Consider the following 54,500-nt stretch of genomic DNA (forward strand, 5'->3'; position numbering starts at 1 on the left):
CCGGATCAGGATGTTCCGCTTCCGGTCCATCAGCTCGTAGCCGGTCTGGGCCAGGCTGCGGGAGCGCTTGGCGGCCATCAGGTTTCCCTTGGTGGGCAGCAGATTGGCCATATCCTCTCCTCCTTACGCCGACCAAGAGCCGCCGGTCCCCAGGCTCTCCCAGGCGCCCTCCACATAGTGGGCGTCCAGGGTCTTGGGGTCCACCCGGTCCAGCTCTCCCCGGGGCAGGATGGTGAGCAGCTTCCAGCCCAGGTCCAGGGTCTGGTCCATGGTGCGCTCCTCCCCCTGGTCCTGGTGGATAAAGTGCCGCTCGAAGGCCTCGCCGAACTGGAGGTACCGCTTGTCGGTGTCGCTGAGCTCGTCCTCGCCGATGACGCTGGCCAGGCTGCGGGCGTCCTGCACCTTGGAGTAGGAGGCGAACAGCTGGTTGGACAGGTCCGGGTGGTCGGCACGGGTGAAGCCCTCCCCGATGCCGTCCTTCATCAGCCGGGACAGGGAGGGCAGGATGGCCACCGGGGGATAGATCCCCTTCTGCTCCATGGTGCGGTCCAGCACGATCTGCCCCTCGGTGATGTACCCTGTCAGGTCGGGGATGGGGTGGGTGATGTCGTCGTTGGGCATGGTGAGCACCGGCACCTGGGTGACGGACCCCTTCCGGCCCCGGATCATGCCCGCCCGCTCATAGAGGGAGGCCAGGTCGGAGTACAGATAGGCGGGGAAGCCCTTCCGGGAGGGGATCTCCCCCTTGGAGGAGGAGAACTCCCGCACCGCCTCACAGTAGGAGGTCATGTCGGTCATGATGACCAGCACATGGTAGCCGTGGTCGAAGGCCAGGTACTCCGCGGCGGTGAGGGCGCAGCGGGGGGTGAGGATGCGCTCGATGATGGGGTCGGAGGCCAGGTTGAGGAACATGACCACCCGCTGGAGGGCACCCGCCTCCTCAAAGTTCCGGCGGAAGAACTCCGCCGTGTCGTTCTTTACCCCCATGGCGGCGAAGATGATGGCAAAGTCCTCCTCCTGCTCCGCCACCCTGGCCTGCCGGACGATCTGGGCGGCCAGCTCGTTGTGCTTCATGCCGGAGCCGGAGAAGATGGGCAGCTTCTGCCCCCGGATCAGGGTGGCGCAGCCGTCGATGGCGGAGATGCCGGTGTAGATGCAGTCCCGTGGGTACTGCCGGGACACCGGGTTGATGGCGGAGCCGTTCACGTCCCGGCGCACCTCGGGAAAGATCTCCCCCAGGCCGTCGATGGGACGCCCGGCCCCGTCGAACACCCGGCCCAGCATCTCCCGGGACAGGGCGATGTCCATGGGCTTGCCGGTAAAGTGGGTGCGGGCGTTTTCCAGGGAAATGCCCCGGGTGCCCTCAAAGACCTGGAGCACCACCCGGTCCCCGTCGATGAGGATGACCCGGCCGTACCGCCGCTCCCCGCCGTCCAGGGTGATCTCCGCCATCTCGTCGTAGGCCACGCCCTTTACCCCCTCCAGGACGATGAGGGAGCCGGACAGCTCCGAAAGGCCGATATATTCCAGTCTCATAGTATCAGCTCCTTGTGGGGTGTCAGCTGTTGGCCCGGCTGACCTGGTCCAGGGCCTCCCGGATCTGCCGCCGGTAGTCCCCGAACTTGCTCTGGTCGTCGTTGGGCACCTCATACTTCATCTTGGTCAGCTGGTCAAAGATGCCGGTGGCCTTCAGCTGGGACAGGGGGATGGACCGGGCCACCAGGGCACGGGCCCCGTCGTACAGCTCCAGAATGAGCTGCATCATTTTCAGCTGTTTGTCCATGGGCACGTAGGTGTCAATGGCGTGGTAGGCGTTCTGCTGGAGGAAGCCCACCCGGACCAGCCGGGCAGTCTCGATGATCAGCTTCTGGTCCTCCGGCAGGATGTCCGCGCCGATGAGCTTGACGATCTCCATCAGCTTGGCCTCCTCCTGGAGCAGGTTGGAGATCCGCAGGCGGCAGGGAACGAAGTCCGGCCCCACGTTTTTCTCATACCAGTCCTTCAGGTCGTCGGCATACTCGGAGTAGGAGGTGAGCCAGTTGATGGAGGGGAAATGGCGGGCGTAGGCCAGGGCCCGGTCCAGGCCCCAGAAGGTGCGCACGTACCGCTTGGTGTTCTGGGTCACCGGCTCGGAGAAGTCGCCCCCCTGGGGGGAGACGGCGCCGATGACGGTGACGCTGCCCTCATTGCCGCCCAGGGTCTTCACGTACCCCGCCCGCTCGTAGAATTCCGCCAGGCGGGAGGCCAGGTAGGCCGGGAAGCCCTCCTCGGCGGGCATCTCTTCCAGCCGGCCGGAGATCTCCCGCAGGGCCTCCGCCCACCGGGAGGTGGAGTCGGCCATCAGGGCCACGTGGTAGCCCATGTCCCGGTAGTACTCCGCCATGGTCATGCCGGTGTACACCGACGCCTCCCGGGCGGCCACCGGCATGTTGGAGGTGTTGGCGATGAGGATGGTGCGCTCCATCAGGGGCCGGTGGGTCCTGGGGTCCTGGAGCTCGGAGAACTCCTCCAGGGCCTGGGTCATCTCGTTGCCCCGCTCGCCGCAGCCCAGGTAGACGATGATATCCGCGTCCGACCACTTGGCCAGCTGGTGCTGGGTCATGGTCTTGCCCGCCCCGAAGGGGCCGGGGATGGCGGCGGCGCCCCCCTTTCCGATGGGGAACAGGGTGTCGATGACCCGCTGTCCGGTGATCAGGGGCCGGGAGATGGGCAGCCGCTGGGCCATGGGCCGGGGGGTGCGGATGGGCCAGCGCTGGGACAGCGCCAGCTTATGGACGCCCCCCCGGTTGTCGGTAATCTCCGCCAGGGGCTCCTCCACCGTGTACTCCCCCGGCTGGGCCGTCCAGGTCACCCGGCCGGTCAGTCCGGCGGGGATCAGGCAGCGGTGGGTGATGGCGGCGGTCTCCGGGCAGGAGGCGTATTCCGTGCCGGGGGCCACCTGGTCCCCCACCTTCACGGAGAGGGTCACCTGCCACTTCTTCTCCCGGTCCAGGGAGGGGATGTTCAGGCCCCGGCTGATAAAGGGGCCGCTCTTCTCCTGGATCACCTCCAGGGGGCGGGCGATGCCGTCAAAGATATTGTGGAGCAGACCGGGCCCCAGTTCGATGGACATAGGGGCTCCCTGGGAGGTGACCGGCTGGCCGGGCATGAGCCCGGTGGTGTCCTCGTAGACCTGGACGGTGGTGGTGCCGCCGTCCACCCGGACCACCTCGCCGATGAGCCCCTCCTCGCCCACATTGACCATGTCCATCATGGCCAGGCCCCGGCCGCCGGTGACGGTGACCACCGGGCCGTTGATGCCGTGGATGGTATAGCGTTCTTGGTTCATGGGTTTCCCATCCTTTCTCATTCGTCGGACAGGGACAGGCCGAAGAGCTCGGCAAAGTGGCCGGAGAGCTCCTGAGCGGCGCTGTCAAAGGAGGAGTCCACCCGCAGGCCCAGACTGGGAGAGAGGGCCACCAGGCCCCCCATGCGGAATTCCCCGGACCGGAAGTCCAGCTTCCGCCCTCCGGCCGCCCGGGTCAGGGCGGGGATCCAGCCCTTGTCCTCCTCCCGCAGGCAAATCTGTACGTCCTCCGCCCCGGGCAGCCGCCCCAGCGCGTCGGTCAGCAGCTCCTCCAGCCGCTTTCCATACGCCTCCGTGCGGGTGAAGGCGGCGATGCGGGCCCGCACCAGGGCAAAGGTCTCCTTGGCCATCTCCTCCCGCCGGAGGGAGAGGGCCCGCTGGTTCTCCAGCATCCGGCGGGACACGCTGCGCCCCGCCTCGGCCTTGATCCGGGCTACCTCGCCGTGGATATACCGGTATGCCTCCCGGAGCACCTGGTCCTCCGCCTTGCGGAGGGCATTGTCCCGCTGGTGCTCCGCCTGATCCATGGCCCGCCTGGTCTCCTCTGAGGCCTCGGCCAGGATCTTGGCGGTAAAGCGGTCCAGTTTTTCTGTCATATCGGGCATGAAAGGGTCCTCCTTTCCGGGGTCACAGCTTGACGCCGATGGCCTCCCGGATGTAGCGGGTGATGGAATCAGGCGCCCGGCCGGCGCTGTGGCGGTCGGGGATCTCCACCACCAGGGGCCGCTGGGCGGTCAGCTTCATGGGGTCGATCAGGTCCCGGCACTGGGCGGCCAGCTTCTCGGTGATGAGAAGCACCCCGATCTCCCGGTCGGCCGCGGCAGCCTGGATGGCGTCCCGCACCTGGGAGGGCTCCCGCACCACCACCCCCTCGATCCCGGCCAGCCGCAGGCCCACCTGGGTGTCGGTGGAGTCGGTGATCACAAAGTACTTCATACGAACAAAAGGAGCAGGGCCACGATCAGGCCGTACAGGGCCACGCCTTCCGCCAGGCCCACGAAGATCAGGGCCTTGCCGAAGGCCTTGTCGTTCTCCGAGATGGCGCCCAGAGCGGCGGAGGCGGAGGAGGCCACGGCGATGCCGCCGCCGATGCCGCTGAGACCCACGGCCAGGGCGGCGCCCACGTACTTCAGGCCCTCCGCCAGGCCGGCGCCGGAGGCGGCAGCCGCGGCGGCGGTCTCAGCGGTCCCCGCGGCGGAGGCGCTGCCGCCGATGCCCACCACGCTGGCCAGGATCAGGCAGGCGAAGAAGGACAGCACATTGATGCCCAGGGCCCGCTTGGCCCGCCGGCCGGTATAATTGCGGATGCCGATGAGGAACAGGGGGGAGAGCACCGCCAGGGCGGCGAAGCACAGAACGATGAATTTCAGCATGATAGTTGACCTCCTTGGAATCAGTCGGTATGGCTGGTATAGTCGATCTTGCGGGGGGCGAAGGGGATGCCGCCGTCATCGTAGAAGCGGCCGAACAGCTCGTAGAACTCCAGACGGAGCACCTGGATGCCCACCAGCAGGCCTTCAAAGGCCATGACGAAGGCGTTGCCCGCCACCAGGATCAGGATGCCCACCGGGCCCCCTACCCCGCCGGCCAGGCCCGCCAGCATGTGGACCACCAGCATCAGGCCCACGTGGGTGATGGCGTAGGCTCCGATCCGCATGAAGGACAGGGTGTTGGTCAGGTAGCTCAGCAGGGTCTCAAAGAGCTCGAACAGCCCGGTGCCCAGCACCTCTCCCAGGGAGAAGTGCCGCCACGACGGATCTTTGGCCAGCAGCCGGGACAATGGCTCCCGGAACAGCATGAGCACCAGGGGCAGGACCAGCACCGGCAGCACATAGGCGGGTGTCAGCAGATTCACCCCGAAGACGGCGGTGGACAGGGCGGCGATCAGCACCCCGGCGTAGAACACCATGCCCGCCGCTCCGTTGGGTCCGAAGAAGATCTTTTCAAAATTCCGCTGTCTGACGCCGTTGACGATATTCACCGCCATCACCAGCAGAAGCATGAAAATGCCCAGGGCGATGGACAGCACCAGCAGCAGCAGCACGTTGCTCACCACGCCCATACCGGCCAGGTTGGTCTGCTCCATGATCTTGAAGCCGGGCAGGATGTCCTCGAACCCGAATACCGAGCCGTAGACGCAGCCGAACAGGGCACCCGACAGGCCGCAGCAGGTGATGATGCCCCCCAGCCACATGCCCTTCACCTTGCTGAGCACCAGGCCCAGCAGGGCCAGGCACAGGCCCTGGCCCAGGTCGCCGAACATGATGCCGAAGAACAGGCAGTAGGTGATGGCCATAAAGAGGGAGGGGTCGGTCTCGTTGTAGGCCGGCAGGCCGTACATCTCCAGAAAGGGCTGGAACACCCGGCCCAGGAAGGGATTTTTCAGCTTGGTGGGCGGCTTGAAGCCCTCCACGTCGTCGGCCACGTCGATGACGCAGGACAGCTCGCTGAACTTCGCCATCTTCTCCCGCAGGCCGTCCAGGGCGTCCTCCGGCACCCAGCCCACCAGATAAAAGCTGTCCCGGCTGCGGCAGGCGTACCGCCGCAGGTCCCGGCACTCGCTGTGGTAGCGCAGGTAGGCGTAGTCGGACAAAAGCCGCCCCTTCTCCTGCTCCCGGAGGGCCTTCAGCTCCTCCGCCGCCCGGGCGGCCTCCTTTTTCTTCGCCTCCGCCTGGGCGGTCAGTTCGGCAGTGGCCTGATCCACCGTGCCGTGGGGCTGTACCTCCAGATTCACACGGGTGAAGTGGAGGGAGGAAAAGAGCATGTCCACCCGGTTCCTGGCATCCTTGGTGGTAAAGTACACCCCGTATACCCGTCTGGGCCCCACGGTGGTGGGCACGAAGAGGATGTCCTCCTCCTGGTTCAGGGTCTCCTGAAAGCTGTCGTAGGTCTCCCTCGGCAGATAGCCGTACCGGAACCGGGCGTACTCCAGGCCCCACAGCTCGTCCAGATCGGTGCCGATGCCCCGGAGGTACTCCAGCTGCTCCACCACGGCGGCCGATTCCGCCGCCTGGCGCTCCAGCTCCTCCTTCCGGCGGGTCAGCTCCAGCACCCTGGCCTCCAGCCCGTCGAAGTAGGCGGACAGTTCCTTCCGGGGCAGCTTGTCCGGGAAGGGGGCGTACGCCAGCTCCACCCCCGCCTCCCGGGCCACCTCTTCCGCCCGCCGCAGCAGCTGGGCATAGGGATTGGCGCCCTCCATGGGCAGCACGCCCTTTACCCCGCCCATCAGCCGCAGGGCACTCTCCGGGTGGAACTGCTGGTCCACGACGCAGGTGCTCACCACCTGGTCGAACTGGTCCAGCGGCCCTGCCAGGGTGAGCAGCTTCATGGGAACGACCGACATGGCCTCATCTCCTTCTCTCGTGATCTCCCGGCTCTCAGGCGCCTACCAGTTCCGCCAGAGCCGCGTGATAGGGTGCGCCGTATTTCACGGATTCGATGACATTGACCAGCACCATCATCTCCATCTCCTTCAGGTCCAGATAGGCCATGGCGGTGTAGATGGAGGGAGGCGCACACAGCAGCTGATGCCTGTTGAAGGTATACATGGCCCGGCGGTAGTATTCCTCCGCGTCCAGGGCCTCCACCCCCTCAAAGCAGTCCCGGTATGGGGTCTGCTTCAGCAGCGCAAAGACCGCCCCGGCATCCGGCGCGGCGCACAGCTGGCGGGTCAGCTCCGGCTTGAGCCGGTAATGGAAGGGAAACAGAATGGTCAGATACTTGTCCTGTGGCGTGTCGGGGAAATAGGTCTTCAGCCGCAGGATATGGATGATATTCAGCAGGTCCACCTGGCCGCCCAGAGCCTGGAGCAGCACCTTCCGGGCGGGACCGTGGTAGTTCTGATTGGCCATACGGAACATATGGGAAAAGTAAGCGGTGCGCAGCAGGCACTCCGCCGTGGTGTAGTCGGGCAGCGGCCCTCCCGGCTCCGGCCGCAGGTGGAGGAGCACGGGATAGTAGATGCTCCCCTTGACGGCGGAGAGCAGCTGGTCGTAGCTGGCGCACTCCCGCAGGGCCTTGTAGTCCACCTTCCCCAGCACCACGATGCTGGAGGCGGGGGGCATTCCCATGCCGTATTTCCCCACCTTCAGCCGCCGCAGGGCATTGAGAATGGCGGTGCGCTCGGCGATGCGGATGCGGAAGCCCATCAGGGGCCTGTCCTCCCGGGGCACATAGTGGGCCAGACTGAGATACTCCAGCCGCAGTTCCTCCCGCAGGGCGGTCTCCAGCTCCACCCGGCCCACATAGCTCCAGCTGCCCGGCTCGCACTTGGCCAGGGCCCGGCTCCAGCCGGGATACTGCCGCAGGGCATCCAGGATCTCCGCCTCGCTCTTCAGGCCCGCCAGCCGGGCAAAGTCCTCCGTCCGCAGGCGCTTGCCGTACAGGGCCCGGACCTTGGCCGACAGGGCGCCGTAGCGCATATCGTCCCCTGTCATGGCTTTACTCCCGCGATCAGGGAAAAGAGCGTCTCCACCCACTGATCCCGGTTCTTCTCATAGGCGGCCTCCACCCGCTCCATGGCCTGGCGCTGCTTCTCGTCCAGCTTGGCCATGTCCTCCTCGGCTCCGGCCCGCTCGGTCTCCTCCACCAGCTCCACCCGATGGCGGGCCCGCTGCATATAGTTCTCCCGCAGGTCGGCGATCTCCCGCTCCAGGCCCGCCTGGAGCTGCTCCTGCCGCTGCTTGCCCTCCTCGGCCAGAGCCTTGGCGTTGTGCTCCGCCGCCACGATCTGATTTACCATATCCAGATACTCCACGGATACCCCTCCCCAGAGCCGCCTTTTTCGCGGATACACTTATTGATGATATGTCATCATAGCACTTCACCAGGCTCGTTTCTACGGGAAAATAGACAAATATCTCCCCTTGTCAACCCCACATTTTATGTCATATTATGCAAGAACCCGCAGTTGGAAGTGCACTATTGTAATTCTTCCCGGGGACGTATATAATAGTGGTTAATCATCTTTTCCATCTATTTTTTATGGAAACTATCTTGATTGGAGGAACACAAATCATGAAGCTGCTCCAGCTTTTGGAAAATGATTGCACGTTGACCCCCGACCAGCTTGCATCCATGGCCGATATGTCCGTGGAGGACGTAAAGGCCGCCATCAAGCGGTATGAGGAGGAGAAGATCATCCTGGGCTACAAGGCCATCGTGGACTGGGACCGCACCGACCGGGAGGCGGTCACCGCCCTCATCGAGGTAAAGGTCACCCCCCAGCGGGGCGAGGGCTTTGACCGCGTGGCCGAGCGGATCTACCAGTACGACGAGGTGGAGAGCGTCTATCTGATGAGCGGCGCTTACGACCTGACCGTGATCATTTCCGGCCGCTCCCTGAAGGAAGTGGCTCAGTTCGTGGGTGAACGCCTGTCCACCCTGGAGGATGTGACGGGTACCGCCACCCATTTCATCCTGCATAAATATAAAGAAAAGCACCTGATCTTTGAAAAGCAGGAGAAGCAGCCGAAGGAGTGGATTTTCTCATGAATTATGACGAGATACTGTGTAAGCGCATCCAGGAGGTCAAGCCCTCCGGGATCCGACGCTTTTTCGATATTCTGGAGGAGATGAAGGACGCCATCTCCCTGGGCATCGGCGAGCCCGACTTCGTCACCCCCTGGCACATCCGGGACGCCGGCATCTACTCCCTGGAGAAGGGCTTTACCAAATACACCGGCAACGCCGGCATGGCCGAGCTGCGCCGGGAGATCGCCGCCTATCTGGAGCGGCGCTTCGACCTGCACTATGACTTTGCCCACCAGATCATCGTCACCGTGGGCGGCAGCGAGGCCATCGACCTGTCCCTGCGCTGCCTGCTCAACCCCGGCGACGAGGTCATCGTCCCCGTGCCCTCCTTCGTATGCTACGGGCCCCTGGCCTCCATGGCCGGCGGCACCCCGGTGTATGTGGAGCTGAAGGCGGAGAACGAGTTCCGCCTCACCCCCGAGCAGCTGAAGGCCGCCATCACCCCCCGCACCAAGGTGCTGGTGCTCCCCTTCCCCTCCAACCCCACCGGCGGCATCATGGAGCGCGCCGACCTGGAGGCCCTGGCCGACGTGCTCCGGGGCACCGACATCATGGTGGTGTCCGACGAGATCTACGCCGAGCTGACCTACGGCCAGCACCACGTGTCCATGGCCAATCTGCCCGATATGTATGAGCGCACCATCGTGGTCAACGGCTTCTCCAAGAGCCACGCCATGACCGGCTGGCGCATGGGCTATGTCTGCGGCCCCGCTCCCATCATCCAGCAGATGCTCAAGCTCCACCAGTTCGGCATCATGTCCGCCCCCACCACCAGCCAGTACGCCGCCATCGAGGCCATGCGCAACGGCGACAAGGACATCGAACATATGCGGGACGAGTACGACGGACGCCGCCGCTACCTGGTGGAGGGCCTGCGCCGCATCGGCCTGCCCTGCTTCGAGCCCAAGGGCGCCTTCTACGTATTCCCCGACATCCGGAGCACCGGCCTCACCTCCGACGAGTTCTGCGAGCGGTTCCTGATGGAAGAGAAGGTGGCCGTCATCTCCGGCTCTGCCTTCGGCCCCGGCGGCGAGGGCTTCGTCCGCTGCTGCTACGCCACCTCTATGAAAGACATTGCCGAGGCCCTGACCCGGCTGGATAATTTCCTGACCAACCTGAAGAAAAAGCAGGAGCGGGAACAGGAAGGATAAAGGAGGATCGCATATGTATATCACCTGTCTGGACATGGAGGGCGTCCTGGTCCCCGAGATCTGGATCGCCTTCTCCGAAGCCACCGGCATCCCCGAGCTCAAGCGCACCACCCGGGACGAGCCCGACTACAACAAGCTGATGAATTTCCGCCTGGATATCCTGAAGGAGCACCACCTGGGTCTGAAGGAGATCCAGGACGTGATCGCCACCATCGACCCTCTGCCCGGCGCCAAGGAATTTCTGGACGAGCTGCGCACCTTCAGCCAGGTGATCATCCTCAGTGATACCTTTGAGCAGTTCGCCCAGCCCCTGATGAAGAAGCTGGGCTGGCCCACCCTGTTCTGCAACACCCTGGAGGTGGCCCCCGACGGCACCATCACCGGCTTCAGAATGCGCTGCCCCCAGTCCAAGCTGACCACCGTGAAGGCCCTCCAGTCCATCGGCTACGACACCATCGCCTCCGGGGACAGCTACAACGACCTGGGCATGATCCAGGCCAGCAAGGCGGGCTTCCTGTTCAAGAGCACCGCCCAGATCAAGGCCGACCACCCGGAGCTGCCCGCCTACGAGGAATTTTCCGACCTGCTGGCCGCCATCCGCAAGGCCATGGACTGACATATTAGGAAGCGAGTGAGAGAATATGACTCACGCATTTGACCATCTCCCCTTCCGCCCCGCCGACATCCTGCTGCCTCAGAACTGTGAGTACGGCAAGTGGTCGGTGGTGGCCTGCGACCAGTACACCTCCCAGCCGGAGTACTGGCAGCGGGTGGAGGAGTATGTGGGCTCCGCCCCCTCCTCCCTGCGGCTCATCCTGCCGGAGAGCTGCCTGGACGGCCCCAATGTGGAGACCGACATCATGGAGGTCAACAACACCATGACCCGCTACCTGCGGGAGGACCGGTTCAAGGAGTTTCCCCACGCCCTCATCTATGTGGAGCGGCGGCTGGACGACGGCAAGGTCCGCCGGGGCCTGGTGGGCATGGTGGACCTGGAGCAGTACGACTACGAACCGGGCTCCGACGCCTCCATCCGGGCCACCGAGGGCACCGTCCTCTCCCGCATCCCGCCCCGGGTGGCGGTGCGGAAGAACGCCCCCCTGGAGCTGCCCCACGTGATGCTGCTGGCCGACGACCCGGAGAAAACCGTCATCGAGCCCCTGACGGACCGGAAGGGCAAGATGGAGCCGGTATACGACTTCGACCTGATGGAGCGGGGCGGCCATATCTCCGGCTGGAAGCTGGACGCTGAGAGCATGGAGCTGGTGGCCCAGGCCCTGTCCGCCCTGGCGGACCCCACAGCCTTCCGGAAGAAGTACGGCGTGGACGACGGGGCCGTCATGCTCTTCGCCGTGGGGGACGGCAACCACTCCCTGGCCACCGCCAAGGAGTGCTATGAGCGGCAGAAGAAGCTGAATCCGCCGGAGAAGTGGGACAGCCTGCCCGCCCGGTTCGCCCTGTGCGAGCTGGTGAACCTCCACGACAGTTCCCTGGAGTTTGAGGCCATCCACCGGGTGCTCTTCGGGGTGGAGCCGGTGGAGCTGGTGATGAGCCTGTGCGCCGCCTTCCCCGGCGCCCACTCCGGCGAGGGGGAGGGACACGTGCTCCGCTATGTCCACGCGGGCGGCGAGGGTGCGGTGACCATTCCCCACCCCAAGGCCCAGCTGGAGGTGGGCACCCTCCAGCCCTTCCTGGACCAGTACGTAAAATCCCACGGTGTGCGCATCGACTACATCCACGGGGCGGACGTGGCCCGGCAGCTGGCCAAACAGCCGGGCAACCTGGCCTTCCTGCTCCCCGCCATGGGGAAGGACCAGCTCTTCCCCACCGTCATCCGGGACGGGGTGCTCCCCCGCAAGACCTTCTCCATGGGCCACGCCCATGACAAGCGCTTCTATCTGGAGGCGCGGAAGATCCGATAAAAAGGAGGCCGGGCCATGGCAGCGACGGAGGTCTTCGCCTACGCCAAACTGAATCTCTCCCTGGACGTGCTGGACAAGCGCCCTGACGGCTACCACGACATGAAGATGGTGATGCAGACCGTCACCCTCAGGGACCGGCTTGCTCTGGAGGCCGGCACGGGGGCGCCCCTGCAGATGCGCAGCAATCTGGGATTTCTCCCCGCCGACGAGCACAATCTGGCCGCCGCCGCCGCCCTGGCCCTGTGCCGGGAGACGGAAACCGACCCCGGCGGGCTGTCCATCCGGCTGGAGAAAACTATCCCGGTGTGCGCCGGTATGGCCGGGGGCAGCGCCGACGCCGCCGCCGTGCTGCGGGGGCTGAACGGGCTGCTGGGGCTGCGCCTGTCCCAGGCCCGGCTGGAGGAGATCGGCGCCCTGGTGGGCTCCGATGTGCCCTACTGCGTAGGGGGCGGCACCGCTCTGGCCGAAGGCCGGGGCGAGGTCCTTACCCCCCTGCCCCCCCTGCCCCACTGCCATGTGGTGCTGTGCAAGCCCGCCTTCTCGGTATCCACTCCGGAGCTGTTCAAGGCCCTGGACGGCTGCCGCATCCGCCGCAGGCCGGACACCGCCGGGCTGATAGGCGCCCTGACGGCCGGAGATCTGCCGGGTGTGGCCCGGCGGATGTACAACGTCTTTGAGGACGTGCTCCCCCAGCGGCGATACCAGGAGATCTGCGCCATCAAGAACAGCCTGATCCAGCACGGGGCTCTGGGGGCCTCCATGAGCGGCACCGGCCCCACCGTGTTCGGCCTGTTTGACCGGCAGTCTGCGGCGGAAGCCGCCTGGGCCGCCCTGCGGCCCCTGTATCAGGAGACCTTTCTGGTGGAGACAGCTGGCACGCTGATGGAAAAAGAGGTATAAAACCCGAAATCACCGTCCAAAATGGAAGCAAATCCAATTTGGACGGTGATTTTTTACATGAAACAGGTTTCTCAGACACATACCCTTCGCCGGTGGGAACTGGCCCTGCTGCTGGGGGTGGCCCTGGCCGCCCTGCTGGGGGTGTGGCTGGACAGCAGCCAGAGCGCCCTGGCCGACCAGGTGATCCGTCTCCACGTGCTGGCCAACTCCGACTCGGAGGGGGACCAGGCCCTGAAGCTGGAGGTGCGGGACAGCGTGCTGGCCGCCGCGGAGGAATACTTCCAGCCCGGCGCCACACGGGATGAGACCGAGGCGGTTCTGCGGGACCACCTGGAGGAGCTGGCCGCCGCCGGAGCGGAGGCGGTGGGAGCGGCGGGATACGACTACCCGGTCACCGCCTCCCTGGAGGAAAACTGCTGGTTTCCCACCAAGGCGTATACCGACTTCGCCCTCCCCGCCGGGGAGTACACCGCCCTGCGCATCGTCATCGGGGAGGGGGGCGGCCACAACTGGTGGTGCGTGGTGTTCCCGCCCCTGTGCCTGGGCTCGGTGACCGAGTCCGCCGCCCAGACCGCCCTCAGCGCCGGGCTGAGCGAGGATCAGATATCCCTTATCACCGGTGAGGACGAGGGCTATGTGGTCAAATTCCGGGCCATGGAGCTTTGGGAGGATTTTCAGCACTGGATATCAGGCCAATAAGAAAGCGGAGCGTGCACAGCACGCTCCGCTTTTCTGTTATCCGATACCGTGGTAGCAGATGCCCAGCACCCACACCGCCGCGGCTACCAGCACATAGGCGCGGGCCACGAAATCGAAGGCCCGCCCGGGCCGCTTTCCGCCCAGAGCCAGCTCGTCCTTTACCGCGCCGGGACCCAGCACGAAGTAGAGACACACCGCCACCAGCATGGCGCCGAAGGGAGAGACATAGATGGTGATGAGATCCATCCAGCCGCCCATACCGGGGAGGGATTCCACAAACAGTCCCGCCCCGAAGGTGACCGCCCCCACCACCAGCAGGGACAATCCCCGGGACAGCCTGGCGGTGGAGCTGAGAGCCTCGCCGCAGGCCTCCAGCATATTCATCAGGGAGGTGATGCCGGCAAAGAACACCGACAGGAAGAAGAGCACCGCGAAGATCTGCCCGCCGGGCATCTGCTCAAAGACCTGGGGCAGGGTGACAAACATGAGAGCGGGTCCGCTGGTGGGGTCAATGCCGAAGGCGAACACCGCCGGGATGATGGCAAAGCCGGCCAGCAGGGCGGCCAGGGTGTCCAGCACCGCAGTCATTCCCGCGTGGCGCAGGATGTTTTCGCTCTTCTTCATATAGCTGCCGTAGATCAGCATGCCCGCCCCGTTGATGGACAGGGAGAAGAAGGCCTGTCCCATGGCCATGACCCAGGTCTCCGGGTCCAGCAGCCGGGACCAGTCGGGCTGGAGCAGGTAGAGGTAGCCCTCCGCCGCCCCGGGCAGAAAAGCCACCCGGACAGCGATGATCAGGAAGAGGATAAAGAAGGCGGGCATCATCACCTTGCTCAGCTTTTCAATGCCGCCGGCCACCCCCAGGACCAGGATGATCACCGTCAGCACCACCGCCGCCAGGTGCCAGGGGATGGAGCCGAAATCCACCGCCAGGGCGTCAAAGAAGCCCTGGGCGTCGCCGTTCAGGATGGAGCCGGTGACCGAGCCGGCGGTGTACCGCAGCACCCAGCCCACCACCACTGAGTAGCCGATGGCGATGCCCAGCACCCCCAGCAGGGGGATAACCCCCAGCAGCTTGCCGCCCCGCTTGCCCTTTTTGCGGAGCACATAGTCCAGGGAGCCCATGGCCCCGGTGCCGGTGAGCCGCCCCAGGGCGAACTCCCCGGTGAGGCCCACGTAGCTGAACAGGGCCACGAATAAAAAGTAGGGGATCAGAAAGGCGCCGCCGCCGTACTGCCCGATGCGGTAGGGGAACAGCCAGATGTTCCCCATGCCCACGGCGGAGCCCACAGCCGCCAGGACAAAGCCCAGGGAGCTGGTAAATTTGCCGCCTGTCTTACGCTCTTCCATCCGTATCCTCCTCATTGAGCCGGACCAGGTGGAGGTGATCCTCCCACCGGCCGTTGATCTTCAAATAGTGTTTGGACAATCCCTCTTCCGCATACCCCGCCTTTTCCGCCGCCCGGCGGGAGGCCAGGTTGCGGGGCATGATGCTGGCCTCGATCCGGTGGAGGCCCAGGGTACGGAACCCCCAGCCGGTGGCCGCCTCAATGGCCTCGGCCCCGCAGCCCCGGTTCCACAGGGTGTGGTCTATTTTATAGGAGAGGAAGCAGGATTGAAAGGCCCCACGGACAATCTCGTTGAGCCCCACCAGGCCCACGGCCTTCCCCGGGTGCCGGGGCTGGACCAGCAGAAAGCGGAAGCTGCGCCCGTTCTCCGCCTGCTCCACGTCCCACTCCAGCCGCTCCTTTTGACCGTCTGTGGTAAAAAAGTCCTCCGGCTGGACCGGGTCAAAGGGTGCAAAGGCCAGCCGGTTCCGGCGATAAAAGGCGGCTGCGGATTCCGCCAGCGCCGGGTTGGCCGCCAGATAATAGAAACGGGCCGAGCGAAAGACATACCGCACCATCACACTCTCTCCTCTCCCCTCAAAAGCCGGTTTTTTGATTATAACACAGTTGTCTCCGCTTTGCACCCCTTTCTCCGCAAAGGGGAATCCTGCCGGATTTGGGGGGTTGACAGTCCGGGAAGGACAGCGCTATACTGAGCAAGGCAGAGGCAACTCTGCCTGTTTTGTTATACCTTTTTTGTGTCGGGGACCGGTGGCGTCCCCGGAAAACTCAACAGGAAAAAGGGAAGATCGTGCATGGTTGAAGAAGAGAAGAGAGCGCATCCCGGCACCCAACCCCATCCCCGCAGACACCACCGGCGCCAGCCGCCTCTGCTGTGGCTGCTGATCGCCCTTTGCGCTGTGGTGGTGATCGTTCTGCTGGCCGTCCTGCTGCCCCGGGGCGGAACACCCGGCGACACGCCGTCCGGTTCAGATTCTCCCGCCGCCGTGGAGGACACCCAGCCGCCGGTGATCTCCGGCACCAAGGATCTGACGGTGGCCGTGGGTGAGAGCGTCGCCTACCGCACCGGCGTCACCGTCACCGACAACGTGGACGAGACGGTGCAGCTCCAGGTGGATTCCAGCGGGGTCAACCTGTCCGAACCCGGCACCTATCAGGTCATCTACTGGGCGGAGGACGCCGCAGGCAACCGGGCGGAAGTGCCTGTCACCGTAACCGTGGTGGAAACCGTCACCGTAGACGACGCGGACACCGGCGCCACTGAGGACGTGGTGGAGGCCGGGGATTCCAAGATCACCCTGGAGGCCGTCAACGCCCTGGCTGACGACATTCTGGCCGACATCACCAACTCCGGCATGAGCCAGCGGGAAAAGGCCCTGGCCATCTACAACTACGTACACAACCACATCAAATACACCGGTACCTCGGACAAATCCAGCTGGCTGGTGGGGGCCTACATCGGCTTCACCCGGGGCAGCGGCGACTGCTACAACTACTTCGCCTGCTCCAAGGCCCTGCTCACCCGGGCGGGCATCCCCAATGTGGACCTGACGCGGGTGGGCGGCAACTCCCGCCACTACTGGCAGCTGGTGGACGTAGGCAACGGTTACTACCACTTCGACGCCTGCCCTCACCCCAACAGCTACCCCCTGTACTCCTTCCTGCTCACCGAGGCGGAGGTCCAGGCCTACACCAAGCAGTGCAGCAGCGTCCGGAAGAATTACTATGTCTATGACTATGATTCCTGCCCGGTGAGCGTGGTACAGGGCTCCGCACCGGCGCCCTCCACGCCCAAGCCGTCGGCCACGCCCACGCCTACTCCCACGCCGACGCCTACGCCCACACCTACCCCCACGCCTGAGGCCACCCCCACCCNCCGACCCACCGCCAAACGACCACCCGGCCCATGCGCACAACCAACGCACCCACCCAGAGGACACCCCGCCCCCTGGAGACACCGTAGACCCCCACGCCGGAGCAGACCCCGGAGGCCAGCCCTTCCGCCATGCCTTCGGACAGTCCCGCCCCGGAGAGCAGCCCCAGCGCCGCTCCCACCCCGCCGGCAGAGACCGGCACATCTGAAAGCCCGGCCCAGTCGCCGGAGAATCCGGAGGAGACCGCAAGTGCAGCGTAATGTTTTGGAATATCTGGAGGCCACCGCCCCCCGCCTGCCCGATAAGGTGGCGTTCAGCAACGGCACCGACAGCCTGACCTTCTCTCAGCTGTCCCGGGCGGCCAGAGGCATCGGCACCTGCCTGGCCGGGCAGGGTCTGAGCCACGAGCCGGTGGTGGTATTCATGGAGAAGCACCCCCGGTCCATCGCCGCCTTCTTCGGCGTGGTCTATTCCGGCTGCTTCTACGTACCTATTGATGAAGAGATGCCTGCCTACCGGGTGGAGCTGATCTTCCAGACCCTGAAGCCCCGGGCGGTGATCTGTGACGAAAAGACCCGCAGCCAGGTGGAGGCCCTGGGGTATGACGGCATCCTGCTGGACTATGAGGATGCGGCAGCGACCGAACCGGACGGCGGGGTGCTGGCCGCCATCCGGGCGGCCCAGCTGGACACCGACCCCCTGTACATCGTGTTCACCTCCGGCTCCACCGGCGTGCCCAAGGGCGTGGTGGCCTGCCACCGGTCGGTGATCGACTACATCGAGCAGCTGTCCGCCACCCTGGGCTTCTCGGAGGAGACAGTGTTCGGCAACCAGACCCCCCTGTACTTCGACGCCTGCCTGAAGGAACTCTATCCCACCCTGAAGTTCGGCGCCACCACCTACCTGATTCCCAAGAGCCTGTTCATGTTCCCCATCAAGCTGGTGGACTACCTCAACGAGCACAAGATCAACACCGTGTGCTGGGTGGTATCCGCCCTCACCATGATCTCCGGCTTCCGGGTACTGGAGAAGCATGTACCCGAATATCTCCACACCATCGCCTTCGGCAGCGAGGTCTTCCCCATCCGGCAGTTCCAGCTGTGGCGGAAGGCCCTGCCCAACGCCAAATTCACCAATCTGTACGGCCCCACTGAGGCCACGGGCATGAGCTGCTACTACCACGTGGACCGGGACTTCGGCCTGGACGAGGTCATCCCCATCGGCCAGCCCTTCCCCAACACCGGCATCCTGCTGCTCACCGAGGACAACAGGCTGGCCGCCCCCGGGGAGCTGGGCGAGATCTGCATCAAGGGCACCTGCCTCACCATGGGCTACTACCGGATGCCGGAAAAGACGGCGGAGTGCTTTGTGCAGAACCCCCTGAACGACGCCTATCCTGAGCTGATCTACCGCACCGGCGACCTGGGCCGGTACAATGAGCGGGGCGAGCTGGTGTTCGTCTCCCGGAAGGATTTTCAGATCAAGCACATGGGGCACCGCATCGAGCTCCAGGAGATCGAAGTGGTGGCCGCCATGCACCCGGAGGTGTCTCAGGCCTGCGCGGTGTACGACAAGGAGAAGGACAAGATCCGGCTCTACTACGCCGGCACGGCGGAGAGTGCCGACCTCACCGCCTTTTTGAAGGAAAAGCTGCCCCGGTACATGCTGCCCAATAAAATGGAACGTCTGGAGCGGATGCCCCTGACCCCCAACGGCAAGGTGGACCGGAAGGCTTTGGCCGCTAAATAAGAAGAGACAAAGGAGAATTTGTATCATGGAAGAACTGCTGGACATTCTGAAGGAACTCCACCCCGACGTGGACTTCGAGCACTGCGACAAGCTGATCGACGACAAGATCCTGGACTCCATCGACATCGTGTCCCTGGTGGCCGAGATCAACGACGCCTTTGACGTGGCGGTACCCGCCGAGGAGATCGTGCCGGAGAACTTCAACTCCGCTCAGGCCCTGTGGGCCATGATCCAGCGTCTGGACGAGGCATAAGCCGGTCAGATGAGTTTTGCGTCCGCACAGTTTCTGGCCTTCTTCGCGGTACTCTTCGTCCTGTATTACCTGATCCCCAAGCGGCACCAGTGGAAGCTGCTGCTCATCGGCAGCCTGTTCTTCTACTTCTTCGCCGGCTGGTACTGCCTCATCTACATCGGGGTCACCGCCGTCACCACCTATCTGGCGGCCCGGAAGGTGGGGGATCTCCAGCGGGAACAGGACCAGTGGCTGAAAGAGCACCGGGACGAGCTGGACAAGACCCAGCGCAAGGCCTACAAGGCCGCCGGCAAGAAGATCCGCTGGCGGTGGACCCTGGCCTGCCTGCTGCTGAACTTCGGCATCCTGGCGGTGGTGAAGTACACCGACTTCGTGCTGGGCAACGTCAACGGCATCCTGGCCGCAGCCGGGTCCGCCACCCAGCTGCCCATGGCCGACCTGGTGCTGCCCATGGGCATTTCCTTCTACACCTTCCAGTCCATGGGCTACCTCATCGACGTGTACTGGGGCAAGTATCCCCCGGAGCGCAATCTGGGCAAGTTCGCCCTGTTCGTCACCTTCTTCCCCCAGCTGATCCAGGGCCCTATCAGCCGCTTCGGCGACCTGAGCCAGACCCTGTATGAAGAACACAGCTGGGACTCCCGGCAGATCGCCATGGGCGGCATGCGGGTGGTGTGGGGCTTTGCCAAGAAGCTCATCGTGGCCGACCGGCTGGCCATCCCCCTGCGGGAGCTGGTGTCCGCCCCCGATCAGTACACCGGCGTGTACGTGCTGGCGGTGATGTTCCTCTACGCCGTGCAGCTGTACGCCGACTTCACCGGCGGCATCGACATCACCATCGGCACCGCCCAGATGCTGGGGGTCAAGGTCACCGAGAACTTTGAGCGGCCCTTCTTCTCCAAGAACATCGCGGAGTACTGGCGCCGGTGGCACATCACCATGGGCACCTGGTTCCGGGACTATGTGTTCTACCCTCTGTCGGTGAGCAAGACGGTGCTGAAGCTCCACCAGAAGGCCAGAGCCAGGCTGGGCGAGCCGGGCAAGCGGGTATCGGTGTACCTGTGCACCATGCTGCTGTGGTTCGTCACCGGCGTGTGGCACGGCGCCAGCTGGAACTTCATCGTCTGGGGCCTGCTCAACGGCGTGGTCATCCTGGTGTCCCAGGAGTGCGAGCCCCTGTACGCCAAGTTCCACGGGAAATTCCCCGGCCTGAAGGGCACCTTCGGCTACCGTCTCTTCGAGGTGGGCCGCACCTTCGTGCTCATGAGCGCCATCCGGGTGCTGGACGTGTACCGGGACGTGCCCCTCACCTTCAGGCAGGTGGGCACCATCTTCACCTCCTTCCACCCCTCGGTGCTGTGGAACGGCTCCTTCCTGGAGCTGGGGATCAGCGGAGCGGACTGGGCGGTGGCAGTCATCGGCACCCTGGCCATGCTGGTGTGTTCCCTGCTGGGCCGGAAGGAGCCCATGCGGGAGCAGCTGGTCCGCCGCAACCCCAACCTGGCCTGGAGCGGCTGCGTGGTGCTGGTGCTGTGCATGGCCATCTTCGGCATCTACGGCATCGGCTTTGACGCCACCCAGTTCATTTACAACCAATTCTGAGGAGGCCGGAGATGAAAAAGAAACTGATCTTTACCGGCGTCCTCTGGTGCGTGATTCTGGCGGTGGCCCTGTGGCTGCTCAACGCCCTGTTCATGCCCAAGTACATGAGTGAGATCCCCGAGGGGGCCCTCATCGCCGAGTATTACAACGAGACTGCCGACCACGACGTGGTGTTCATCGGGGACTGTGAGGTATATGAGAACTTCTCCCCCGACACCCTGTGGCAGGAGTACGGCATCACCAGTTATATCCGGGGCTCCGCCCAGCAGCTGATCTGGCAGTCCTACTACCTGATGGAGGAGACCCTGAAGTACGAGACCCCCAAGGTCATGGTGTTCAACGTGCTGAGTATGCAGTACGGCGAGCCCCAGAGCGAGGCCTACAACCGGCTGAATCTGGACGGCATGAAGCTGTCCACCCAGAAGCTGGCGGCGGTGGAGGCCTCCATGACCGAGGAGGAGAGCATGCTCTCCTACCTCTTCCCCCTGCTGCGCTATCATTCCCGCTGGAACGAGCTGAAAGCGGAGGATGTGGAGTACATGTTCCACCGGGACCCGGTGTCCGACAGCGGCTACCTGATGAACGTGGAGGTCCGCCCGGCGGAGAACGTGCCCGAGGGCAAGCCCCTGGCAGACTACCAGTTCGCCGACATCTGCTACGAAAATCTGGACAAGATGGTGGAGCTGTGTCAGTCCCACGGTGTGGAGCTGGTGCTGGTGAAGGCCCCCAGCCTGTACCCCTACTGGTATGACGAGTGGGAGGCGCAGATGGAGGACTACGCCGCCCAGCACGATCTCCAGTACGTCAACTGTCTGGAGATCATCGACCAGGCGGGGCTGGACTTCAACACCGACACCTATGACCACGGCCTGCACCTGAACCTGTACGGAGCGGAGAAGCTGTCCCACTGGTTCGGGGAATGGCTCACCGAGCACTGTCCCCAGGTGGAGGACCGCCGGGGGCAGGAGCCCTATGAAAGCATCTGGGCGGAAAAGAGCGAGACCTACGCCCAGCGGAAGACCGAGCTGGAGGCGGCGTGGGCCGCCGAACAAAAGGAGGATACCGCACAATGAACAAGAAACTGCTTGCCCTGGCCCTGGCTCTGGGCCTGACCCTGTCCCTCACCGCCTGCGGCGGCGGCAATGACGCCCCGGCCGGCGGCGACACCCCCGCCCCCCAGAACAGCACCCCGGCCGGCGGCGAGACCACTGCCGACACCTTCGTCTTTACCACCGCCGACGGCAAAGAGGTGGCGGTGAACGAGGACATGGCCGACGTGCTGGCCGCCCTGGGGGAAGAGCAGAGCTACTTTGAGGCCGAGTCCTGCGCCTTCGAGGGTCTGGACAAGACCTACACCTACCCCGGCTTCGTCATCACCACCCGGCCCGGCGGGGACAAGGATTATGTCAACTCCATCCGTCTCACCGACGACAGCGTATCCACCCGGGAGGGTGTGTACATCGGCAGCAGCGAGCAGGACGTGACCACCGCCTACGGCGAGGACGGCGGCAGCACCGAGGGGATGCTGAGCTACACCGCCGGTGACGTGACCCTCAACTTCATTCTGGAGGACGGCGTGGTCACCTCCATCGAGTACCTCCCCGCCTGATTCTTTTTCTTGGTTCTTTTTCTTGAAAGAAAAAGAACCAAAAAGAACTTCCACAGGGCCATGCTTTTTTCTGGAGAAAAAGCGACGAAAACCACTTCCGCAGGGCGGGCAGGTGTTGACCTGCCCGCCTGTTTTTTGTACAATAGAGATACAACAAAAGGAGCCGTCCATTCGTGGGCGGCTCCGCCATTGCCAAGGGAGTATGGAACGAGATTATGCTGAACCGAGAGGAAGAACTGCGCTTCTGCAAGGCCCGCCGGGCGGCCATCGAGCTGGATTTTCAGAACCTGAACCCGGAGCAGCGCCAGGCTGTACTGGCTACCGAGGGGCCCCTGCTGCTGCTGGCCGGCGCCGGCAGCGGCAAGACCACGGTACTCATCCACCGCATCGCCAATCTGATGAAGTATGGCCGGGGCTCCGACTTTGACCAGGCCCCCGACTGGGTGACAGAGGCCGACCTGGCCTTTCTGGAGGACTACGTGTCCCACCCCGACCCGTCCAAGAAGGCCCAGCAGGAGCGGCTGTGCGCCATGGACCCGGCGGTGCCCTGGTCCATCATCGCCATCACCTTCACCAATAAGGCCGCCGGTGAGCTGAAGGCCCGGCTGGAAAACCTGCTGGGTCCCTCCGCCAACGACATCTGGGCCTCCACCTTCCACTCCGCCTGCGTGCGTATCCTGCGGCGGGACATCGACCGGCTGGGCTTTGACCGCTCCTTCACCATCTATGACACCGCCGATTCGGAGCGGGTCATCAAGGACGTGGTGAAGGACTTCAACCTGGACGACAAGACCTTCTCCGCCCGCACCGTGCTGGGCTATATCTCCCGTGCCAAGGACGCCATGCAGTCCGGGGCGGACTACCTGGCCCAGTGCGAGAAATCGGGGGATTTCCGGCTGGTGAAGATCGCCAGGATTTATGTGGAATACGAGCGGCGGCTGAAGGACGCCAACGCCCTGGATTTTGACGACATCATCCTGGACACCGTGCGGCTGCTCCAGCAGTTTGAGGACGTGCGGGACTACTATCAGAAGAAATTCCGGTACGTGCTCATCGACGAGTACCAGGACACCAATAACCTGCAGTACCTGCTGGCCTCCACCCTGGCGGGGGGCTATGAAAATATCTGCGTGGTGGGCGATGACGACCAGTCCATCTACCGCTTCCGGGGCGCCACCATCGAGAACATTCTCTCCTTTGAGAGCCAGTACAAGGGGGCCCGGGTGATCCGGCTGGAGCAGAACTACCGCTCCACCAAGAACATTCTGGAGGCCTCCAACGCGGTGATCCGCAACAACGAGGGCCGCAAGGGCAAGGAGCTGTGGACCAGGCACGAGGCCGGAGACAAGGTCCAGTGCTACACCGCCATGAACGAGCACGAGGAGGCCCAGTACGTGGCCGCCCAGATCCTGGCCGACTACTCCGCCGGCCGGGCCTGGAAGGACCACGCGGTGCTCTACCGGATGAACGCCCAGTCCAACCAGATCGAGCAGGCCTTCAAGCGCAACGGCATCCCCTACCGCATCATCGGCGGCATCCGCTTCTTCGACCGGGCGGAGGTAAAGGACATGCTGTCCTACCTGTGTGTGGTCAACAACCCCGGGGACGACCTGCGGCTGAGCCGCATCATCAACAATCCCCCCCGGGGCATCGGGGCCTCCACCATCGACCGGGCCCAGAACATCGCCCAGCGGGAGGGGCTCTCCCTGTGGGCGGTGGTGAGCCAGCCCCGAAAGTGGCCGGAGCTCCAGAAGGCCGCCCCCAAGCTGGGGCAGTTTGCCGAGATGATCGGCGACCTGCAGAAGCTGTCCACCGAGCTGTCCCTCCCCGACTTCTACGAGGAGGTGATCCAGCGCACCGGCTACGCCGTCATGCTGGAGCAGAAGCACACCATCGAGGACCGCACCCGGCTGGAGAACGTCCGCGAGGTGCTCTCCTCCATCCAGAACTACCTGGACAACACCCTGGAGGAGCCCTCCCTGGCCGGCTTCCTGGACGAGATCGCCCTGTACACCGATATCGACAGCCACGACCCCAGCGAGGACTGCGTGGTGATGATGACCATGCACTCCGCCAAGGGGTTGGAGTTCCCGGTGGTCTTCGTGGTGGGCGTGGAAGAGGGCATCTTCCCCGGCATCCGGGCTATCGGGGAGCCGGAGGAGATGGAGGAGGAGCGGCGGCTGTGCTATGTGGCCATGACCCGCGCCAAGGAGAAGCTGTATATGACCTGCGCCTCCCAGCGGATGCTCTTCGGCCGCACCAACTCCAACCGGCCCTCCCGCTTTTTGGGCGAGATCCCGCCGGAGTACGTGGAAAAGTCCGGCCGCCTGCCCTACTCGGAGCGGCAGCACGAGGAGCGGCCCCAGAAGGCCCAGCGGCCCCGGCGCGTCTATGACCGGGGATTCTCCATGGGCACGTCCTCCTATACCGGAACCGCTGCCGCCGCCCCGGCTCCCGACTGGAAGAGCCCGGCGGCCGGCGCACCCGCACCCGCTGCCGGCCCCGACTTCCGGGCCGGGGACCCGGTGGTCCACAAGGCCTTCGGCAAGGGTCTCATCACCAAGCTGACCCCCATGGGGGGCGACGCCCTGGTGGAGATCGCCTTCGACAGCGTGGGCACCAAGAAGCTGATGCTGAAATCCGCCGCCCAGTATATGAAAAAGGGCGAATAAAAAGGAACGGGCAAAGCCCGTCCCTTACAGAAGTTCCGTAAACGACTTGATATACCGGTGGCAGAAGCCGCGCATCTCGTCCTCATAGTGGGCGTAAAATGGATCGTACACCCCCACCACTGTCAGCCCCGCCTCCTTGGCGGTGCGGCACACCCCGGGGGAATCCTCGTAGAGGGTGCAGGCTTCCGCCTTTTCCCCCAGCCGCTCCAGGGCCAGGGTGAAGGCCCGGGGGTCCCGCTTCTCCACCCCCAGCTCCTGGACGTAGATCACCGGCTGGAAGTAGTCCGTCAGGCCCAGCCGGTCCATGGCGGCCTGACAGAATTCCGGCACGCAGGCGGTGAGGAGGACCATCCGCTCTCCCGCCTGCCGGCATTTGTCCAGGTATTCTTTGGTCCCCGGCTTCAGGGGCACCTGGTGGGAATAGGCCTCCCGGCCCAGAGAAGTCCATTCGGCCATGATCTCATCCGGGCTCTCGCTCAGATGATAGTAGTCCTTGGTGAACCGGGCGGCAATGGGGAAAATGGAGTGGCCCACCGTCTCGCTGTACTCCCGGGTGGCCGTCAGGCCCCGGCGGGCCAGGAAGGTGTCGTCCACCTCCACCCACACCCCGTTGGAGTCCACCAGGGTGCCGTCAAAGTCAAATAAGTTCATAGGTAAAACCTCCATGGAAAATGGACCGCCTCTTCCGCGTAGTCGATGCCGATGCGTGTTCCGGTGTGGAAGGGGGGCCGCGGGGAGCCGTCGTCCATCAGAAACAGCTCCTCCCCCGTCAGGTCCAGACCGTTTTGGGCCCTTGTCAGGCCCAGGGCCATGCACACCTTCCCCGGCCCGTCCATAAAATGCTTTTTTTGATAGGAGGTGAGCTCTTCAGGCTCCTTCCCAAACCTGCGGCGGGCCATCTCGGCCGCCCCCTCCAGGGGGGCCAGTCCCCGCAGGAGCACCGCGCTGGGCTCTCCCTCCCGCTCGGTGACAAAGTTGAGGCAGTGATACATCCCGTAGATCAGGTAGATGTAGGCGGTACCCGGCGGGGCAAACAGGGTCTCCGTCCGGGCGGTACGCTTGTATCCGTAGGCGTGGCAGGCCTTGTCCACGCGCCCCACATAGGCCTCGGTCTCGGTGATCCGCCCGGACAGGGTCATACCGTCCACCCGGCGCACCAGGACTTTCCCCAGCAGGTCCTGGGCCACTTTTACGGTGTCCCGGTCAAAAAAGTCCCGACCCAGCTTTTCCACGGTCCCATCCCCCTTTCAGCAGGCACTATTTTATCTTATCATAGCCAAAGGAGAGGTACAACCATGAGCCAACAAAAAGAAAAATCCGGCCTGGCCAAGTTTGCCACCCCATTGATTATCCTGGCCACCATCATCTGGGGCAGTTCCTTCGTGGTGATGAAAAACAGCGTGGATGTGCTGCCCACCTTCTGGCTGCTGGCCATCCGGTTCAGCGCCTCCGCCATCGTACTGGCCATTGTGTTCTTCCCCCGGTGGAAGGTGTGCGACAAGCAGTACCTGATCGGCGGCACCGTCATGGGCTTCTGTCTGTTCGTGGCCTACGCCTTCCAGACCTACGGCCTGGAGCGCACCACCCCCGGCAAGAACGCCTTCTTCACCGCCGTCTACTGCGTCATCGTCCCCTTCCTCTACTGGGCCATCGCCCGCCGCCGGCCGGATAAGTTCAACGTGCTGGCCGCCTTCCTGTGCATCGGCGGCATCGCCCTGGTGTCCATCACCGGCAGCAACGCCTCCGCCTTCAACCTTGGTGACGTGCTCACCCTCATCGGCGGCTTCTTCTTCGCCTGCCACATCGTGGCGGTGGCCAAGTACTCCGAGGGCCGGGACATCTTCATCCTCACCACCCTCCAGTTCGCCTCCTTCGCCGTGTTCTCCTGGATCGGCGTGCTGGTCACCCGGACCCCCGTATCCCCGGAGGTCTTTGACTCCAACATGATCCTGGGCCTGGCCTATCTGGTGATCTTCTCCTCCTGCGGCGCCCTGCTGTTCCAGAACATCGGCCAGAAATACACCGCTCCCGCCACCGCTGCCGTCCTGCTCTCTCTGGAGGCTCCCTTCGGTGTGCTCTTCTCCATCCTGCTCACCGACGAGCGGCCTACCGCCCTCATGTTCCTGGGCTTCGCCCTCATCTTCCTGGCGGTGGTATGCTCCGAAACCAAGTTCTCCTTCCTCCGAAAAAAAGGGGTTGACAAAGGCTGAGCGGATGATTATAATGCATTACAACAGTTCCATAAAGTAAACCAGTGAGGAAGAGGAGTACCCGGCTGTTCCCGATGCAAAGAGAGTCCTGGATGGTGGGATCAGGGCGTGAGGGAACCGGCGAATGGACTTCCGAGGGCGGCTTGAACGGGCAACCAAGTAGATGCCGACGGGATCCCACCCGTTATCCATCGGGCACGCATGATGGTGCGTGAAGCGAGTGGACGTCTTTGGACGTCAATTTGGGTGGTATCGCAGAAGTTTAACGCTTTTGTCCCATAACTGGGGCAAAAGCGTTTTTTATCTTCTGCACCATCTGCCCCCCAAATTCATTTTATGGAGGAACTTCCTATGAAAAAGCTGAACAAGGTTCTGTCTCTCACCGCCGCCGCCGCTCTCACCCTGAGCCTGACCGCCTGCTCCGGCGGAACCCAGGGCAATGCCCAGACCCCCGCCGGCAATTCCGGCACCCCCGCCGCCGCCGGCGACGGCGCCACCTACAAGGTGGCGGTGATCAAGCAGATGGACCATGCCTCCCTGGACGAGATCGCCAACGCCATCACCGCCCGGCTGGACGAGATCGCCGCCGAGAACGGGGTCACCATCGAGTACGAGGTCACCTCCGGTCAGGGCGACCAGAGCGTACTGCGGCAGCTGTCCGACCAGGCCATCGCCGACGGCGTGGACGCCATCATCCCCATCGCCACCCTGGCCGCCCAGGTGGCCGCCGTCTCCGCCGAGGAGAGCAAGACCCCGGTGGTCTTCGCCGCCATCTCCGACCCCGCCGCCGCCGACCTCACCGGCATCGACTATGTCACCGGCACCAGCGACGCCCTGGACACCAGCAAGATCATGGACATGATCTTCGCCCAGGACCCCGACGCCTCCAAGATCGGCCTGCTCTACTCCCTGTCCGAGGCCAACTCCACCACCCCCATCGCCGACGCCAAGGCCTACCTGGATGAGAAGGGAATCAGCTACGTGGAGGCCACCGCCAACACCAACGACGAGGTCATCGCCGCCGCCAGCTCCCTCATCGCCGCCGGGGTGGACGCCATCTTCACCCCCACCGACAACATCATCATGTCCGCCGAGCTGGCCATCTATGAGGACCTGATCGCCGCCGGCATCCCCCACTACACCGGGGCCGACTCCTTCGTCCGCAACGGCGCCTATGCCACCTGCGGCGTCAACTACACCGACCTGGGTGCCCAGACCGCCGACCTGGCCTATGAGGCCATGACCAGCGGCATGTCCGACATGGAGGACTTCTACCAGGTGGCCGGCGGCATCATCACCGTCAACACCGAGACTGCCCAGGGCCTGGGCCTGGACTACTCCGTCTTTGACGCCATGGGCACCGTGGTCCCCGTCACCACCACCGAGGACTGATTCCAATACGGCTCTACCGCCAACCCCCGGCTTTTGCCGGGGGATTTGGCTTGAAAGGAGAATCCCACCATGCTCTATATCGTCCAAACCGCCCTGGAGCTGGGCTTCCAGTACGCCCTGGTGGCCATGGCCCTGTTCCTCAGCTTCCGGATCCTGGACATCGCCGATATGACCACCGACGGCTGCTTCACCCTGGGCTGCGCCGTGTCGGTGACGCTCACCGCCGCCGGCCATCCCTTCCTGGCCATCCCCGCCGCCATGATCTCCGGGGCCTGCGCCGGCTTCGTCACCGCCTTCCTCCAGACCAAGCTGGGGGTACCCTCCATCCTGGCTGGCATCATCACCAACACCGGGCTGTACAGCGTCAACCTGATGGCCATGGGGTGGACGTCCAACCAGTCCCTGCTGCGGCAGGATACCATTTTCTCCCTGTTCCGGGACACCGGTATCGGGGGCAGCTGGTACGCCATCCTCCTGTCCGGGGCCATCACCGTGGTGATGGGGCTGATCCTGGTGGCCTTCCTGGGCACCCGCCTGGGCCTGTCCATCCGGGCCACCGGGGACAACCGGGACATGGTGCGTGCCTCCTCCATCAACCCCACCTTCACCATTACCGTGGGGCTGTGCCTGGCCAACGCCATGACCGCCCTGTCCGGGGCGGTGGTGGGTCAGGCCCAGAAAACCGTGGACATCAACGCCGGCACCGGCATCGTGGTCATCGGCCTGGCCTGCCTCATCATCGGGGAGACCCTGGTGGGCCGGGGCTCCATGCTCCGGGGCGCCATTTCCGTCATTGTGGGCAGCATCCTCTACCGGGTGGTGTACGCCCTGGTGCTCAACCTGTTCAGCAAATATATCGGCGTTCTGAAACTGGTCACCGCCATCGTGGTGGCCCTGGCCATCGCCGCCCCCACCCTGAAAAAGTGGGCCGCCTTCCAGCGGCAGAAGCGGGCCGCTCTGGCCCAATCCAGAAAGGAGACGAAGTGAGATGCTGGAGCTGCGCAATGTCTCCAAAACCTTCAACCCCGGCACCGTCAACGAGAAAAAGGCGCTGGACAACGTGAGCGTCACCCTGGAGGACGGGGATTTCGTCACCATCGTGGGCTCCAACGGCGCGGGCAAGTCCACCCTGTTCAACGCCGTGGCCGGGGACTTCTACGTGGATCAGGGGTCCATCCTGCTGGACGGCCGCAACATCACCTACCAGCCCGCCTACCGCCGCAGCCGCCAGATCGGCCGGCTGTTCCAGGACCCCATGCGGGGCACCGCCCCCCACATGACCATCGAGGAGAACCTGGCCCTGGCCTACCTGCGCACCGCCAAGCACCAGAAGGCCTATTTCAGCCGGGTGTCCAAGGCGGACAAGGAGTTCTTCCGGGCCCAGCTGGCCAAGCTGGGCATGGGTCTGGAGGACCGGATGCGCCAGCCGGTGGGGCTGCTCTCCGGCGGCCAGCGGCAGGCCCTCACCCTGCTGATGGCCACCATGGTCCCCCCCAAGCTGCTGCTGCTGGACGAGCACACCGCCGCCCTTGACCCGGGTACGGCGGAGAAGGTGCTCCGCCTCACCCGGGAGATCGTGGCTCAGAGCCATTTGACGTGCATGATGATCACCCACAACATGAAAAACGCCCTGGAGTTGGGCAACCGCACCTTCATGATGGATTCCGGCCGGGTCGTGCTGGACCTGAAGGGGCAGGAGCGGCAGGGTCTTACGGTGGAGGATCTGCTGGAGCGCTTTAAGGCTGGTGCAGGCAAGGTCCTGGATAATGACCGCATTCTGCTCTCCAACGACTGACTTTTTTCCGTGCCCGCCCACAAAACGGCGGGCACGGAAAAAATGCGGTTTACTCAGAAAAAAGCATTGACATTCCCGGCACGATATGCTATTATATTCTGGCTGACATGCTTTGAAGTTCAGCGCCCATGCGGGTGTAGTTCAATGGTAGAATCCCAGCCTTCCAAGCTGGTCGCGTGGGTTCGATTCCCATCACCCGCTCCATACGCGCCTGTAGCTCAGGTGGATAGAGCAACTGCCTTCTAAGCAGTGGGTCAGGGGTTCGAGTCCCTTCAGGCGTGCCAGTCATTCAGGGTCTTACCTTTGGATGAAGTTCCAGCGTTGCTGGCAGCAGGCACCCCTGACGCGAATCAGGCTTCGCCTCCGGCTTGCCTTCTTCGGAAGGGACTTTGGCCGGCGCACTTGCCCCCGGCAAGTCCGCTGATCGTCCAAACTTCGGTCGTGCCAGTCTTTCAGTTCCTATATGGTGGGTGTAGTTCAGTTGGTAGAGCATCGGATTGTGGTTCCGAGTGTCGCGGGTTCGAGTCCCGTCACCCACCCCATAAAAACTCAAGGCGGAAGGGCCGGAGCGTCCGCTCCGGCCCGCTGCTTTTACCAGCGACATTGGGGTGTAGCCAAGTGGTAAGGCACGGGACTTTGACTCCCGCATTCGCTGGTTCGAGCCCAGCCATCCCAGCCATATGACTCGTTAGCTCAGTCGGCAGAGCAACTGCCTTTTAAGCAGTGGGTCCGGGGTTCGAATCCCCGACGGGTCACCAATAACAAAGCCCTGTATCCTCAACGGATACAGGGCTTTTTCTTTATATCCCAGTGGTTTACAGCTATACTGTGTGCGTAAAAAATGCATTTGGTGACCTTCAAAAAGTGCGCTATACAGTTAGAAAATGCACACGGATTTACACACGGCTATTGATCGTCTGATTCACTTTTTTCTGCATTGCCATCCAGGGAATCCGGAACCACTTTGTTTCCCCCTTCATCAACTGCGGTTTTGGCGGCGGCCAGGCCTTTAATGAGGACGGCTGGCACGTCAACGCCGAGCGCCACCATATTCTCCACAATGCTGGTAAGCTCATTGATAATGTAAATAGCCAGAACAAACCAACCGATAAGCTGAAGGAACGACAGATCCAAACCCAGCACGATCCCAACATCATTAAACACAGATGAAACGCCGAAAGCCAAAGCAACGAGTACCCAGTAGGATACCTTTTTGATAACGCCTTTTGCCCCCTTTGCGCTGGACATGGTTCCTGTGGCTCTAGCCTTGAGGATTCCATAGATGTAATCCACAACATTCAGTGCAAAGAAAAATGCAAACAGAGGCCAGTGTGTGCCAAAGGCGTAGGAGAGCCCCGTCAGGACAGCTCCCCATATCAGGTTAGCCTTATCCGCAAACGCGGCAAAGATGTTTTCCATACCCATTCCCTCACTTTCCCCGCACATAGGCGGCCATGCTCTTGATCAGAGCATGAACGTTGCTGCTGGAGTAGGCGTCTCCCTTCCAGTAATCCACAGCGGTTAGGATACCGGCAGCGGCCAGGGTATCCACGGCAGTCTCCAGCTCCGTCTGCTCCGGATCGCAGCCATCGCACAGGTCCAGAATCGCCTCCCAGCCGCCTGGGGTGGCCCGGATGGTCTTGGGGCAGTCCTTGCCGTTCCAGTGGTTGTGCTGCACCACCTTGTCCAGCGGGATGCCATGCTCCGCCATCAGCAGGCGCACCAGAGATGCCGCGTTTGCCTTGGCCCGCTCAAAGTCCCCGTCCTCATTGACGCAGATCTCGATCCCGATGCTGGTGGTGTTTCCGGGGCCATTGTCGCCATCCCCGGCATGATAGGCAGGCTCGCTGTCCGGCAGGTGCTGGACAATGGAGTGATCGTCAACGGTAAAGTGGTAGCTGATGTACTTCCCGGCCGCATCGTCACTCTTGAGCCAGGCCGCATGGGCGGCGGCATCCGCGCCCTTGGCGTCGTTGCCTGTCTCATGGATGGTGATCGCGTCATCCGGATTCGTCCCGCCGGGCCGGTTTTTCCGGCCCTTGGGGATGTAGTCCACCTGGATGGCTATGCCGGTATCCGTGACCCGCTGGATGGCCTCCACAGGCTCCAGATGTTCCATAGACACCCATCCCTTGTCGGTCTGCCCCCAGCCGTCCTGAACAGTCAGGATCTCCACCACAGTGCCGCAGGAATAGGCCCCCGCCTTGTCGTGGCTTGTCCCAGGGCCGCTGCGGATATTCAGGCCGATGGACGGCGTCACGCGATATTTTCCCATACTTTCCTCACTTTCCGGCGGCTCAGGTGCCGCCTCTTTTTTTACCCACACACAGATCCAGTTGTGGGGCCGCTTTCCTCCCTGGATCTGATCTCCGTCAAAGTCGCACTGGCTGGAGGTGCCGCTGTCCAGCATCATGGCCGAGCCGCATCCCCGGTCGGCCAGCTCGTCCCGGAGCTGCTCCGGCGTCATAGCGGAATTGGTGCAGTACAGCAGCAGTGAGCTGCCCACGATGCCCATGGCGCTCCTGGGCCGGGCTCCGCCCTGTGCTCTGTCATACGGGATATCCTTCAGCGGCACCCCGTCCACGATCAGCGGCGACGTGCATATGTAATTATCAAATTCCTGCCAGGCTGTGGTCTGCGCGAGATCCAGCGGCGTGTTCCAGCCATAGCCCGCCAGATCTCCCCAAGGGGTGGCGGACAGCAGCTTGCCGTCTGCCTTCAATCCCCGGCAGGGTGTTCCGTCACCGTTCCACATGCCGCCGTTCAAAATATGGTCTGCGCCGGTCTCCGCTTTGACCTGATCCAGCGTCGTGCGGCAATTGGTCACCACAATGGACAGCCGCTCGATACGAGTCAGAGGGATAGATGCGATTTTCTTCATAATGTCACCTCACCAGCTAAATATCTTTAAGCATATGGCAATTAGCCGCTCCCCGGGACATCCGTGAGCCGAATTAACAGGTTTGCAGCGTCTGGCTGTGCCGGAAGAATGCCTAAATATCCCCCTATCCACCCTGTAATTCCGGCCTGATTGTCTAGATAAATCGCTATTTTTGCATCGGCCCATACAATCGTGCTAGAATCCGGGCCTAAAGTGTACCCGGAAACTGCAGCAGAGTATGTCATTGATGAAGCCGACGGAAGAGTCATGTCAAAAAAGGCGTTATCTGGGTTTTGAGCTATAAGCGCCAAAATCTCCGGCGCATCTGGGAGCGGCAGTGCATACTCTTTGATGCCGGATTCGATCATTGAAAGCACAGCGAGCACAACAGGTGCGCCATAGGAAGCAAGGTTGATGTGGACTGGATTTTTAGCTCCTGCGGTGTAGAGCATCCCGTTTTTTCCAATCCTGACGGGCTGTGTGTCTCCGGCCTGGGCTGGGCCTGCTTTTACGCCACCCAGCGCAACCGATGTGGCGGTGGGCAAAGTGTAACTGTTTGATGCGGCTACACCGGTGTCTACATACCGCTCGCTCTCAAAGTCCCACACCCACCAGTTGCCGTCCTGGATTTTCGGCCCGTTAACCACAGCGGTTTCTACGGTTTGAGCCGCGTCCATCACCTGATCCACCCATGCCTGCTGCGGCTCAGGCGGTTCGGGAGATGGGCCGCCCAGGGAGTCAGCGATAAACGTGCGCCAGATGGCTGATTTTACCACAACGTCGCCAATGCGGTATTGCAGCTCGGCCTGTCCGTAAATGCCTGGCTTTGCCGTATCCGCAGCCGACACAAGCCACGTCACCGCGGACCCGGAGACCACGATATCAACGGGATATGGTTCAGTCTCCCCAGGCCGCTGGGCGAGCAGCGCAACGGTGCCATCCGCGCCAAACTCGCTATGCCAGTCTGTAATGTCAAAAATAACTTGCCGTACCGCATTTTCTCCTTCCCGTCCCAAAGAGAGAACGATGCCCGGAGATGCTGTAATTGTTTTCATTTTTATCACCTCAAAAACAGCCCATAGATATGCCACAGGTTGACGATCCCGTACACCAATGCAAGCGATGCCAGCGCCCGACGGGCATTCAGCCGTTGCAGGATCCAAGCCAGTATCGGTATAATGGTTAATTTGTAGATTACCATGACCGTAGGATCTTGCATGATCGGGTTGGCCTCTGAATATCCGAGGGACAGAGCGTAGAGCGTGAAGCATAAGTCAAGTAAGTTAAGCGAAACAAGCGCTCTCATAACTCCCCCAACGTGTTATCTGCACCCAAAATATCGTTGAGCACATCTTCTGCTGCAACACCGTACACTCTTAGCCCTATCCGCTCCATTTCAGTCTGTTCCTGTCGGAACTTGCGAAGAAGCTCCATGTCTGCGTGGATGGAAATGTGAACCGTCGTCTCCCAGAGTTCTCCGGCCCGCACGATACCGTAGCTTCCGGCTTTATAAACATTCCCGTCGTCTCCGCGCACAAGAAAGTCGCTGCCGTATGCCACTGCCGAAATACCACGCCGGTTCAAATGCTGCTGCGCAGCCTTCAATATCCCATCCCCAGGGAAACTGTGACGCCGCTCCATCACACAGATGCACAGATCTCCAGGGAAAACCAGATCCACCATGCCGGGCCGGTATCCGCTATGGAAAATCAGGATGTCGTGGGCCTTGCGCACCTCCTCCCGATAGGCATCGTCCGGGGCACATCCTGCCCACAGACGCTCGGCAATGTTTACCACAACTCCCTCCTCGCCCGCCGCCTCCATCCGGGCGATCTCGGCAAACGCCGCCGGTGCGTCCAGCAGTTTATATTCCATTGCTCACCCCTCCCAGTCTGACAGCGGGTGCAGCGTGATGGTCTCCGCAAACTCCGCCCCGCTCAAGATCGTCCGCGCCGCCGCGCAGTCCGTGTACACGTCCAGCGGGACATCCGTGTCCCCACAGCTGCCGTATTTGGCATTAAACTTGGGATCAAGGGTAATTTGCCCGTCCGCCGGAGTCAGCAGCACAAGGGCGGTCTCGCTGCTCATCATGCAGCACTCCAGCAGCCTTGAAACTTCCGCACCTACGATCAGGGTGGTAAACGCACCGCTGCCCAGCTGATGGTCCACTGTGGCCCCGGCGTAGGCCCCCGTCCCTGTGATGGTCATTGTCTGGGTCTCCGCCGCATAGCTCCACCAGGTCCCGGGCCCGGCGATTTTCGGGTTCAGGCTGTCCCCGTCCTCCACCGTCATGTCCTCCAGGTTATAAGCCGCAGACGATGCCCGGGCATAGGGCAGTGTCATTCCAGCTCTGGCATTGATCAAAAAATAGTTGGTCCCGAGCAGAGAAACCGTGTACGTCAGGGTCTCGCCGTCCGGCTTTTTGAAAACGGCCTGATAGCCGCTTCCACCTTCTGAAATCGACAGTTCGATCCCGATCTCAGCGAAAGCGTCGATCAGCAGCAGGGAGCCATCCTCCACATCCTTGGTGGGAATATCCTCGCAGAGGTATATCCCCTTTTTCCCAATGTAGTCCAACTGCTCATCCATCATGGACACAAAGTTGTTGTAGGCCGCCTCCGTCACCGTCACGCCCGCGAACAGGGACCAGAAAAACGCCTGGGTGTACGCTCGTTCCATTGGATTTTGCATGGAAAAGCTCCGCTGGAGCCGCCGGAACAGGAGGTATTTGTACTGCCCCGAAGTGTACGGCATCAGACCACCCCCCCATGCTTGCGCGCCGTTGTCTCGTAGCGCTTAATCGCGTGCTTGAACTCCCCCAGGGAGAGGTCAGGGAACAAAGTCTCGGTGAAGTAAAGCTCGGCGTAGGCCGACTGCCACAGCAGGAAGTTGGACAACCGCTGGTACCCGCCGGTCCTGACAATCAGATCCGGCTCCGGGAGGTCCTGATACAGGGCCGCCGTGATCTCCTCCTCCGTCCTGGCCCCACGGGCCACCGCGTCCGCGATCTCCATGCGGCCGGAGTAGTTACAGCACAGATTAAGGGTCAGGCCGGTGCAGTGGGCTGTCTCCCGCTGGATGGTATCCATCTTTGCCAGGCTCTCAGCAGGCACCCGCTGTCTGGTGCCTGAGATGACCACCCGGATGTTGTTCTCCGCAAACTCCGGCCACCGCTCGAAGTAGTGGTTTGCCATGGCAAAGAGGCTGTCCACCTCAGCCTTCGGACGCGCCCAGTTCTCCCAGCTGAAACAATAGACAGACAGCGTCGGGATTCTAAGGTCCACACACCAGTGCATCATGTCCTCCACCTTGTTCAGGCCCTGCTCATGGCCGGCGGAGCGCTCCAGCCCCCTGCGCTCCGCCCACCGGCCGTTGCCATCCGCGATGACGGCCACGTGCTTCAGCACGTTCATACAGTCACCTCCCCGGTGGCCGGGAACACCGCCGTCACCACGCCGCTGTCTGCGGCATTGCTGACGCCGGACGCCCCGGCGGCCGTAAACAAATTGGCCGTCACACCCTGCATGGTGTAGCCCACTTTGGCCGTCAGGGTGATAGTGGCGGTGTAGGCCGTGCTGGCGGCAAACGCCCCGCCGCTGATCTCCGGGGCCCACGCCACCGACCCGGAGTACTGCTCGTTGTCGATCTCCATCACTGGCGCCGCACCCGCCGCCGGCGGCGTCAGCCCCGTGATGGCTGCCTCCGTAACCGGCACAGGCTCACACGCCTCCAGGCCGAACAGCGCAATGGTCAGATCACGGTCAGGGGCATTGACGGCATTAATGGTAACCGTGACAGATCCCGCTGTCTTTTTCTCCTGGTTCGGCTCCGTGACGGCGGTATCCACGATGCTCAGCGCCGCCGCCACCACCGCCTGGGTGTTGACGGCCGGTGAATCCGGCATCAGGCCGATCTGGAGCCCGCCGTCCCCGATCTTGTACCCGGTGCACACCAGCTCGTAGGTGGTCCCTTGGACGTCCGGGTCCCAGCCCTCCAGATCAAATTCGACAGGCAGGCCAACCACAAATTCCCCAGACTGTATGTCAGAGATTGCCTCCGCCATCTCGGGGACAGGAATAGGGGCGCTTCCGCCAGTCTTACCACGGATAGAATTTGCAATGGCCGTCAGGGTGGTGTCCTTGATCATATACTCAGCCATCAGAAACTCGCCTCCTCAGCTGCAGGAACCGCCTCTGATACCCAGGCCCCATCCCGCGCCCTTAAAAAGTCGCCGTCCACATTAGGCTCCGGCAACGGGTCGGGATCAGGGACCATTTCCAATGATAAATAGGTCATCGAATTCTTAAGGCTCAAGAAAACGCTTATACCGCCGTTAAGATAGAATCGGCCAGAAAGTTGATAGGTATTCGCCATCTCAATTGCCGCCCCGGAAAAGTATCCCTGCACGGGAAGCGGAATCCCATCGGCTAAAAATACAATTTTTATTATGGCTCCGCCTGCCATAGCCGCCGCTTTGATCTGCTCTCCGACCGATTCCGGTATCATTTCCGAAGCACTCGCAGCACTCAGGATCACGCCATGAGACACCAGGTCTATGACCGGGACAGATGGAGATATGGCCGCCGCCGGAAACCTCCGGATGTTTCCGTTAATCTCCATGATGAAATGATCACCGTCACCGATTTCCTCCACAATGGGCTTTTCGCCCAGTTTCGTCGTCGCCATGCCTGCTCACCTCCCTAATATGCCGTATTCGTTTCCGCTGAAATCCAGGATGCGAAAAAAATCCGTTTTCCAGAGCTGCCCGTCTATGGATGTCATCACCAGGTCCTCCGACACAGCCAGAAACCTCCCTTCCCCGGAAATAATCAAGGAAGCCGATACAACATCAGGCACATCCACCAGGGACCAGGTAAACCCATCATTAGTCACCAACAGCTGATTACCGGACACCTTCAGCACAAGAGCATTTCCGTCCGTCATAATCTGCTCATTGGGTCCGGATATGGATATATCCTCAAATTTCTGGACTGTCCAGGACTGGCTCGGATCATAATTCGATACCGCGACCTGGATATAAGCTGGCATACCCACAGCGCTTGACTGTACACAGCAAAGCCATTTTTTCAGGACTTTCGAATAGATAAGTTCAAGCCCTTTTGTGTTATCTGCATCCACAAAATCGAGCCGCTTTTGCAGCGCAGTCCATGATACGCCATCATCAGAAACGGATACATATCCTTTGTAGGTTACTGCAACAAATTTCCCGTTCCCGTATGATACACCAAGGTATCCATCCCCCGCCTGGAGAACCGGCGTATTGTGCTGCGTCCAGGCCACCCCGTCTTTTGATGTCCAGAAATGCAGATACCCGGACGAGGCCGCGTTCCCGCCAGGGAAGCTGACAAACAAGCCCTTTCCATATGTCAGGTATCCTCGCGATCCGTATACACCAGATTCATTTTCGATTTCGGACCATACTTTCCCATCCGTGGAATACGCAATTTTATTTATTCCGACCGCCAAGAATATCCCATTTCCGCACGCAATCCCGAGATAGTCATCAGCCCCATGGTACCCTACCGTCCACCTGAGGCCGTCTTCCGAGGTGCAGAATATGGCCTGGTCTGCCATAGCGCCTTTTTCGCACGCAAGGACAACATATATCCCATTCATGCGGCACCACGCAGCCATCCAATAATTGCCCAGATTGGTAAGCGCCCCTGTCTGGAGCCTCTCCGCTTTGCAGTTCACCCCCAGCTTGTTCCGCAGCGCCTCGTAGCTGCTCACCCCCGTCCCGCCACGGGCAACGCCCAGGGTACCGGAGGTAATATCCGTGGCCGTGTGCTTGTGGCTGGCCGCAGCGGCACCCGTCTGAGCTGCCGTCACCTTGTGGGGGTTGCTCCGGTCGGCCAGGTGCGAGATGAGAGTCACCACCGCCCGGGCGATCTTGCCCATGGCGGTACTCAGTTTCTCTCCGCTGGACAGAGCTGCCGTGGTGGCAGGCGTTGTATAGGTGGGCGTCTGGTCGTTGGTGGACACGTTGGGGACGTTGCCCAGACCCACCTGCTCCTTGCTCACCTGGTGCGGGTTGTCCCGCCGGGCAACAAAATCATCAAACTCTGCTTTGCTGACATAAACCAGGCTCTCGGAGATGGAGGCGGTGACGTTCTGGGCATCCCCGATGTAGACCAGCACATCCATTTGGGTCTCCAAGACCTTATCCGCGCTGGCCGGAATGTAGTCGGCCTGACTCTCCTGGGTGTACTCATAGGCGTAGAGCAGGGTACGCTCCGGGGCGTCCGGGTCTTTTGCCAACACCCCCAGCTCCGTGGCCCGGAACCCGGCCTCCACCTCCCCGTTGGAAAACACATAGGTCAGTGTGACAAAGATGTCGCCGATCTCATACTTGGAGATCTCCGCCGTCAGCAGCGGATTGGACAGGGCGGCGGCGCTCTCCCCGGCGTCCGCCCCGTTGCCCAGTTGTATGGCCGCAAACTCAATGGTCGCCTCCCCGGCGATGGTGCGCAGCAGCAGATCCATCCCGCTGGGCGTCAGTTTCAATGCCATGGTTTCAATCCTCCTCGTCTATGATGCGGTTGCCGGCCTCATCGGCCAGCAGGTCCCCGTTCTCGTCCACTAGGTAGGTCACATCCAGCGCGGGCGGGATCTCACAGTCCACAGTCAGACTCCGCCCCAGCCGCACCGCGAAGCCGGTGTAGAGCCGATGCTCCCGGCGGAGCATCAGCAGCACCAGCAGGGCCATGCCCAGGTGGGCGGGCTTGATCTCGTTGACGGCGGCCCGGATGGCGTCCACATCCGGCGGCAGGCCGGAATCCGGGACGATGCGGATCAAAAAGGAATAGGCCCCATGATCCTCCACAATCTCCACCGTGCCATCCACAAACGCCAGCACGACGGAGCGGATCAGCTCCGCCGTGGGCGTCCCCTGCCCTCTCAGCTTGGACAGGACGCGGGTGCGCCGGGCAGCGTCCGTCTTGTCCGGCTCCACCGGGATGCCATAGGCGGTCTCCCACAGCTCCAGCCCCCATCCGGAGGCCGTCTGGGGCCACAGCTGGGCCATGGTAAACTCTACATCCTGCCGCAGCCGGGCCACCGCCAGCCCCAGCACCCGCTGGAGCTCGGCAAAGGGCAGGAATCTGTACAGCTCCGGCAGCTGGGCCATCAGGTCGATCTGCTCCATCAGACCGTCACCTCCACGCTCCCCAGCACCGGCGCCTGCCCGGCCGACACCTGGATGTCCTCCGCTCCGCCGTTGACGGTGAGGCTGGTGGCATCCTCCACCCCGTCGATGGTGAGCAGCAGAGCCAGCAGCCGGTTATAGATCAGTGTGTACGGTCTGTCCTCCTCTGGGGTATAGTAAATCTGCGCGTAGTTCTGCTTCACCAGGCCGGCCAGATACTCCCGCAGCCGGGCCTCCATCTCCGTGCGCACCGTCTCGGCCGATACGGCGGAGCGGAGCACCACCGTGGCCGTCACGGAGATCTCAAGCGTCTCCGGGGCGGCGGCCTCCGGGGCAGCGCCCACAGGCCGCTGAGCGTCCAGCAGCTCCTGGACCTCCTCCACGATCTCCCCGGCGGCAGGCTCCATGTTGCTGTCCACCAGGTAGACCTTCACCGTGTCCGGCCCGTTGGCCAGCTCCACCACCTTGGCCTCCCCCACGCCGGGGATCTCCATGGCCCAGGCCCGGTACTGCCAGCCGTTTGCCCCGTTGATGGGCTTCTGGCGGCGCTCGGCGATGCGCTGGCACAGGGCGGCGTCGCTTTCCGTGTCGGTGCCGCCGGAGGCCTCCCCGTTGACGTAGGAGGCGAGGCCGGGTACATTGACGTACATACTGGTGATGGCCCCGGCCAAAATGTTGTACGCCGCACCCTCCTCCGCCGCCTCCAGGCGGCCGACAGCGGTGCCCTCCGCCGGGATGGTCATCGCAGCCTCCAGGGCAAACCGCAGGCCGGTGGCGGTCAAGAAGACGGCGCCCTGCGGGATCACGGTGCCCGGGTCCCCCGTCAGGGTAATGTCACACACCGCCCGGGTGCCCGGGCGGCGGGTGATGTTGAAATAGGTCTCTCCCACCAGGTCGATGTATCCGCCGGAGGTTTCATCAATAAACAGCATGGACGTGACGGCGGGCAGGGCCTTGTAGACCTGGCTGATCTGCCCGGCCACAGGACCGATGGTGGCGTCGGCGTAGCTCCCGGCCATGGCGGACAGGCCGGTGTCCGGGGAGATCTCCCCCAGCAGCTCCGCCTTGATCTGCGCCTGGGTGCGATCGTCAAACATAGAACTCCTCCTTGCCGTAGATGCTGGAAAACTCCACCTCCATGTGGAGGGTGGAGCCGTCAAAGGTCACATTGGACACCGAGCAGGCGGTGATGTACGGGGACACCAGCAGGGCATCCTGGACGTAGCGCACCGCCTCGCTGCGCTTGGTCTCCGCCTGGTAAGGCTGACCCACCAGGCTCTCCAGCTCGCAGCCATAGGACCAGTCAAAGGCGCTCCAGCGGTACCGGGCGGTGGCCACAGCCCGCCAGGCCCAGCTTTTCACCGCCTCCAGGCCGGTGACGGTCACGGGATTGCCGCTCTCCCACCGGGGCGTGCCGGCGTCGTAGTCCATAGCCACGTCTGTGTACAGGGGCAGCTGCTCCGTCCGCCCGCTCCCGGGCGTGGGAAACAGGGGAAACAGGCTCATGCTCTCACCATCCTCGCTATGAGATAATAGTCCTGGCCGTCCTGACTCAGCAGCACCACCCGGTCGCCCTTCCGCAGCAGGTTGAGCTCCCCGTGGTCCTCCTGCCATTTGTAGTCCAGGCCCACCGCCAGGTACAGGTCCTCCGGCTCCAGCTGGAGGCCGCCGCAGCTGACCCGCAGTCTGCCCCGCCCGGCCTCCATCACCGTACCGATGAAAAATGCGGAGGGGCTACCCACCAGCCCGGCGGCCCGCCCCATGCTCTCGGCAATCCGGCCCATGTTTTCCTCAAAGGTACGCATCAGATCTCACTCCCCGCGTTGGTGTCGTCCAGCAGATTGCGGAAATTCAGGGTGACCTTGCAGAAATACTGCTTGTTCTTCCAGGTGTGGGTGTCGGCATCGATCCAGAAGAGGCCGGACACCCCGCTGCCGGTATCCCGCAAGATCACCGCCTCCCCGGCGATGAGCCGGGGATCTCCCAAAGTCTCCACGGTGAGCCGCTGCTGAAGGCCGTGAGCGGCCAGCCAGGCCTTTGCCTCCTCCTGGGCGTCCTCCCCGTCCCGCTGGATAATCACGTGCTCCAGGCGGCCGTTGAGGGCGGTGGAAGCGCTGTCCTCAACCCGGCGCACCAGGGCGCCGGTGTCGCTGCGGATGGCCACCGCGTTCTGCAAGTCGGTGATGTCCCAGGTGTTGGTCACCCCCATGGTGGAGGCAATGGTGATGGAGGCGGAGGTGGGCCGCTCCACCACCTCCAGCTGCCCGTCCCCGGTGAAGCGGACCAGGTAACGTTTCCCGGTCCGCTCCCCCGCCTTGGCGTACAGGGTACGGATGATCTTGTCCAGAGCCACTCCGGCAAACTTCCGGCTTACCGGCACCCCGGTGGACGCCAGCCGGGCCACCGGGATACCGTAGTCCCGGGCTATGGCGGCCACCGCCTCCTCTGGGGTCGCGCCGGTGAACTTATACCACCCCTCGTTGCCCACCAGGTACCGCCCCCGGTCCAAGGCGGACAGATCCACCAGCGCATCCTGGGAGGTGGCGGTGGCCGTAAGCAGCGGCCCGGTAAATCGGGTCTCGCCGTCCAGCCGCAGGGTCAGCACCGCCCCCTCCTCCAGGGCGGGTGGCTCCACACTGCCGTCCCTGGGCACCGCCATAGATGCGGACAGCTCCCGGGCCGTCTGGTCCACGCTTCCGCTCCAGCTGAGCTCCTTGATCAGCTGTGTCGTGTCCCGGTCGGTAGCGCCTCCCGGGGCCGTCAGAATCAGGTCATAGTCCATAGTCTCACCTCATGGCCGCCTGCTCTTTGACCAGCTGCATCTTCCACCGGGCGGCGTCCGGATCATAGGCCGTCGTGGTCCGGTTGGCCACCGCCACGCTGGCGCTGGCCGCCATGGCCGCCGGCAGGTCATCCACCGGCGGGATGGTGATGGTCTGGCCCGGATAGATGAGATTGGGATTTTTGATGACCCCGCTGTTGGCCGCCGCCAGCCTGGCGGCATAGGAGCCGCTGCCGTAATATTTCTGAGCGATCCCCCACAGGGTGTCCCCCGCCCGGATGGTGTAGGTGCGGGTTACGGCGGCGCCGGTGGCGGTGCTTCTGGCGGTCTCCGCACCCCCGCCGGACACCGCCAGCACCGGGGTCTCCGGCTTGCGGTACTGTCTCAGGATGAGGGTGGCATAGAGGTCGTTGGTGCCGTCCCGCTCGCCGTAGGAGATACTCTCCAGCAGCACCTGGGCGTTGGTAGGCGTGCCGGACACCAGCCAGCGTACCACCGTGCCGGCGTCGCTCCACCGCTCCAGCTGTTCCAGATAGATGTATGGGTTGGCCACCGCGCCCGGATTGCAAAAAGAATAGAGCCGGGCGGGGAGCAGCACGTCGGACAGGGTGCAGCTGCCCATCAGCGCGCCGCCGGGGAGGTTGATCTCCCCCAACCGGTCCAGCTGGATGGTCTCCACCCGGTTGGCGTGCTCCCAGGTGTAGGAGGCGGGGGTCACCGGCAGCACCAGCTCCTTTCCCGCCCCCTCCTCCAGGAACGACATGATCCGTCTCATGTTTTCACCCTCCCCGCCGCCAGCTTGACCTCCAGCGCATCGGCCAGCCGCTGGGCGATCTCCTCCGCGCTTACCCCGGCACCGAAGCTGTTGCCGGTAATGGTGATCTGGATAGGCGTTCTGCTCCGGTCGTCCTCCCGGGCCTCCCGGGCGGTGAGCACCCGCTCTCCCTGGTGGAGAACGGCGGCATATCCGTCATAGGGCACCCTGGCCAGACCGTAGGCATAGCCCCGGTCATGGTAGTTGCTACGGCCGGTAGTGGGGGTTTCGTCCCTGTCATAGCCACGGTTATGATAATTGCTGCGGCCGGAGGAGGTCGTGCCGGTGCCAACCAGCTCAAGCAGGCCGGCGGCAAGGCCCTTGCTGTACTCCTGGCTTTTTCGGTAACCTGCGTCCCAATAGGCCTGGTTGGAAGATGCGTCCTCCCGGATACCGGTGGCCAGGGCCATCTCGGACTCCAGGACCAGCTGGGCACCCTCGGATGCGTTGTACTCGTTCATACCTGCCACCTTGGCCTCCATCAGCATACGGCCAGCCTCGGCCATGCCCTCGTCGGTGCCGCTCTCAATGGCAGCTTTGTACTCGTCGGAGTTGATGACAGCATCCATGGCGTCCCGGATGTACTGCTCCTTGCTGTTCTCCAGCTCGGCCTGCCAGGCGCCCATTGCCCGATTGGCCTCCTGGATCATGGCGCCGCTCTCTCCGCTGAGGTAGTCAATCTCCGCCTGGATGCCCTGCTTCCGGGTCTCGTTGTAGCCCTGGCCGTAAGCGTTGTCCATCTCAGTCTGGGCGTCAGCCAGGGTGGAAGTCAGGCCGGAATATGTCTGGGACATCTGGTCCATTGCCCCGGCGTACTGGTCCAGGCCCTTCTGGATGATATCAACCGCCTCCTGGCCCCCAATACTGCCCTTGGAAATCATCTCGTAGATGTCCCCCTGGGTCTTATCCAGGGCCTCGGACAGCATCTCCAGGACGTTGATACCTCGATCCTGGAATGCATTCATGTCCTCTCGACTAAACATGTCGCTTGACTGCATCCGGCTCATCACCTGGGCCATGTAGGTCATACCTGAGGCGTCGGTGCCCACGGCGCTGCCCGCGTTGCCGAGGCCCTCCAGCAGCTCCAGCATCCGGTCTGGATCGTCCCCGAACCCGGTGGCCAGGGACCGGCTCATCTGGGTCAGGTCACCATACTCCATGGGGGTGTCGGCCGCCATGGTGCGCAGGTCCTCCAGGTAGGTATCTCCCACGCCCTTCCCCAGCAGCTGGTTGAAGGCGATGGCGTCCAGCTCCCGCTGGGCGGCGGTGGCGCTGCCGGAGGTGATGGATTCGGACATCTCATCCAGTTGTCCCTGGGTCGCCTCCTGCACGTAGGACTTGAATGCCTCATCCCGCTGTTCGTAGACCTGGCTGGCGCCGGTGAGCAGCCCGATCCCGGCGCCGGCGGCCGCGCCCACGGCAGTGCCGATGCCGGGCAAAATCATTGTTCCGATAGCCGCTCCGCTGCCGGCGCCGCTGAGGGCGCTGGAGAACAGGGAGCCCATATCGCTGCCCAGGCCGGAGCTGACCAGGGTGTTGGCCCACTGTCCTGCGGCCTCTCCCAGCATATCGTACAGCCCGGCCTGGCCCAGAGCGGAGAGCATCCCCATCCTTCCGGAGCCGCCCGCCCGGTTTTCCGCCCGGCTGATAGCTCCGGTGGCTTTTTCCATGTCTCTGGTGGTCTGGCGCACCTGCCGGCCTACCAGGTCATACTGCTGGCGGATGTTTTCCAGGTTCTCCTCCGCCTTCTTCCAGTCCGCCTCGGCCGCCTGCCGCTCCGCTTCGGTGGCGGCATCTCCCAGAGACTCAAAGGCTTTCTGTGCCTGCTGGGCCTCCCGTTTCGCCCCGGTCAGATCCACGCGCATCTGCACCCGGGTGGCATTGAGACGGTCCAGCTCCTCCTGTAAGTACTTGACATCCGACCGAAAATTGGTCACAGAGCTCTTCATGGCTACGATAGCTGCGGACAAGTTGTCCTGCACGCTCATGGCGATGCTGGCATCTGCGGGCATTTAGGTTCCCTCCTCTCTCCGCCTGTTATGGTCGAGCAGCATGGCACAGATCACGGCCCGCTCCCCGGGACTGCGGCGGAAGTAGTCGCCGGGGAAGATGCCGTGGCGGATCAGCAGCAGCTGAGCCGCCGCCAGATCCGTGTCATGGGTCAGTTTTTTTCCAGGTCCTCCATGGCCGCTCCGATGGCGGCGTCCTGCAGGTCCTCCTGATCCATGGAGATCACAGCGCCCGGACCGTAGCCGTTGAGCAGGTCGCAGCGGCGGACGAGGGCCCGGATCTCACCGCCCCGGAACAAATCCTTGATGGCGTCCACCGGAGTGGGCCTGCCCATGTGATCCCGGTACCAGGCCGGATCCCGGAAGTTGGGATCCACCACCGAGGCCAGCAGGTAATTGATATTGGCGTCCTCGATGCCCCGCAGCTGCTCCAGCTTGTTGTAGGACAGCTCCCGGAGGGTGATCGTCAGGCCCAGCCGGGGGACCATGACCTGCTGCGTCTCCGGCTCCCCCACCTGAATGTCCAGCAGCGCCCGCACGGCGCTCTTTTCCTTGTCCATCGGAAATCCTCCTTATTCCACCGGGATGGCGTCCAGCAGCTGATAGCGGGTGAAGGTAAAGGGCACCGTCACCTTGCCGCTGGTGGCCGCCTGCCAGTCCGCCAGGGTCACGTCGGTGAACTGCACGCCGTAATAGGCGATACGCTCCGCCCCGGCGCTGGCGGGGTCCGCCAGCTTGGACACAATGGTACACTCCGGGATATCCCCGTCCTGGGCCCCCTGCATCCGCTGGATCATGCCGGAATCAGCCTTGTAAAGCATCAGGGAGCCGGTGCCCTTGCCGCTCACAGGCTTCTGGGCCTCCATAAACTGGCCGCACAAATTGATGGTATCGCTGCTGATCTCCAGCTTGCCCTGGCAGCCGTAGCACTCAGCCAGCCGCTCGGCATCCACCCACACGGAGCCATAGGTGCCGTTGGGGATCTTCCGTGCGGTCATACCGGATCTTGCCATATGTTTCTCCTCCCTTACAGGTTGTTGAAGAGGACCTCAAAGTCCTCCATAGCGTCCACCAGCCGGCCGCCGCAGCGGATGAACACCCAGCTGCCGGTCTGGTACTCCAGGATCTGCTGCTCCGTCATGGCGCTGGTGTCCACGCTCTGACTGTTGAGCCACTGAAGCTGCCGGTCGTAGTCCACCTCCGCAAAGCTCTCCCCGGGGGAGAGCACGCCCGCGCTCTCCAGATAAGAGAAATACTCACTGATGGCGGTCACCAGCAGCTGCTTGTTGTCGTAAGTGTTTGGATAGCGGCCCAGGTACTGGCTCTCGATGGTGGTGCGCAGATAATAGGAGATGAGATCCATCCCCTCCACGATCTTGATCTTGCTCCAGTCCTCCTTCCCCTCCGGGGGGATGGTGGTCAGGGAGTTGACCGCCCGGGCGATCTTGGCCTGGAGGCCGTCATGGACCAGGATCAGCTTTCCGGCCTGGATGGCCTCCGTCTGCTCCGCCGTGGTGCGGGCGGTGACGGCGGTGAGCTCGGGCAGCGCCGCGTTGCTGGCGCTCATGCCCATGGGAATGCCGGCCAGGATGCCGGCGATGCGGCCACAGTACTCCGCAGAGGTCACCGCTCCGTCCTTGTCCGTCATGCCGCTCTCGTCCAGCTCGATGATGCCCATGTTGTCACTGCCGGCGGTTTTCCACGGCTTTACCAACTTCACGGTGCGGTACAACTCCCGCTGGGCCTTGACCCACTCCACCAGCTTGGCCAGCTCCTGGTCGGTCACGTCGGGCGGGCCGGCCAGATAGTCGATGGAGTATGCCTCAATGGACTTGAGCCCGCCCTCCAGGGCGGTGGTATCATCGGTGCCGGTGGCGATGACCACCAGATACACCAGGCTGGGGCTTCCCCGGTCGCTGCCCTGGAAGCACAGCTTTACATAGGTCTTGTTGGCCTCCCCCAGCTCGGAGGGGATCAGCGCGTCGCTGCTCAGGGCGTGGACGCCCTGAGCCTTTTCATCCCGCACAAACAGGGCCACATAGCCCTTTTTGGCCCTGTTGGCCACCGTGGCCGCCGCCTTTTCAAAGGCGATCTTCAGGGTGGGCAGGGTATTGGTCGTTGCCAATCAAATCACCTCAAACTTTCATATCTTTGCCGTTGACCTGGAACTGCTCCATCAGCGGCGCGTTCTCTTCCGGGTCTTCCGCTCCCGGAGGCACCTCAAACCAGGAGGCGGAGAAGGTCACAAAGGCGGAGCCTACCTCCATGCCATCCCCCTTCGCCGTCAGGGACACCCAGCCTCCCTCCACCTGGAGCGATGGGGCGCCGAAGGCCAGCAGCACCGCCTCCTGATCCGCCCGCAGCGCCTCCGTGGAGCTGATGTCATACTCGTCTGTGGCGCAGAACAGCTCCACGGATGCCTCCATAGTCCATTCCACCAGGAACAGGTTGGCGGGCACATGGCTGGACTGGGTCACGTACAGATAGCTGCTGGGCCGCTTGTGGTCCACCGGGCAGAAGTCCCGGTAGATCATCCGCTCCGGCCACAGCTTGGCCACCACACTGGCGATGGCATCACAGACTGCCGTGCTTGTGATCATGTTCCGCCCTCCAGTCTCCGGGCAACCTGGGCAGCCAGGGCCTGCACCTCGGATTGCCCCATCTGCTCCATCCGCCCCCGCACGGCGGCGTAGAAGTGCCGCCCGGGCACCGCCGGGGTGTTGATTCTGGGCCGGTAATGATAGCCGTCCCTGGGCTGCTGGCTGGGTGTGCGGTGCCTGTGGCCGTTTTCAATGGCGTTTGTCACATAGCCCACGGCATACCGTTTGCCGTGGGCTGTCACTTTGTAGGTGTCGGCCTTAGGCCGCACCGCCACATAACCGTTTTTCGAGCCGAGGTACCGCTCCTGCCAGCTCTGGACAGTTCCGGTGCCCCGGATCTCACCCCGGACACCGGAGAGCAGCTTCTTTCCCAGATCCTCCAGCAGATCCCGTTTCATAGTGGGGAACTCCTGCAGCAGTTCGTCCCAGCTGTCCAGGACCCGGTCCAGATCGCTCATCTCAATGCTTTGCATACCATCACCTCTTACACATCCCGGCTGAAGTCCATCTCATACTCGTGCTTGTACGGATCCAGCACGTGGCGCGCCTGCACGTTGTACACCGCTTTGGCAGGCCCCTCTGTAACAGTGACCAGAGCGCCTTCAGACAGCTCTATCACCTTAGGGGTCACCAGTACCAGGCCTCTCCGGGCCTTGGCATAGGTGTCCTCCTGCTCATAGCGGACGTATTTTTCCGTCAGGATGCCGGGGAATGTAACCGGCGGCTGTTCCGCCTTTTCCGGTCGGTTTCCGGTCCCCACCCGGGTGGTGTAGCTCTGGGCGGTGCAGACCACCGGCTCCACCAGCGCCGCCCCCACGTCCAGGTGATTGCGGTCCCGGTGGGTGATGGAGGTGAGGAACAGGTGCTGTCCCCGCCAGCGCAGGGCGTTGTGGAGGGTGAGCTTCTGCCGCCGGATCACGATGGCGGCGTCCCTGGCCCCCACGCCCACTTTGCTGAACAGGTTGGTCTTGGCGGTCTGCTCCACCTGAGCCCATGCCCGGCGGAGCGTGACCCACTCCCATATGCCGGTGGCTGTCTCCCGCAGCTCCAGCACCTCCAGAGGCTGGTCCAGCCTGCCCGCTCCGATGTAGGCCATGGGTCAGGCCTCCTCTCTCGGCTCTGTCAGCTTGAGTTGAGTGATGAGCCGCCGGAAGGCTGGGTTGTCCTGGATGGCACCCGTCACCTCGGCATCTCTCAAATCAAAATCCCTGAGCACCATGAAGTTGACCGCCAGGTCATACTGGGCCCGCCGGGTGGAACCTTCCGGGGGCTGGGCGATCCCAGCCCCCTCCAGGTAGCCAACGGCGGCGTCATACAGGGTCTCCAGGGTGAGCAGCTCATCCGGGGTCGGCTCCTCAATGCGGCAGTAGGCCAGCAGCCCGGCCCGCCGCTCCTCCGTCAGGGCCATATCACACCACCAGAGTCCAGCCGTTTGCAGCAGGCAAGTACATGGTGTTGGCAGCAACTACTACGCCGCAGACTACGGCTGCTGCCGCATCGTGCTGGAACTTCACCGCCATGTAGCGGCCGCTGAGGGCGCTGGGGCGATAGCTCACCACCGCCGTCTGAGGAGCGGTACCCACCGTATCGGTAAAGGTAGCCGTCTCCACCTCCTCCGCCTCGCCGCCGCTGCTGTCGTCGGAGGCCAGCATTGTCACCGTCAGGCTCTTATTGGCCCCCAGAGGAGCGACGGAGACCAGAAACACGATCTCCTCTACCCCGGAAACGTCGATGTAGTCGGAAGTCTTCTCTGTGGAGGCCGCCACGCTCTGAGGAGCAAAGGCGGTATGGAATACCAGTTCTTCGTTGATCCGATTCATCTCAAACCCTCCTTACTTGCGGTCCGCCAGCGCCACAAAGGGGCTGCGGGGCTTGGTGCTGTTCTTGATGGTCAGGGGCTTGCTCACCTTGGGGGCGCCGTTGCAACGGTACACAACCCGGAAGCAGTTCTGATCGGTGAGGAATTCCACATGGATGGACCAGTCCTGCTTGACGGTACCCTTGGTCAGGAGGATGTACATAAAGGGATCCACCAGCATAATGTCACCAGCAGTACCCAGGGGGGAGCAGCTGTCTTCGAAGAGCACCGGCTTGTTGAGCACCCGCTGGGTATCGAAGTTGCCCAGGCCTCCCTCGGGGTTCCACAGGAACTTGGCCGCCTCGCCGCTCTGGATGGCCAGGCTGGGCAGCTGTTCCTCCACATCGGGGTGCATCAGCCACACCAGCCGGTCCCGGTTCCGGGGCATGGCCCGCGCCTGCATCTTGATGGCGTTGGCTCCCAGGAAAGTGCCGGCCGTCTGGCTCTGCTCCTTGGCCACAGTGATCAGGGCCTTGGAATGGGTCAGACCCAGGGGCTTGCCTACGCCGTCGCCGCAGATGACACTCTCGGTGAGCAGCCGGTCCCCGGCCAGGGTGAAGGAAGAACTGGCAAAGCTGGTCATAAAGGCCGCATCCTCCAGCATTTCATCGGTACAGTAGAGGAAGCCCATCATCTTCTCCAGATCCATCTTCATCTCCCGGAACTGGGGCTTGCTGGCAGCCACCGCGGCCCCTTCACTGGCCCAGTACATCTGGACCCCGCCGAACACCGACTTGGACACGTCGGTCTCGTCAGCGCTTACCCACCGCATGGCGTTGGCAGAGCTTGAGCAGGTGTAGCGGTCCAGCCGGTTGAGCAGGGGGCTCTGCTGAACGGCGCTCTCCATGATCATGCCGGCAAAGTCGGTCTGAAGGGCAAAGCCGCCATCGGCACCGCTGCCCTCATTGGAGCCCAGGACAGCGTTATTCACCTGCTGGAGCCGCTTGTCCTCCACGTGATTCTTCCGGAATTTGTAGATGGCCATCAGCTGTTCACCCACAGAGGCAAAGGGCTTGTCCTCATTCTTTCCCGCGATCTTGGCAGTGGGATTGTGCAGCGCGCCATCATAAACCGGCTCCGCCGCCTCCCGGCTGGCCTTTGCCAGTTTCTCCAGGCCGGCGATCTGGGTGTTGATAGCCTCCATCTGGTCCGAAATAGCGCTGGCCTCCGTGATCTTGCCATCGGTCACCAGGCCCTCGGCCTCCGTGAGCAGCTGGGCCTTTTTAGCCCGGAGCTCGGTGATCTTCTCCATGAAATCCATACTGTTCTCCTTTCAAATCTCAAAATTCAGCAAGCGCCCTGAGCCGTGCCAGAGTGCGTCTGCCCTGTTCCTTCCGGGCCTCTTCCGCCCGCAGGCCCGCAACATGGGTCTGATACTGTTCCCGCATGGCCGCCGTCAGCCGGATGCGTCCGGATGCCGCCGCCACAAAAGCTGCCGGGTCCTCCGCCTCCATGGGGAGCCCCACAATTTCGTCAATGAGACCGTACTCCAGGGCCTGGGAGGGTGTGATCCAAATATCCTTGTCCATAAGGGTAACCAGCTCTTCCCGGGTCTTGGCGCTGCTCCGGGCGGTGTAGACCTCCAGGATGCAGTCTCTGGCGTTGCGGAGGGCCTCCGCCGCCCGGCGCATATCCCGGAAATCTCCTTCCGCCCCTCCGCTGGGATTGTGGTAGCATAGCAGGGCCCCAGGCTCACTCTGGATGGTGCGGCAACCGGTGGCCGCCAGGGTGGCGGCACTGGCCCCGTAGCCCTGGAACAAAGCCGTGGTATTGCCCTGGTAGCGCCGGAGCATGGACCGGATCTCCAGCCCCACCGACATGTCCCCACCGGGGGAATTGATCAGCAGCGTCACATCCTCCCCATCGGCTGCATCCAGGGCGGCGGCAATGTCCATGGGGGCGGTAATGTCCCTCCATCCCCACCAGCGCAGCACATCGGCGGAGTCGTTATCCCACAGCTCCCCCCGCAGCGCGATATCAGCCATTTCCATCCTCTCCTCTCAATACGGACTCCAGGGAGCCCAAATTTTTCGTGACCAGGAACGCTTTCCCAAGCCCGCCGGGGATTGGGTTCAGCTCCTCCTTGGCCCGCGCGTCGTCCGGGCACATGACCGAGTGCTCGATGAGCTTCACATAGAAGTCCGCCCGGGTGGTGGGATCCGCCCGGAGCAGTGCCTCCACATTTCCGTGGATGTACGCCCCAGTCTGGCGCAGTAGGGAGCCTATGAGCTTATAGCTGTCCTCGCTCTCCCACTGGACCACATAGGGCAGCAGGGTGTCAGTGACGTAGTTGAGCCGCTGCTGAGCGTTGCTGTCGTAGCTCTCCTTGCCGGTCTGGAGCATGTGCTTGGGGATGCCGGAGAACCGGCTGATCTCCTCCACGGTGAAGCCCCGGCTCTCAATGAACTGTGCATCACTCTGACTGAGGCCCAGAGGTGTGTACTTCATGCTGTGATCCAGCACCGCCACAGCGAAGGCGTCGTCAGAGGCGAAGGTGCGGAACTCCTGTTTCACCCGCTGTCTTGTCTCCGGATTGGCGTCGGTATCCACCTCCACGATACCGGAGAGACGGGCGCCGTTCTGGTAGAACTTTTTGTTGTATCGCTGGGCCATGGCGTCCACGGAAATGGCCTCTCGGGCCAGATCCAGCATGCCCCGCCCCCGAATACCGTCGTAGGTCTCGAAGTACAGGAAGGACAGTTCCGAATTGGCAAAGGTCTTATGAAGTCCTTCCAGGCTGTAGTCATACCAGTAGGTCCCGGTGTTGGCGTCCTTGCGGATGGTGCAGCAGTCAGTGGGCAGCGGGATCCGGGCGATCACATGCCCGGCGCCGTCCTTCCGGTTCCACACCGCGCCGAACCCCCACCAAAATGCGTTGGACATGACGATCTTCCGCAACATGAATGGGGACATATAATCATTGGCCCGCACTTTAAGAACCCTGTTGAGGGATTGGTCATCTATCGCAACACGCGCGTCTCCGTCCTTCCGGTACAGGCCAAAGGGAATTAGGCCGAAGGAGTTCGTCAGGATCCGGTGGGCCGCCGACACCGGCGAAAGATGCTCGGCATTTGCCCGGCTGGCCTCTATGGCCTCCTCCCCGGAAAAGACCCGCTGAAACCAGTGGCTGAGCTGCTCCCATGGCAGAGGCGTCTCATCTACGGAGGCCCGAGGCCTCATCGCCTGATTCAGGATCATTTCCGGCCACCCCCTCTGGACCTGGCCACCACCACGGCGTAGGCGGTCAGGCAGACACCTGCTGTCGCCAGAGCTGCCGGCCGGCCGCCCAGGTCAAGGGCAGCCCGGACGAAGCACCCCCCGCCAGCCAGCAGGAGCAGATCGTCCAGATAGAGGCCCAGCGCCCTGACCGCCCGCCTTAATTTTTCTTTCAAATCAAATCCCCCAATCTTCCGAAAGTACATGCTCATTGATATCTGGCCCCTGGGGCAGCTTCACCATTGCCGTGGCCATGGCGATGATCCAGGCCACCGTCATGTCGATGCGGCCGATGCTGCGGTTTTTCATGGGCTTCAGGTTCTCGTTGCCGTCCACATGGCAGCGCACGTTGCCGAAGCACCACCGGGCGGCCGTATTGTGCTCATGGAGCAGTTCATGGGAGCGCAGCAGCCGCTCCACCTCCTTCATAGCGGGAGACAGCTCTTTGATGGTCTGGGGGATCTCCACCACGTTGACGCCCCGGTCCATGAGCCGCTGGGTGAGCGTGCGGCTGAGATAGGGGTCCACCCCAAGGGTGTCCAGGTCAAACACGCCGGCGCACCAGGCCACCGTCTCCTCGATCATGGAGAAGTCCACCATGTCCCCGGGGCACAGGGTGAGAAACTCCGCCCTGGCCCAGTCCCGATACGGCACATGGTCCCGCTGCTCGGCCTCCACCACCCCGTCCTCCGGCCGCCAGGCCCAGAACAAGGTCACCCAGTTGTCCAACCCCTCCTGGGGCGGGAACAGCAGTGTCAGCGCCGTCAGGTCGGTGGTGGTGGACAGATCCAGCCCGCCGAAGCACTTCTTTCCCACCAGGCAGTCCCGGACGGCCTGCCGCCGCGCTGTCACCTTCAGGCCTTGCCACTCCTCCCGGTTCCACTGGGTCTTGTCATACAGGCCCAATGGGAGCCATCCCACGGCATGGGTGGCGATCCACTGGTTGAGCCGCAGCCACCGGAAGAGCCGCTCAGCGCTCTCGCTCTGTCGTGCGGCTCTGGCCTCTCTGCGGAAATCCCGCAGCTTCAGGTTATGGCCCAGGCCCGGGTTACAGGCGTACCACACCGCCTCGTCGTAGATGTCCAGATCGGCGATCTTGTCCGGATCATCCCCGGTGAGA

General features: G+C 62.9%; 59 protein-coding genes, 5 tRNA genes and 1 other annotated feature (2 of these 65 cut by a window edge). Of the genes, 21 read left to right on the top strand and 43 right to left on the bottom strand.

Annotated features, from left to right (window positions below; all coding sequences use genetic code 11):
* The 9 genes in view from E0E41_RS05890 to E0E41_RS05930 are tightly spaced (at most 34 nt apart) and all read right to left on the bottom strand, a layout consistent with a single transcriptional unit that may run on beyond the window.
* Positions 1-111, bottom strand: the 5' end (the start) of a protein-coding gene (locus E0E41_RS05890) for a V-type ATP synthase subunit D (RefSeq protein ID WP_130869142.1). 507 nt of this gene lie to the left of the window's left edge; the window shows 111 of its 618 coding nt (coding positions 1-111); its start codon is at positions 109-111; the stop codon falls past the left edge of the window.
* Positions 112-123: 12 nt separating this feature from the next.
* Positions 124-1,536 carry a V-type ATP synthase subunit B gene (locus tag E0E41_RS05895; protein ID WP_130869143.1) on the bottom strand — a complete coding sequence of 471 codons (1,413 nt, stop codon included), beginning with the start codon at positions 1,534-1,536 and terminating at the stop codon, positions 124-126.
* Positions 1,537-1,558: 22 nt separating this feature from the next.
* The gene (locus tag E0E41_RS05900) at positions 1,559-3,328 is read right to left on the bottom strand and encodes a V-type ATP synthase subunit A (protein WP_130869144.1); all 1,770 of its coding nucleotides are present in this window, start codon (positions 3,326-3,328) and stop codon (positions 1,559-1,561) included.
* Positions 3,329-3,345: 17 nt separating this feature from the next.
* Complete coding sequence (locus E0E41_RS05905) at positions 3,346-3,951, bottom strand: V-type ATP synthase subunit E (RefSeq protein WP_130869145.1); 606 nt, start codon at positions 3,949-3,951, stop codon at positions 3,346-3,348.
* A gap of 22 nt (positions 3,952-3,973) precedes the next feature.
* Entirely contained in the window at positions 3,974-4,282 is a 309-nt protein-coding gene (locus E0E41_RS05910; RefSeq protein ID WP_130869146.1) for a V-type ATP synthase subunit F, read from the bottom strand.
* Complete coding sequence (locus E0E41_RS05915; protein WP_130869147.1) at positions 4,279-4,719, bottom strand: ATP synthase subunit C; 441 nt, start codon at positions 4,717-4,719, stop codon at positions 4,279-4,281. Before E0E41_RS05915 ends, E0E41_RS05910 begins: the two co-directional genes overlap by 4 nt.
* A gap of 20 nt (positions 4,720-4,739) precedes the next feature.
* A complete protein-coding gene (locus E0E41_RS05920; RefSeq protein ID WP_130869148.1) occupies positions 4,740-6,689 on the bottom strand; it encodes a V-type ATP synthase subunit I in 1,950 nt (649 codons plus the stop codon).
* 34 nt (positions 6,690-6,723) lie between these two features.
* The gene (locus E0E41_RS05925) at positions 6,724-7,782 is read right to left on the bottom strand and encodes a V0D/AC39 family V-type ATPase subunit (protein WP_130869149.1); all 1,059 of its coding nucleotides are present in this window, start codon (positions 7,780-7,782) and stop codon (positions 6,724-6,726) included.
* Positions 7,779-8,102 (bottom strand): hypothetical protein, encoded by a 324-nt coding sequence (locus E0E41_RS05930; protein WP_130869150.1) that lies wholly within the window; start codon positions 8,100-8,102, stop codon positions 7,779-7,781. Before E0E41_RS05930 ends, E0E41_RS05925 begins: the two co-directional genes overlap by 4 nt.
* Positions 8,103-8,359: 257 nt before the next feature.
* On the opposite strand from E0E41_RS05930, the gene E0E41_RS05935 reads away from it, so the two are divergent.
* Genes E0E41_RS05935 through spoIIR form a run of 6 tightly spaced genes read left to right on the top strand, consistent with a single transcriptional unit; the run spans position 8,360 to position 13,550 of the window.
* Entirely contained in the window at positions 8,360-8,839 is a 480-nt protein-coding gene (locus E0E41_RS05935) for an Lrp/AsnC family transcriptional regulator (RefSeq protein WP_130870785.1), read from the top strand.
* Positions 8,836-10,029: a pyridoxal phosphate-dependent aminotransferase gene (locus E0E41_RS05940; RefSeq protein ID WP_130869151.1), complete on the top strand. Its 1,194-nt coding sequence runs from the start codon at positions 8,836-8,838 to the stop codon at positions 10,027-10,029. The genes E0E41_RS05935 and E0E41_RS05940 overlap by 4 nt, the downstream gene beginning before the upstream one ends.
* 13 nt (positions 10,030-10,042) lie before the next feature.
* Positions 10,043-10,645 (top strand): bifunctional phosphoserine phosphatase/homoserine phosphotransferase ThrH, encoded by a 603-nt coding sequence (gene thrH / locus E0E41_RS05945; protein ID WP_130869152.1) that lies wholly within the window; start codon positions 10,043-10,045, stop codon positions 10,643-10,645.
* 25 nt (positions 10,646-10,670) lie between these two features.
* Entirely contained in the window at positions 10,671-11,951 is a 1,281-nt protein-coding gene (locus tag E0E41_RS05950) for a DUF1015 domain-containing protein (protein ID WP_130869153.1), read from the top strand.
* Positions 11,952-11,966: 15 nt separating this feature from the next.
* On the top strand, positions 11,967-12,851 hold the full coding sequence (ispE, locus tag E0E41_RS05955; protein ID WP_130869154.1) for a 4-(cytidine 5'-diphospho)-2-C-methyl-D-erythritol kinase: 885 nt from the start codon (positions 11,967-11,969) through the stop codon (positions 12,849-12,851).
* Positions 12,852-12,908: 57 nt separating this feature from the next.
* A complete protein-coding gene (gene spoIIR / locus E0E41_RS05960) occupies positions 12,909-13,550 on the top strand; it encodes a stage II sporulation protein R (RefSeq protein WP_130869155.1) in 642 nt (213 codons plus the stop codon).
* Between the two features lie 36 nt (positions 13,551-13,586).
* On the opposite strand, the gene E0E41_RS05965 is transcribed toward spoIIR, so the two are convergent.
* On the bottom strand, positions 13,587-14,900 hold the full coding sequence (locus E0E41_RS05965; RefSeq protein WP_130869156.1) for a sodium-dependent transporter: 1,314 nt from the start codon (positions 14,898-14,900) through the stop codon (positions 13,587-13,589).
* Complete coding sequence (locus E0E41_RS05970; RefSeq protein WP_130869157.1) at positions 14,887-15,456, bottom strand: GNAT family N-acetyltransferase; 570 nt, start codon at positions 15,454-15,456, stop codon at positions 14,887-14,889. The genes E0E41_RS05965 and E0E41_RS05970 overlap by 14 nt, the downstream gene beginning before the upstream one ends.
* Before the next feature lie 237 nt (positions 15,457-15,693).
* Between E0E41_RS05970 and E0E41_RS18730 the strand changes: the two genes are divergently transcribed.
* From E0E41_RS18730 to E0E41_RS06015, 6 genes are all read left to right on the top strand, one after another.
* Positions 15,694-18,522: an amino acid adenylation domain-containing protein gene (locus E0E41_RS18730; RefSeq protein WP_207303198.1), complete on the top strand. Its 2,829-nt coding sequence runs from the start codon at positions 15,694-15,696 to the stop codon at positions 18,520-18,522.
* A 25-nt stretch (positions 18,523-18,547) separates the two neighbouring features.
* Complete coding sequence (locus tag E0E41_RS05995; RefSeq protein ID WP_130869158.1) at positions 18,548-18,775, top strand: acyl carrier protein; 228 nt, start codon at positions 18,548-18,550, stop codon at positions 18,773-18,775.
* 9 nt (positions 18,776-18,784) lie between these two features.
* On the top strand, positions 18,785-20,377 hold the full coding sequence (locus E0E41_RS06000; protein WP_130869159.1) for an MBOAT family O-acyltransferase: 1,593 nt from the start codon (positions 18,785-18,787) through the stop codon (positions 20,375-20,377).
* Positions 20,378-20,388: 11 nt separating this feature from the next.
* The gene (locus tag E0E41_RS06005) at positions 20,389-21,450 is read left to right on the top strand and encodes an SGNH/GDSL hydrolase family protein (RefSeq protein WP_130869160.1); all 1,062 of its coding nucleotides are present in this window, start codon (positions 20,389-20,391) and stop codon (positions 21,448-21,450) included.
* Positions 21,447-21,986: a hypothetical protein gene (locus E0E41_RS18475; RefSeq protein ID WP_165450509.1), complete on the top strand. Its 540-nt coding sequence runs from the start codon at positions 21,447-21,449 to the stop codon at positions 21,984-21,986. Before E0E41_RS06005 ends, E0E41_RS18475 begins: the two co-directional genes overlap by 4 nt.
* A 215-nt stretch (positions 21,987-22,201) precedes the next feature.
* The gene (locus E0E41_RS06015) at positions 22,202-24,658 is read left to right on the top strand and encodes an ATP-dependent helicase (RefSeq protein ID WP_130869161.1); all 2,457 of its coding nucleotides are present in this window, start codon (positions 22,202-22,204) and stop codon (positions 24,656-24,658) included.
* Positions 24,659-24,682: 24 nt separating this feature from the next.
* Here E0E41_RS06015 and E0E41_RS06020 read toward each other — a convergent pair whose 3' ends face one another.
* On the bottom strand, positions 24,683-25,309 hold the full coding sequence (locus E0E41_RS06020; RefSeq protein ID WP_130869162.1) for an HAD family hydrolase: 627 nt from the start codon (positions 25,307-25,309) through the stop codon (positions 24,683-24,685).
* Complete coding sequence (locus E0E41_RS06025) at positions 25,306-25,890, bottom strand: DNA-3-methyladenine glycosylase (protein ID WP_130869163.1); 585 nt, start codon at positions 25,888-25,890, stop codon at positions 25,306-25,308. Before E0E41_RS06025 ends, E0E41_RS06020 begins: the two co-directional genes overlap by 4 nt.
* Before the next feature lie 63 nt (positions 25,891-25,953).
* Between E0E41_RS06025 and E0E41_RS06030 the strand changes: the two genes are divergently transcribed.
* The 9 genes from E0E41_RS06030 to E0E41_RS06070 all read left to right on the top strand — a co-directional run bounded on the left by E0E41_RS06030 (position 25,954) and on the right by E0E41_RS06070 (position 30,813).
* Positions 25,954-26,868, top strand: coding sequence for a DMT family transporter (locus E0E41_RS06030; protein WP_130869164.1), 915 nt, complete (start codon positions 25,954-25,956; stop codon positions 26,866-26,868).
* A gap of 35 nt (positions 26,869-26,903) precedes the next feature.
* Positions 26,904-27,150, top strand: a binding site (T-box leader).
* A 69-nt stretch (positions 27,151-27,219) separates the two neighbouring features.
* Positions 27,220-28,260 (top strand): ABC transporter substrate-binding protein, encoded by a 1,041-nt coding sequence (locus E0E41_RS06035; protein ID WP_130869165.1) that lies wholly within the window; start codon positions 27,220-27,222, stop codon positions 28,258-28,260.
* Positions 28,261-28,329: 69 nt separating this feature from the next.
* Positions 28,330-29,247, top strand: a complete 918-nt coding sequence (locus E0E41_RS06040) for an ABC transporter permease (RefSeq protein WP_130869166.1) — start codon at positions 28,330-28,332, stop codon at positions 29,245-29,247.
* A gap of 1 nt (position 29,248) precedes the next feature.
* Complete coding sequence (locus tag E0E41_RS06045; protein WP_130869167.1) at positions 29,249-30,055, top strand: ABC transporter ATP-binding protein; 807 nt, start codon at positions 29,249-29,251, stop codon at positions 30,053-30,055.
* A gap of 130 nt (positions 30,056-30,185) precedes the next feature.
* Positions 30,186-30,259: transfer RNA gene (locus E0E41_RS06050), tRNA-Gly, on the top strand.
* Positions 30,260-30,262: 3 nt separating this feature from the next.
* Positions 30,263-30,339, top strand: a tRNA-Arg gene (locus E0E41_RS06055).
* 182 nt (positions 30,340-30,521) lie between these two features.
* Positions 30,522-30,597: transfer RNA gene (locus tag E0E41_RS06060), tRNA-His, on the top strand.
* A gap of 62 nt (positions 30,598-30,659) precedes the next feature.
* A tRNA-Gln gene (locus E0E41_RS06065) sits at positions 30,660-30,734 on the top strand.
* Between the two features lie 3 nt (positions 30,735-30,737).
* A tRNA-Lys gene (locus E0E41_RS06070) sits at positions 30,738-30,813 on the top strand.
* A 148-nt stretch (positions 30,814-30,961) separates the two neighbouring features.
* On the opposite strand, the gene E0E41_RS06075 is transcribed toward E0E41_RS06070, so the two are convergent.
* The 30 genes from E0E41_RS06075 to E0E41_RS06215 form a co-directional block, all read right to left on the bottom strand.
* Complete coding sequence (locus E0E41_RS06075; RefSeq protein WP_207303199.1) at positions 30,962-31,474, bottom strand: phage holin family protein; 513 nt, start codon at positions 31,472-31,474, stop codon at positions 30,962-30,964.
* A 10-nt stretch (positions 31,475-31,484) separates the two neighbouring features.
* Positions 31,485-32,936, bottom strand: a complete 1,452-nt coding sequence (locus tag E0E41_RS06080) for an N-acetylmuramoyl-L-alanine amidase (RefSeq protein ID WP_130869169.1) — start codon at positions 32,934-32,936, stop codon at positions 31,485-31,487.
* Between the two features lie 41 nt (positions 32,937-32,977).
* Positions 32,978-33,991, bottom strand: a complete 1,014-nt coding sequence (locus E0E41_RS06085) for a hypothetical protein (protein ID WP_130869170.1) — start codon at positions 33,989-33,991, stop codon at positions 32,978-32,980.
* Positions 33,992-33,996: 5 nt separating this feature from the next.
* A complete protein-coding gene (locus E0E41_RS19240; protein WP_368019882.1) occupies positions 33,997-34,242 on the bottom strand; it encodes a DUF5658 family protein in 246 nt (81 codons plus the stop codon).
* Positions 34,239-34,811 (bottom strand): hypothetical protein, encoded by a 573-nt coding sequence (locus E0E41_RS06090; protein WP_130869171.1) that lies wholly within the window; start codon positions 34,809-34,811, stop codon positions 34,239-34,241. The genes E0E41_RS19240 and E0E41_RS06090 overlap by 4 nt, the downstream gene beginning before the upstream one ends.
* A 3-nt stretch (positions 34,812-34,814) precedes the next feature.
* A complete protein-coding gene (locus E0E41_RS06095) occupies positions 34,815-35,690 on the bottom strand; it encodes a hypothetical protein (protein ID WP_130869172.1) in 876 nt (291 codons plus the stop codon).
* Positions 35,690-36,349, bottom strand: a complete 660-nt coding sequence (gene uppS, locus E0E41_RS06100; protein ID WP_130869173.1) for a polyprenyl diphosphate synthase — start codon at positions 36,347-36,349, stop codon at positions 35,690-35,692. Before uppS ends, E0E41_RS06095 begins: the two co-directional genes overlap by 1 nt.
* On the bottom strand, positions 36,346-37,095 hold the full coding sequence (locus E0E41_RS06105) for a hypothetical protein (protein ID WP_130869174.1): 750 nt from the start codon (positions 37,093-37,095) through the stop codon (positions 36,346-36,348). The genes uppS and E0E41_RS06105 overlap by 4 nt, the downstream gene beginning before the upstream one ends.
* A complete protein-coding gene (locus tag E0E41_RS06110; RefSeq protein WP_130869175.1) occupies positions 37,095-37,622 on the bottom strand; it encodes a hypothetical protein in 528 nt (175 codons plus the stop codon). The genes E0E41_RS06105 and E0E41_RS06110 overlap by 1 nt, the downstream gene beginning before the upstream one ends.
* A 6-nt stretch (positions 37,623-37,628) precedes the next feature.
* Positions 37,629-39,467 carry a hypothetical protein gene (locus E0E41_RS06115; protein ID WP_130869176.1) on the bottom strand — a complete coding sequence of 613 codons (1,839 nt, stop codon included), beginning with the start codon at positions 39,465-39,467 and terminating at the stop codon, positions 37,629-37,631.
* Positions 39,468-39,471: 4 nt separating this feature from the next.
* On the bottom strand, positions 39,472-40,101 hold the full coding sequence (locus E0E41_RS06120) for a putative phage tail protein (protein ID WP_130869177.1): 630 nt from the start codon (positions 40,099-40,101) through the stop codon (positions 39,472-39,474).
* Entirely contained in the window at positions 40,101-41,198 is a 1,098-nt protein-coding gene (locus E0E41_RS06125; RefSeq protein ID WP_130869178.1) for a baseplate J/gp47 family protein, read from the bottom strand. Before E0E41_RS06125 ends, E0E41_RS06120 begins: the two co-directional genes overlap by 1 nt.
* The gene (locus E0E41_RS06130) at positions 41,191-41,607 is read right to left on the bottom strand and encodes a DUF2634 domain-containing protein (RefSeq protein WP_130869179.1); all 417 of its coding nucleotides are present in this window, start codon (positions 41,605-41,607) and stop codon (positions 41,191-41,193) included. Before E0E41_RS06130 ends, E0E41_RS06125 begins: the two co-directional genes overlap by 8 nt.
* Complete coding sequence (locus E0E41_RS06135) at positions 41,604-41,906, bottom strand: hypothetical protein (protein WP_130869180.1); 303 nt, start codon at positions 41,904-41,906, stop codon at positions 41,604-41,606. Before E0E41_RS06135 ends, E0E41_RS06130 begins: the two co-directional genes overlap by 4 nt.
* Positions 41,906-42,883 carry an XkdQ/YqbQ family protein gene (locus E0E41_RS06140; RefSeq protein ID WP_130869181.1) on the bottom strand — a complete coding sequence of 326 codons (978 nt, stop codon included), beginning with the start codon at positions 42,881-42,883 and terminating at the stop codon, positions 41,906-41,908. Before E0E41_RS06140 ends, E0E41_RS06135 begins: the two co-directional genes overlap by 1 nt.
* A gap of 4 nt (positions 42,884-42,887) precedes the next feature.
* The gene (locus E0E41_RS06145) at positions 42,888-43,658 is read right to left on the bottom strand and encodes a LysM peptidoglycan-binding domain-containing protein (RefSeq protein ID WP_130869182.1); all 771 of its coding nucleotides are present in this window, start codon (positions 43,656-43,658) and stop codon (positions 42,888-42,890) included.
* Positions 43,655-45,709: a tape measure protein gene (locus E0E41_RS06150; protein WP_130869183.1), complete on the bottom strand. Its 2,055-nt coding sequence runs from the start codon at positions 45,707-45,709 to the stop codon at positions 43,655-43,657. The genes E0E41_RS06145 and E0E41_RS06150 overlap by 4 nt, the downstream gene beginning before the upstream one ends.
* A gap of 149 nt (positions 45,710-45,858) precedes the next feature.
* Positions 45,859-46,266, bottom strand: coding sequence for a hypothetical protein (locus E0E41_RS06155; RefSeq protein ID WP_130869184.1), 408 nt, complete (start codon positions 46,264-46,266; stop codon positions 45,859-45,861).
* Positions 46,267-46,278: 12 nt separating this feature from the next.
* Complete coding sequence (locus E0E41_RS06160) at positions 46,279-46,719, bottom strand: phage tail tube protein (protein ID WP_130869185.1); 441 nt, start codon at positions 46,717-46,719, stop codon at positions 46,279-46,281.
* Positions 46,720-46,733: 14 nt separating this feature from the next.
* The gene (locus E0E41_RS06165; RefSeq protein WP_130869186.1) at positions 46,734-47,831 is read right to left on the bottom strand and encodes a phage tail sheath C-terminal domain-containing protein; all 1,098 of its coding nucleotides are present in this window, start codon (positions 47,829-47,831) and stop codon (positions 46,734-46,736) included.
* A gap of 10 nt (positions 47,832-47,841) precedes the next feature.
* Positions 47,842-48,306, bottom strand: a complete 465-nt coding sequence (locus E0E41_RS06170) for a hypothetical protein (protein ID WP_130869187.1) — start codon at positions 48,304-48,306, stop codon at positions 47,842-47,844.
* Positions 48,303-48,779, bottom strand: a complete 477-nt coding sequence (locus E0E41_RS06175; RefSeq protein WP_130869188.1) for a hypothetical protein — start codon at positions 48,777-48,779, stop codon at positions 48,303-48,305. Before E0E41_RS06175 ends, E0E41_RS06170 begins: the two co-directional genes overlap by 4 nt.
* A gap of 11 nt (positions 48,780-48,790) precedes the next feature.
* Complete coding sequence (locus E0E41_RS06180; protein ID WP_130869189.1) at positions 48,791-49,402, bottom strand: hypothetical protein; 612 nt, start codon at positions 49,400-49,402, stop codon at positions 48,791-48,793.
* A gap of 3 nt (positions 49,403-49,405) precedes the next feature.
* Positions 49,406-49,714, bottom strand: a complete 309-nt coding sequence (locus E0E41_RS06185; protein WP_130869190.1) for a head-tail connector protein — start codon at positions 49,712-49,714, stop codon at positions 49,406-49,408.
* A gap of 1 nt (position 49,715) precedes the next feature.
* Positions 49,716-50,126, bottom strand: coding sequence for a hypothetical protein (locus E0E41_RS06190; protein ID WP_130869191.1), 411 nt, complete (start codon positions 50,124-50,126; stop codon positions 49,716-49,718).
* 12 nt (positions 50,127-50,138) lie between these two features.
* The gene (locus E0E41_RS06195) at positions 50,139-51,425 is read right to left on the bottom strand and encodes a phage major capsid protein (protein ID WP_130869192.1); all 1,287 of its coding nucleotides are present in this window, start codon (positions 51,423-51,425) and stop codon (positions 50,139-50,141) included.
* A gap of 19 nt (positions 51,426-51,444) precedes the next feature.
* On the bottom strand, positions 51,445-52,149 hold the full coding sequence (locus tag E0E41_RS06200) for a Clp protease ClpP (protein WP_130869193.1): 705 nt from the start codon (positions 52,147-52,149) through the stop codon (positions 51,445-51,447).
* Complete coding sequence (locus E0E41_RS06205; protein WP_130869194.1) at positions 52,142-53,362, bottom strand: phage portal protein; 1,221 nt, start codon at positions 53,360-53,362, stop codon at positions 52,142-52,144. Before E0E41_RS06205 ends, E0E41_RS06200 begins: the two co-directional genes overlap by 8 nt.
* On the bottom strand, positions 53,359-53,556 hold the full coding sequence (locus E0E41_RS06210; protein WP_130869195.1) for a hypothetical protein: 198 nt from the start codon (positions 53,554-53,556) through the stop codon (positions 53,359-53,361). The genes E0E41_RS06205 and E0E41_RS06210 overlap by 4 nt, the downstream gene beginning before the upstream one ends.
* A 1-nt stretch (position 53,557) precedes the next feature.
* Positions 53,558-54,500 carry the 3' portion of a terminase large subunit gene (locus E0E41_RS06215; protein WP_130869196.1) on the bottom strand. The gene runs 803 nt beyond the window's last position, so the window shows 943 of its 1,746 coding nt (coding positions 804-1,746); its start codon lies beyond the right edge, outside the window; the stop codon is at positions 53,558-53,560.

Source organism: Intestinimonas massiliensis (ex Afouda et al. 2020) (assembly GCF_900626285.1).
GTDB classification, from domain to species: domain Bacteria; phylum Bacillota; class Clostridia; order Oscillospirales; family Oscillospiraceae; genus Flavonifractor; species Flavonifractor massiliensis_A.

What these genes read in the sequence shown, in the direction of transcription:
- E0E41_RS05895 (WP_130869143.1), bottom strand. Translation starts at nt 1,536, where the DNA reads ATGAGACTGGAATATATCGGCCTTTCGGAGCTGTCCGGCTCCCTCATC.
- E0E41_RS05900 (WP_130869144.1), bottom strand. Translation starts at nt 3,328, where the DNA reads ATGAACCAAGAACGCTATACCATCCACGGCATCAACGGCCCGGTGGTC.
- E0E41_RS05905 (WP_130869145.1), bottom strand. Translation starts at nt 3,951, where the DNA reads ATGCCCGATATGACAGAAAAACTGGACCGCTTTACCGCCAAGATCCTG.
- E0E41_RS05910 (WP_130869146.1), bottom strand. Translation starts at nt 4,282, where the DNA reads ATGAAGTACTTTGTGATCACCGACTCCACCGACACCCAGGTGGGCCTG.
- E0E41_RS05915 (WP_130869147.1), bottom strand. Translation starts at nt 4,719, where the DNA reads ATGCTGAAATTCATCGTTCTGTGCTTCGCCGCCCTGGCGGTGCTCTCC.
- E0E41_RS05920 (WP_130869148.1), bottom strand. Translation starts at nt 6,689, where the DNA reads ATGTCGGTCGTTCCCATGAAGCTGCTCACCCTGGCAGGGCCGCTGGAC.
- E0E41_RS05925 (WP_130869149.1), bottom strand. Translation starts at nt 7,782, where the DNA reads ATGACAGGGGACGATATGCGCTACGGCGCCCTGTCGGCCAAGGTCCGG.
- E0E41_RS05940 (WP_130869151.1), top strand. Translation starts at nt 8,836, where the DNA reads ATGAATTATGACGAGATACTGTGTAAGCGCATCCAGGAGGTCAAGCCC.
- thrH (WP_130869152.1), top strand. Translation starts at nt 10,043, where the DNA reads ATGTATATCACCTGTCTGGACATGGAGGGCGTCCTGGTCCCCGAGATC.
- E0E41_RS05950 (WP_130869153.1), top strand. Translation starts at nt 10,671, where the DNA reads ATGACTCACGCATTTGACCATCTCCCCTTCCGCCCCGCCGACATCCTG.
- ispE (WP_130869154.1), top strand. Translation starts at nt 11,967, where the DNA reads ATGGCAGCGACGGAGGTCTTCGCCTACGCCAAACTGAATCTCTCCCTG.
- spoIIR (WP_130869155.1), top strand. Translation starts at nt 12,909, where the DNA reads ATGAAACAGGTTTCTCAGACACATACCCTTCGCCGGTGGGAACTGGCC.
- E0E41_RS05965 (WP_130869156.1), bottom strand. Translation starts at nt 14,900, where the DNA reads ATGGAAGAGCGTAAGACAGGCGGCAAATTTACCAGCTCCCTGGGCTTT.
- E0E41_RS05970 (WP_130869157.1), bottom strand. Translation starts at nt 15,456, where the DNA reads ATGGTGCGGTATGTCTTTCGCTCGGCCCGTTTCTATTATCTGGCGGCC.
- E0E41_RS05995 (WP_130869158.1), top strand. Translation starts at nt 18,548, where the DNA reads ATGGAAGAACTGCTGGACATTCTGAAGGAACTCCACCCCGACGTGGAC.
- E0E41_RS06000 (WP_130869159.1), top strand. Translation starts at nt 18,785, where the DNA reads ATGAGTTTTGCGTCCGCACAGTTTCTGGCCTTCTTCGCGGTACTCTTC.
- E0E41_RS06005 (WP_130869160.1), top strand. Translation starts at nt 20,389, where the DNA reads ATGAAAAAGAAACTGATCTTTACCGGCGTCCTCTGGTGCGTGATTCTG.
- E0E41_RS18475 (WP_165450509.1), top strand. Translation starts at nt 21,447, where the DNA reads ATGAACAAGAAACTGCTTGCCCTGGCCCTGGCTCTGGGCCTGACCCTG.
- E0E41_RS06015 (WP_130869161.1), top strand. Translation starts at nt 22,202, where the DNA reads ATGCTGAACCGAGAGGAAGAACTGCGCTTCTGCAAGGCCCGCCGGGCG.
- E0E41_RS06020 (WP_130869162.1), bottom strand. Translation starts at nt 25,309, where the DNA reads ATGAACTTATTTGACTTTGACGGCACCCTGGTGGACTCCAACGGGGTG.
- E0E41_RS06030 (WP_130869164.1), top strand. Translation starts at nt 25,954, where the DNA reads ATGAGCCAACAAAAAGAAAAATCCGGCCTGGCCAAGTTTGCCACCCCA.
- E0E41_RS06035 (WP_130869165.1), top strand. Translation starts at nt 27,220, where the DNA reads ATGAAAAAGCTGAACAAGGTTCTGTCTCTCACCGCCGCCGCCGCTCTC.
- E0E41_RS06040 (WP_130869166.1), top strand. Translation starts at nt 28,330, where the DNA reads ATGCTCTATATCGTCCAAACCGCCCTGGAGCTGGGCTTCCAGTACGCC.
- E0E41_RS06045 (WP_130869167.1), top strand. Translation starts at nt 29,249, where the DNA reads ATGCTGGAGCTGCGCAATGTCTCCAAAACCTTCAACCCCGGCACCGTC.
- E0E41_RS06075 (WP_207303199.1), bottom strand. Translation starts at nt 31,474, where the DNA reads ATGGAAAACATCTTTGCCGCGTTTGCGGATAAGGCTAACCTGATATGG.
- E0E41_RS06080 (WP_130869169.1), bottom strand. Translation starts at nt 32,936, where the DNA reads ATGAAGAAAATCGCATCTATCCCTCTGACTCGTATCGAGCGGCTGTCC.
- E0E41_RS06085 (WP_130869170.1), bottom strand. Translation starts at nt 33,991, where the DNA reads ATGAAAACAATTACAGCATCTCCGGGCATCGTTCTCTCTTTGGGACGG.
- E0E41_RS19240 (WP_368019882.1), bottom strand. Translation starts at nt 34,242, where the DNA reads ATGAGAGCGCTTGTTTCGCTTAACTTACTTGACTTATGCTTCACGCTC.
- E0E41_RS06090 (WP_130869171.1), bottom strand. Translation starts at nt 34,811, where the DNA reads ATGGAATATAAACTGCTGGACGCACCGGCGGCGTTTGCCGAGATCGCC.
- E0E41_RS06095 (WP_130869172.1), bottom strand. Translation starts at nt 35,690, where the DNA reads ATGCCGTACACTTCGGGGCAGTACAAATACCTCCTGTTCCGGCGGCTC.
- uppS (WP_130869173.1), bottom strand. Translation starts at nt 36,349, where the DNA reads ATGAACGTGCTGAAGCACGTGGCCGTCATCGCGGATGGCAACGGCCGG.
- E0E41_RS06105 (WP_130869174.1), bottom strand. Translation starts at nt 37,095, where the DNA reads ATGGCTGAGTATATGATCAAGGACACCACCCTGACGGCCATTGCAAAT.
- E0E41_RS06110 (WP_130869175.1), bottom strand. Translation starts at nt 37,622, where the DNA reads ATGGCGACGACGAAACTGGGCGAAAAGCCCATTGTGGAGGAAATCGGT.
- E0E41_RS06115 (WP_130869176.1), bottom strand. Translation starts at nt 39,467, where the DNA reads ATGGCATTGAAACTGACGCCCAGCGGGATGGATCTGCTGCTGCGCACC.
- E0E41_RS06120 (WP_130869177.1), bottom strand. Translation starts at nt 40,101, where the DNA reads ATGGAGCAGATCGACCTGATGGCCCAGCTGCCGGAGCTGTACAGATTC.
- E0E41_RS06125 (WP_130869178.1), bottom strand. Translation starts at nt 41,198, where the DNA reads ATGTTTGACGATCGCACCCAGGCGCAGATCAAGGCGGAGCTGCTGGGG.
- E0E41_RS06130 (WP_130869179.1), bottom strand. Translation starts at nt 41,607, where the DNA reads ATGAGCCTGTTTCCCCTGTTTCCCACGCCCGGGAGCGGGCGGACGGAG.
- E0E41_RS06135 (WP_130869180.1), bottom strand. Translation starts at nt 41,906, where the DNA reads ATGCGTACCTTTGAGGAAAACATGGGCCGGATTGCCGAGAGCATGGGG.
- E0E41_RS06140 (WP_130869181.1), bottom strand. Translation starts at nt 42,883, where the DNA reads ATGGACTATGACCTGATTCTGACGGCCCCGGGAGGCGCTACCGACCGG.
- E0E41_RS06145 (WP_130869182.1), bottom strand. Translation starts at nt 43,658, where the DNA reads ATGAGACGGATCATGTCGTTCCTGGAGGAGGGGGCGGGAAAGGAGCTG.
- E0E41_RS06150 (WP_130869183.1), bottom strand. Translation starts at nt 45,709, where the DNA reads ATGCCCGCAGATGCCAGCATCGCCATGAGCGTGCAGGACAACTTGTCC.
- E0E41_RS06155 (WP_130869184.1), bottom strand. Translation starts at nt 46,266, where the DNA reads ATGGACAAGGAAAAGAGCGCCGTGCGGGCGCTGCTGGACATTCAGGTG.
- E0E41_RS06160 (WP_130869185.1), bottom strand. Translation starts at nt 46,719, where the DNA reads ATGGCAAGATCCGGTATGACCGCACGGAAGATCCCCAACGGCACCTAT.
- E0E41_RS06170 (WP_130869187.1), bottom strand. Translation starts at nt 48,306, where the DNA reads ATGATCACAAGCACGGCAGTCTGTGATGCCATCGCCAGTGTGGTGGCC.
- E0E41_RS06175 (WP_130869188.1), bottom strand. Translation starts at nt 48,779, where the DNA reads ATGCAAAGCATTGAGATGAGCGATCTGGACCGGGTCCTGGACAGCTGG.
- E0E41_RS06180 (WP_130869189.1), bottom strand. Translation starts at nt 49,402, where the DNA reads ATGGCCTACATCGGAGCGGGCAGGCTGGACCAGCCTCTGGAGGTGCTG.
- E0E41_RS06185 (WP_130869190.1), bottom strand. Translation starts at nt 49,714, where the DNA reads ATGGCCCTGACGGAGGAGCGGCGGGCCGGGCTGCTGGCCTACTGCCGC.
- E0E41_RS06190 (WP_130869191.1), bottom strand. Translation starts at nt 50,126, where the DNA reads ATGAATCGGATCAACGAAGAACTGGTATTCCATACCGCCTTTGCTCCT.
- E0E41_RS06195 (WP_130869192.1), bottom strand. Translation starts at nt 51,425, where the DNA reads ATGGATTTCATGGAGAAGATCACCGAGCTCCGGGCTAAAAAGGCCCAG.
- E0E41_RS06200 (WP_130869193.1), bottom strand. Translation starts at nt 52,149, where the DNA reads ATGGCTGATATCGCGCTGCGGGGGGAGCTGTGGGATAACGACTCCGCC.
- E0E41_RS06205 (WP_130869194.1), bottom strand. Translation starts at nt 53,362, where the DNA reads ATGATCCTGAATCAGGCGATGAGGCCTCGGGCCTCCGTAGATGAGACG.